48 protein-coding genes, 5 tRNA genes and 1 pseudogene (1 of these 54 running past the window's edge) are annotated in these 57671 nt (G+C 69.3%); 34 read left to right on the top strand and 20 right to left on the bottom strand.

What is annotated here, in order from left to right; all coding sequences use genetic code 11:
- Positions 1-3934: the 3' portion of an AMP-binding protein gene (locus LXT21_RS35570; protein WP_254042683.1), read on the top strand. It extends 482 nt beyond the left edge of the window; only the last 3934 of its 4416 coding nucleotides appear in the window; the start codon falls outside the window, past its left edge; it ends in the stop codon at positions 3932-3934.
- On the top strand, positions 3931-4959 hold the full coding sequence (locus LXT21_RS35565; protein ID WP_254042682.1) for an NAD-dependent epimerase/dehydratase family protein: 1029 nt from the start codon (positions 3931-3933) through the stop codon (positions 4957-4959). The genes LXT21_RS35570 and LXT21_RS35565 overlap by 4 nt, the downstream gene beginning before the upstream one ends.
- A 134-nt stretch (positions 4960-5093) precedes the next feature.
- On the opposite strand, the gene LXT21_RS35560 is transcribed toward LXT21_RS35565, so the two are convergent.
- The 3 genes from LXT21_RS35560 to LXT21_RS35550 all read right to left on the bottom strand — a co-directional run bounded on the left by LXT21_RS35560 (position 5094) and on the right by LXT21_RS35550 (position 7886).
- Positions 5094-6716, bottom strand: coding sequence for an MFS transporter (locus LXT21_RS35560; protein ID WP_323395408.1), 1623 nt, complete (start codon positions 6714-6716; stop codon positions 5094-5096).
- Positions 6717-6846: 130 nt separating this feature from the next.
- Complete coding sequence (locus LXT21_RS35555) at positions 6847-7002, bottom strand: hypothetical protein (RefSeq protein ID WP_254042681.1); 156 nt, start codon at positions 7000-7002, stop codon at positions 6847-6849.
- Positions 7003-7004: 2 nt separating this feature from the next.
- Positions 7005-7886: a GGDEF domain-containing protein gene (locus LXT21_RS35550; RefSeq protein WP_254042680.1), complete on the bottom strand. Its 882-nt coding sequence runs from the start codon at positions 7884-7886 to the stop codon at positions 7005-7007.
- A gap of 225 nt (positions 7887-8111) precedes the next feature.
- On the opposite strand from LXT21_RS35550, the gene glgC reads away from it, so the two are divergent.
- Both glgC and LXT21_RS35540 read left to right on the top strand, forming a co-directional pair.
- Positions 8112-9341, top strand: a complete 1230-nt coding sequence (gene glgC, locus LXT21_RS35545) for a glucose-1-phosphate adenylyltransferase (RefSeq protein ID WP_254042679.1) — start codon at positions 8112-8114, stop codon at positions 9339-9341.
- 7 nt (positions 9342-9348) lie between these two features.
- Entirely contained in the window at positions 9349-9882 is a 534-nt protein-coding gene (locus LXT21_RS35540; protein WP_254042678.1) for a GNAT family N-acetyltransferase, read from the top strand.
- Here LXT21_RS35540 and LXT21_RS35535 read toward each other — a convergent pair.
- From LXT21_RS35535 to add, 4 genes are all read right to left on the bottom strand, one after another.
- On the bottom strand, positions 9875-10342 hold the full coding sequence (locus LXT21_RS35535) for a hypothetical protein (RefSeq protein WP_254042677.1): 468 nt from the start codon (positions 10340-10342) through the stop codon (positions 9875-9877). The two genes, LXT21_RS35540 and LXT21_RS35535, sit on opposite strands and share 8 nt — an antisense overlap.
- Positions 10343-10468: 126 nt before the next feature.
- Entirely contained in the window at positions 10469-11893 is a 1425-nt protein-coding gene (locus LXT21_RS35530; protein ID WP_254042676.1) for an RtcB family protein, read from the bottom strand.
- A 175-nt stretch (positions 11894-12068) separates the two neighbouring features.
- Entirely contained in the window at positions 12069-12848 is a 780-nt protein-coding gene (locus LXT21_RS35525; RefSeq protein ID WP_254042675.1) for an SDR family NAD(P)-dependent oxidoreductase, read from the bottom strand.
- A 105-nt stretch (positions 12849-12953) separates the two neighbouring features.
- Positions 12954-14117 carry an adenosine deaminase gene (gene add / locus LXT21_RS35520; RefSeq protein WP_046711669.1) on the bottom strand — a complete coding sequence of 388 codons (1164 nt, stop codon included), beginning with the start codon at positions 14115-14117 and terminating at the stop codon, positions 12954-12956.
- Between the two features lie 92 nt (positions 14118-14209).
- On the opposite strand from add, the gene LXT21_RS35515 reads away from it, so the two are divergent.
- Positions 14210-15250: an outer membrane protein assembly factor BamB family protein gene (locus tag LXT21_RS35515; protein WP_323395403.1), complete on the top strand. Its 1041-nt coding sequence runs from the start codon at positions 14210-14212 to the stop codon at positions 15248-15250.
- Between the two features lie 208 nt (positions 15251-15458).
- Here LXT21_RS35515 and LXT21_RS35510 read toward each other — a convergent pair whose 3' ends face one another.
- Positions 15459-17771, bottom strand: coding sequence for an ATP-dependent helicase (locus LXT21_RS35510; protein ID WP_254042673.1), 2313 nt, complete (start codon positions 17769-17771; stop codon positions 15459-15461).
- A gap of 125 nt (positions 17772-17896) precedes the next feature.
- On the opposite strand from LXT21_RS35510, the gene LXT21_RS35505 reads away from it, so the two are divergent.
- The 4 genes from LXT21_RS35505 (at position 17897) to LXT21_RS35490 (ending at position 20869) form a co-directional block, all read left to right on the top strand.
- Positions 17897-18382: a PaaI family thioesterase gene (locus tag LXT21_RS35505; RefSeq protein ID WP_254042672.1), complete on the top strand. Its 486-nt coding sequence runs from the start codon at positions 17897-17899 to the stop codon at positions 18380-18382.
- A 123-nt stretch (positions 18383-18505) separates the two neighbouring features.
- Entirely contained in the window at positions 18506-19150 is a 645-nt protein-coding gene (locus LXT21_RS35500; RefSeq protein ID WP_223747803.1) for an RNA polymerase sigma factor, read from the top strand.
- Positions 19143-19691, top strand: a complete 549-nt coding sequence (locus LXT21_RS35495) for a zf-HC2 domain-containing protein (RefSeq protein ID WP_254042671.1) — start codon at positions 19143-19145, stop codon at positions 19689-19691. The genes LXT21_RS35500 and LXT21_RS35495 overlap by 8 nt, the downstream gene beginning before the upstream one ends.
- Before the next feature lie 11 nt (positions 19692-19702).
- Complete coding sequence (locus LXT21_RS35490) at positions 19703-20869, top strand: AraC family transcriptional regulator (protein WP_254042670.1); 1167 nt, start codon at positions 19703-19705, stop codon at positions 20867-20869.
- 62 nt (positions 20870-20931) lie between these two features.
- Here the strand turns inward: LXT21_RS35490 and LXT21_RS35485 are convergent, their stop codons facing one another.
- Both LXT21_RS35485 and LXT21_RS35480 read right to left on the bottom strand, forming a co-directional pair.
- On the bottom strand, positions 20932-22119 hold the full coding sequence (locus LXT21_RS35485) for a hypothetical protein (protein WP_254042669.1): 1188 nt from the start codon (positions 22117-22119) through the stop codon (positions 20932-20934).
- A gap of 46 nt (positions 22120-22165) precedes the next feature.
- Positions 22166-22837, bottom strand: coding sequence for an RNA polymerase sigma factor (locus tag LXT21_RS35480; RefSeq protein WP_254042668.1), 672 nt, complete (start codon positions 22835-22837; stop codon positions 22166-22168).
- A gap of 319 nt (positions 22838-23156) precedes the next feature.
- On the opposite strand from LXT21_RS35480, the gene LXT21_RS35475 reads away from it, so the two are divergent.
- From LXT21_RS35475 to LXT21_RS35460, 4 genes are all read left to right on the top strand, one after another.
- Positions 23157-23864, top strand: a complete 708-nt coding sequence (locus LXT21_RS35475) for a metallophosphoesterase (protein ID WP_254042667.1) — start codon at positions 23157-23159, stop codon at positions 23862-23864.
- Between the two features lie 332 nt (positions 23865-24196).
- The gene (locus tag LXT21_RS35470) at positions 24197-25960 is read left to right on the top strand and encodes a vWA domain-containing protein (RefSeq protein WP_254042666.1); all 1764 of its coding nucleotides are present in this window, start codon (positions 24197-24199) and stop codon (positions 25958-25960) included.
- 32 nt (positions 25961-25992) lie between these two features.
- Entirely contained in the window at positions 25993-27000 is a 1008-nt protein-coding gene (locus LXT21_RS35465; protein WP_254042665.1) for a hypothetical protein, read from the top strand.
- A 21-nt stretch (positions 27001-27021) separates the two neighbouring features.
- Complete coding sequence (locus LXT21_RS35460; protein ID WP_254042664.1) at positions 27022-27393, top strand: Mov34/MPN/PAD-1 family protein; 372 nt, start codon at positions 27022-27024, stop codon at positions 27391-27393.
- 2 nt (positions 27394-27395) lie between these two features.
- On the opposite strand, the gene LXT21_RS35455 is transcribed toward LXT21_RS35460, so the two are convergent.
- The 3 genes from LXT21_RS35455 to nfi all read right to left on the bottom strand — a co-directional run bounded on the left by LXT21_RS35455 (position 27396) and on the right by nfi (position 31235).
- A complete protein-coding gene (locus LXT21_RS35455) occupies positions 27396-27902 on the bottom strand; it encodes a DUF2267 domain-containing protein (RefSeq protein ID WP_254042663.1) in 507 nt (168 codons plus the stop codon).
- Between the two features lie 104 nt (positions 27903-28006).
- Positions 28007-30349 (bottom strand): GMC family oxidoreductase N-terminal domain-containing protein, encoded by a 2343-nt coding sequence (locus LXT21_RS35450; RefSeq protein WP_254042662.1) that lies wholly within the window; start codon positions 30347-30349, stop codon positions 28007-28009.
- 184 nt (positions 30350-30533) lie between these two features.
- Positions 30534-31235 (bottom strand): deoxyribonuclease V, encoded by a 702-nt coding sequence (gene nfi, locus LXT21_RS35445; RefSeq protein ID WP_254042661.1) that lies wholly within the window; start codon positions 31233-31235, stop codon positions 30534-30536.
- 298 nt (positions 31236-31533) lie between these two features.
- On the opposite strand from nfi, the gene LXT21_RS35440 reads away from it, so the two are divergent.
- The 8 genes from LXT21_RS35440 (at position 31534) to LXT21_RS35405 (ending at position 37855) form a co-directional block, all read left to right on the top strand.
- A complete protein-coding gene (locus LXT21_RS35440) occupies positions 31534-32565 on the top strand; it encodes a hypothetical protein (protein ID WP_254042660.1) in 1032 nt (343 codons plus the stop codon).
- A gap of 36 nt (positions 32566-32601) precedes the next feature.
- Complete coding sequence (locus tag LXT21_RS35435; protein WP_254042659.1) at positions 32602-33954, top strand: hypothetical protein; 1353 nt, start codon at positions 32602-32604, stop codon at positions 33952-33954.
- Positions 33955-34059: 105 nt separating this feature from the next.
- Positions 34060-35139 carry a hypothetical protein gene (locus LXT21_RS35430; RefSeq protein ID WP_254042658.1) on the top strand — a complete coding sequence of 360 codons (1080 nt, stop codon included), beginning with the start codon at positions 34060-34062 and terminating at the stop codon, positions 35137-35139.
- A gap of 173 nt (positions 35140-35312) precedes the next feature.
- Complete coding sequence (locus LXT21_RS35425) at positions 35313-36581, top strand: S8 family peptidase (RefSeq protein WP_254042657.1); 1269 nt, start codon at positions 35313-35315, stop codon at positions 36579-36581.
- A gap of 187 nt (positions 36582-36768) precedes the next feature.
- Entirely contained in the window at positions 36769-37017 is a 249-nt protein-coding gene (locus LXT21_RS35420) for a hypothetical protein (protein WP_254042656.1), read from the top strand.
- 9 nt (positions 37018-37026) lie between these two features.
- Entirely contained in the window at positions 37027-37608 is a 582-nt protein-coding gene (locus LXT21_RS35415; protein ID WP_254042655.1) for a HesA/MoeB/ThiF family protein, read from the top strand.
- Between the two features lie 84 nt (positions 37609-37692).
- A tRNA-Gly gene (locus LXT21_RS35410) sits at positions 37693-37763 on the top strand.
- A gap of 21 nt (positions 37764-37784) precedes the next feature.
- Positions 37785-37855: transfer RNA gene (locus tag LXT21_RS35405), tRNA-Gln, on the top strand.
- A gap of 187 nt (positions 37856-38042) precedes the next feature.
- On the opposite strand, the gene LXT21_RS35400 is transcribed toward LXT21_RS35405, so the two are convergent.
- From LXT21_RS35400 to LXT21_RS35385, 4 genes are all read right to left on the bottom strand, one after another.
- A complete protein-coding gene (locus tag LXT21_RS35400; protein WP_254042654.1) occupies positions 38043-38366 on the bottom strand; it encodes a putative quinol monooxygenase in 324 nt (107 codons plus the stop codon).
- A 217-nt stretch (positions 38367-38583) separates the two neighbouring features.
- Positions 38584-38928, bottom strand: coding sequence for a zinc ribbon domain-containing protein YjdM (locus tag LXT21_RS35395; protein WP_254042653.1), 345 nt, complete (start codon positions 38926-38928; stop codon positions 38584-38586).
- 82 nt (positions 38929-39010) lie between these two features.
- Positions 39011-40039, bottom strand: coding sequence for a hypothetical protein (locus tag LXT21_RS35390; RefSeq protein WP_254042652.1), 1029 nt, complete (start codon positions 40037-40039; stop codon positions 39011-39013).
- An 89-nt stretch (positions 40040-40128) separates the two neighbouring features.
- Positions 40129-40791: a glutathione S-transferase family protein gene (locus LXT21_RS35385; RefSeq protein ID WP_254042651.1), complete on the bottom strand. Its 663-nt coding sequence runs from the start codon at positions 40789-40791 to the stop codon at positions 40129-40131.
- Positions 40792-40906: 115 nt separating this feature from the next.
- On the opposite strand from LXT21_RS35385, the gene LXT21_RS35380 reads away from it, so the two are divergent.
- The 4 genes from LXT21_RS35380 (at position 40907) to LXT21_RS35365 (ending at position 43703) form a co-directional block, all read left to right on the top strand.
- A complete protein-coding gene (locus LXT21_RS35380; RefSeq protein ID WP_254042650.1) occupies positions 40907-41917 on the top strand; it encodes a hypothetical protein in 1011 nt (336 codons plus the stop codon).
- A 214-nt stretch (positions 41918-42131) separates the two neighbouring features.
- Positions 42132-42686, top strand: a complete 555-nt coding sequence (locus LXT21_RS35375; RefSeq protein WP_254042649.1) for a histidine kinase — start codon at positions 42132-42134, stop codon at positions 42684-42686.
- Positions 42683-43375: a LytR/AlgR family response regulator transcription factor gene (locus LXT21_RS35370; RefSeq protein WP_254042648.1), complete on the top strand. Its 693-nt coding sequence runs from the start codon at positions 42683-42685 to the stop codon at positions 43373-43375. The genes LXT21_RS35375 and LXT21_RS35370 overlap by 4 nt, the downstream gene beginning before the upstream one ends.
- Positions 43376-43445: 70 nt before the next feature.
- Complete coding sequence (locus LXT21_RS35365; RefSeq protein ID WP_254042647.1) at positions 43446-43703, top strand: hypothetical protein; 258 nt, start codon at positions 43446-43448, stop codon at positions 43701-43703.
- Positions 43704-43793: 90 nt separating this feature from the next.
- On the opposite strand, the gene LXT21_RS35360 is transcribed toward LXT21_RS35365, so the two are convergent.
- Complete coding sequence (locus LXT21_RS35360) at positions 43794-44081, bottom strand: hypothetical protein (protein WP_254042646.1); 288 nt, start codon at positions 44079-44081, stop codon at positions 43794-43796.
- Between the two features lie 129 nt (positions 44082-44210).
- The gene (locus LXT21_RS35355; protein WP_254042645.1) at positions 44211-44864 is read right to left on the bottom strand and encodes a glutathione S-transferase family protein; all 654 of its coding nucleotides are present in this window, start codon (positions 44862-44864) and stop codon (positions 44211-44213) included.
- An 89-nt stretch (positions 44865-44953) separates the two neighbouring features.
- On the opposite strand from LXT21_RS35355, the gene LXT21_RS35350 reads away from it, so the two are divergent.
- The 9 genes and pseudogenes from LXT21_RS35350 (at position 44954) to LXT21_RS35315 (ending at position 55535) form a co-directional block, all read left to right on the top strand.
- On the top strand, positions 44954-45763 hold the full coding sequence (locus LXT21_RS35350; RefSeq protein ID WP_254042644.1) for a helix-turn-helix transcriptional regulator: 810 nt from the start codon (positions 44954-44956) through the stop codon (positions 45761-45763).
- Positions 45764-45820: 57 nt separating this feature from the next.
- Positions 45821-46024 (top strand): hypothetical protein, encoded by a 204-nt coding sequence (locus LXT21_RS35345; protein ID WP_254042643.1) that lies wholly within the window; start codon positions 45821-45823, stop codon positions 46022-46024.
- Positions 46025-46122: 98 nt separating this feature from the next.
- Positions 46123-46208: transfer RNA gene (locus LXT21_RS35340), tRNA-Tyr, on the top strand.
- A gap of 21 nt (positions 46209-46229) precedes the next feature.
- Positions 46230-46300, top strand: a tRNA-Ile gene (locus LXT21_RS35335).
- A 7-nt stretch (positions 46301-46307) separates the two neighbouring features.
- Positions 46308-46378: transfer RNA gene (locus tag LXT21_RS35330), tRNA-His, on the top strand.
- 176 nt (positions 46379-46554) lie between these two features.
- Positions 46555-47601 (top strand): amidohydrolase family protein, encoded by a 1047-nt coding sequence (locus tag LXT21_RS35325; RefSeq protein ID WP_254042642.1) that lies wholly within the window; start codon positions 46555-46557, stop codon positions 47599-47601.
- A 217-nt stretch (positions 47602-47818) separates the two neighbouring features.
- On the top strand, positions 47819-52120 hold the full coding sequence (locus LXT21_RS35320; RefSeq protein ID WP_254042641.1) for a right-handed parallel beta-helix repeat-containing protein: 4302 nt from the start codon (positions 47819-47821) through the stop codon (positions 52118-52120).
- Positions 52121-52422: 302 nt separating this feature from the next.
- Positions 52423-52882, top strand: a pseudogene (locus tag LXT21_RS45770) (transposase); the annotation flags it as partial.
- 445 nt (positions 52883-53327) lie between these two features.
- Positions 53328-55535, top strand: a complete 2208-nt coding sequence (locus LXT21_RS35315) for an FG-GAP-like repeat-containing protein (protein WP_254042640.1) — start codon at positions 53328-53330, stop codon at positions 55533-55535.
- 461 nt (positions 55536-55996) lie between these two features.
- Here the strand turns inward: LXT21_RS35315 and LXT21_RS35310 are convergent, their stop codons facing one another.
- Complete coding sequence (locus LXT21_RS35310) at positions 55997-57061, bottom strand: hypothetical protein (RefSeq protein WP_254042639.1); 1065 nt, start codon at positions 57059-57061, stop codon at positions 55997-55999.
- Positions 57062-57671: the final 610 nt, after the last annotated feature.

The raw sequence follows: 57671 nt of genomic DNA, 5'->3' as shown, positions 1-57671 counted from the left end.
CATGTCCACCTCCTTCGTGGCGGGCAACCGCAGCGGGCTCGTCTTCGAGGACGAGGAGGTGCGCGGCTACTTCCCCAAGAAGGACGAGCTGGACGGGCGCGACTTCAGCCTGGAGCAGGAGCTGAAGGACGCGGAGCGCATCGTGGCGCGGCTGCGCGAGCAGGCCGATGACCGCGCGCTGACGTCCACCTTCCGCAAGAAGGCGTTGGACCGGCTCGCCGAGGAGGGCCGCGACGTCAACGACGAGAAGACGCTGCGGCTGGCGGTGGGCCGTGAGCGCAAGCTGTGGCTGAGCGGCGAGCTGGTGCGCGCGGGCATGGAGCGCGCGGCGCACTGGGGCTGGCCCAACACGTACACGTACACGAAGTCCCTGGGCGAGCAGGTCATCGCCGCCACGCCGGGGCTGCGCTACGCGATTGTGCGGCCCTCCATCGTGGAGAGCGCGCGGCACTTCCCCTTCCCCGGCTGGAACGAGGGCTTCACCACGTCCGCGCCGCTGGCCTTCGCCGGCATCAAGGGCCCGGGTGGCATCCCCGCCGGTGAGAACACCATCCTGGACATCATCCCGGTGGACCAGGTGGCGGGGGCGACCCTCGGCATCACCGCGCACTCCATCCAGGTGGAGGAGCGGCGCGTGTACCAGCTCGCGTCCGGCGACGTGAACCCGTTCTACGCCAGCCGCTCGGTGGAGCTGGTGGGCCTGTACCGTCGGCGCTACTACCGCAACCGCGAGTCGGGCAACGCGGTGCTCAACTCGCTGCGCTCGCGGCTGGAGCCGCAGCCGGTGAGCAAGCTGGAGTTCGAGCTGTTCAGCGCGCCCATGCTGGTGCGCGGCGCGAAGTTCCTGAAGAAGGCCATCGACGAGGTGCGTCCCGCCTGGGGCGCGCCGGCCGTGCAGGCCATGCTGGACAAGGCGAAGGTGTCGCTCGACGGGGTGGTGGACGGCAACGCGAGCCTCATCGCGATGACGGACCTGTTCCTCCCCTTCCTCTACGAGAACCGCTACGTCTTCCGCTGCGACAACACGCGCTCCGTCTACACGCGCATGGCGCACGCGGACCGGCTGAAGATTCCGTGGGACCCGGAGCACATCGACTGGCGCGCCTACTTCATGGAGACGCACCTGCCGGGCCTGGAGAAGTGGGTGTTCCCCGGCCTGGAGGAGGAGCGCGAGAAGCGCACCGTCATCCCCGCGCACCGGGACCTGCTGGAGATGTTCGAGGCGACGGTGCACGCGTACCGTCACCGCGTGGCCTTCCGCATGGTGTCGGGCGAGCGGGAGGAGCGCTTCACCTTCGGGGAGGTGCACCGCTACGCGGCGCGCGTGGGCAGCTTCCTGCTCAGCTCGGGCGTGAAGGCGGGAGACCGGGTGCTGCTGGTGTCGGAGAACCGGCCCGAGTGGGGCACGTGCTTCTTCGGCATCCTCCGCGCGGGCGCCACGATGGTGCCGGTGGACCCGGGCCTGAGCGAGGCGGAGGTCATCAACATCGCGAAGCGGGCGGAGGCGAAGGTGTGCCTCATGTCCGAGGACGCGGCGCGCGACTTCCCCGGCCTGTTCGGCGCGCTGGGGGACTCGGTCATCATCGCGAGCCTGGCGCAGGCGATGACGGGCGACCCGGCGGCCAAGGACGACCGCATCGGCACGGTGCGCAAGTCGGCGTCCGCGGATGACCTGGCGAGCCTCATCTTCACGTCCGGCACGACGGGCACGCCCAAGGGCGTGATGCTCACGCACCGCAACTTCGCCTCGCTGGTGGCGAAGCTCGCGGGCGTGTTCGACGTGGGCGTGGGCGACGGCGTGCTGTCCGTGCTGCCCCTGCACCACACCTTCGAGTTCTCCGCGGGCTTCCTCACGCCGTTCTCACGCGGCGCTGAAATCACGTACATCGACGAGCTGACGTCGGACCGGCTGGGCGAGGTCTTCGAGACGGGCCGCATCAGCGCGATGATTGGCGTGCCGGCCTTGTGGCAGCTCCTGCACCGCAAGATGACGCAGGAGTTCGCCAGCCGTCCGCCCATCGTCGAGCAGGCCATCAAGGCGATGATGGCCACGCACGGCGAGCTGCGGAACCGGGCCGACATCAACCTGGGCAAGCTCTTGTTCTGGCCGGTGCACCGCAAGTTCGGCGGTCGCATCAAGGTGCTGGTGTCCGGTGGCTCGGCGCTGCCCGAGGAGGTCCACAAGGCCTTCCACGAGCTGGGCTTCAACATCACGGAGGGCTACGGCCTGACGGAGGCGGCGCCGGTGCTCGCGGTGGCGAACCCGGGCAACAAGCGCACGCCGGGCTCGGTGGGCAAGCCGCTCACGGGCGTCGAGGTGAAAATCCTCAACCCGGACAACGACGGCATCGGCGAGGTGCTGGCCAAGGGCCCCAACGTGATGGCGGGCTACTTCGGGGACCGGGAGGCGACGGAGGCCGTCCTCAAGGAGGGCTGGCTGCACACGGGCGATTTGGGCCGTGTCGACGCCGAGGGGCGGCTGTACCTGGTGGGCCGCGCCAAGGACGTCATCATCGACCACAACGGGAAGAACATCTACCCGGACGAGCTCGAGGAGCTGTACCAGGAGCACCCGCACATCAAGGAGCTGTCCATCGTCGGCCTGCCCGACGAGGCGGGTGGCGAGAAGGTGGCGTGCCTGTGCGTGCCGGACTACGGCGAGCGCCCCCGCGAGGAGGTGCGCCGCGAGCTGGAGGAGCACTTCCGCAAGACGGGCGCGGGCATGCCCTTCTACCGTCGCATGAAGGTGCTGCGCTTCTGGGACGGCGAGCTGGCGCGCACGTCCACGCGCAAGGTGAAGCGCAAGCTGGTGGTGGAGGAGCTGCAGCGGCTGGAGCGCATGGCGGCCTCCGCCACCAAGGCGCGCGAGAAGGTGTCCGCGGCGGCGACGACGACGGGCGGCGTGGCCGACTGGCTCTTCCCGCTCATCGCCGAGGTGAGCCACAAGCCGGTGTCGAGCGTGCGGCCGGAGACGCAGCTGACGGGAGAGCTGGGCTTCGACTCGCTGATGCTCACGGAGCTGTCCAGCGCGCTGGAGGCCGCGGGTGTGCCGCTGCCGGCCATCGATGACTTGACGCAGGTGCAGACGGTGGAGGACCTGCGCAAGCTGGTGGTGGCGTCCGGGAAGCGGCCGTCGGCGGAGACGCGCGCGAAGGACATCTCCAAGCAGAATGAGAAGGCGGAGGAGGTGGAGATTCCGGTGCCGGACGTCGTCGCGGACGTGGGCCGGCAGCTGCTCTCCTTCGGGCAGAAGGTCCTCTACGGCGGCGTGTTCGACGTGAAGGTGACGGGCCGTCCCTTCATCCCGATGAACCGAAACTTCCTGGTCATCGCCAACCACGCCAGCCATCTGGACGCGGGCCTGGTGCGGGTGGTGCTGGAGGAGCAGGGAGACCGGCTGGTGTCGCTGGCCGCGCGCGACTACTTCTTCGACACGCCGCTCAAGCGCGCCTGGTTCGAGAACTTCACCAACCTGGTGCCGATTGAACGGCACGGCTCGCTGCGCCAGTCGCTGCGTCAGGCGGGCGAGGCGCTGCGACAGGGCTTCAACGTCCTCATCTTCCCGGAGGGCACGCGCTCGCCCACCGGTGAGCTGCAGGAGTTCAAGTCCACGCTGGGCTACCTGGCGCTCACGTACCGGGTGGACGTGCTGCCGCTGTACATCCACGGGGCCTTCGACGCGTTGCCCAAGGGCAGCGTGTTCCCCAAGTCGAAGGACCTGAAGGTGAGCATCGGTCCCGCGCTGGGCCACGAGGCGCTGCGCGCGCGCACGCAGGGCATGGCGCGCTCGGAGAGCTACCGCTACGCCACGCGCATCGCCGAGGACGCGGTGCGGGAGCTGCGCGACGGACGGGTGCTGCACCTGGACGCGCCCCCTTCGGTGGACGTGCAGGTCATGCCCGCGCATGACGCGCCGGGAGGGAAGAACTCGTGAAGCTGCTGGTGACGGGAGGCACGGGGTTTCTCGGCGCGCATCTGGTGCCGAAGCTGGTGGCGGCCGGGCACACGGTGCGCCTCATCGGGCGCTCGCGTCCGACGAGCCCGGCGTACCAGGGCACCGAGTACGTCGCGGGTGACTTGAAGGACCGGGAAGCGGTGCGCCGCGCGCTCGACGGCGTGGAGGGCCTGTACCACCTGGCCGGGCTCGTCTCCTTCCAGCCGAAGGACGCGCGCAAGATGTTCGAGCTGCACGTGGACAGCACGCGGGAGCTCTTGCGTGACGTGCGCGAGGCGGGCGTGAAGCGCGTGGTGCTCGCGTCCACCTCCGGCACCACGGCGGTGTCGAAGGAGGAGGCGGTGCTCGACGAGTCCGCCGACTACCCGCTCGCGGTGGTGGCGCGCTGGCCGTACTACCTGTCGAAAATCTACGAAGAGAAGCTGTCGCTGGAGTACTGCCGCAAGCACTCGATTCCGCTCGTGGTGCTCAACCCCAGCCTGTTGATGGGGCCCGGGGATGACCGGCTGTCGTCCACGTGGACGGTGGTGAAGTTCCTCAACCGGGAGCTTCCGGCGATGCCGGGTGGCGGCATGTCCTTCGTGGACGTGCGCGACGCGGCCGAAGCGTTCCTCCAGGCGCTCACGCGGGGCGAGGTGTACGGCCGCCACCTGATGGGCGTGAACATGACGATGACGGAGTTCTTCCACCGTCTCGAGCGCCTCACGGGGGTGTCCGCGCCCCGGCTCAAGCTGCCCAAGCAGGTGAACATCCTGGGCGGCCATCTGCTGGAGCGCTGGGCGAAGCTGCGCGGCACGCCCGCGCCGTTGGACCCGCAGGAAGTGGAGATTGGCGAGCACTACTTCTGGCTGGACGCCGCCAAGGCCGAGGCCGAGCTGGGCTTCCGCGCGCGGGATGCGCAGGAGACGCTCGCGGACACGGTGAAGCACATCTACGCGAAGCTGCCCCCGGGAAGCCTCCCCGGCACCAAGGGCCGCCTCGGCGAGCTGCGCGACGGGACCTGAGTCACACGCGGCACGGGCGGGGAGACCCGCTCAGTGCTGCCCCGCGCACGTGATGGAGTCTCACCTCCGCGAGTGCGCAAGACACCATCGAAGAAGCGCGCGCCCCTCATCGCGGACGCGCCCTCCCCTTGTGCTCAGTGCTGCCCCGCGCGCACGTTCTTGAGCATCACCGCCGCGACCACCGCGAGCGTCGCGAAGACGACCACGCCCAACCCCGCCGCGATGTTGATGCCTTGCGTGAAGGCCTCCCGCGCGGGCACGAGCACCGCGTCGCGCAGTCCCGCCGGGAGCGCGGAGGTCGACGCCACGGCGCCGATGATGCTCTCGCGCACGCTGTCGGCCACGCCCGTCGGCACCTCCGCCGGCACCGCGTCCTCCATGTTCCGCCGGTAGACGGCGGTGGCGAAGCTGCCCAGGATGGCCACGCCCAGCGCCACACCCAGCTCGTTCGCCGTCTCCGACGTGGACGCGGCGGAGCCCGCCTTCTCCGGCGGCACCGAGCCCACCACCAGGTCCGTCCCCAGCACCGCCATGGGCGCGAGCCCCATGGTCACGATGACCGAGCCGACGACCAGCACGACGGGCCCACCCACGCTGTCCACCTGGGACATCACCAGATAGCCCACGCTGGAGAGCGCCAGTCCCGCCGCCATGACGTAGCCCGGCCGCATGCGACGCACGACGAAGGGCCCCAGCGACGAGCCCACCATCATCCCCAGCATCTGCGGCACCATCCACATCCCCGCCTCCAGCGGCGTGCGTCCCGCCACCAGTTGGAGATAGAGCGGCACCAGCAACCCCATGCCGCCGGTGACGATGGCCACCAGCAGCAGGATGAGCAGCGTGGAGCTGAACGCGCGATTGGCGAACAGCCTCGGGTCCAGCAGCGGGTGCTCCAGCGTCAACTGCCGCCGCACGAACACCACGCCCATCCCGAGCCCCACCACCAACGCCACGAAGGCCTCCACGTGCCAGCCGTGCCGCGCCAGCTCCTTGATGCCGTAGATGGTCGGCAGGATGGCCGCGAGCGACAGCACCACGCTCGTCAGCTCCAGTCGCCCCGCCGAGGCGTCCCGGTACTCGGGCAACAGCGCCGGCGCCGTCAGGAGCAGCACCACCATCACCGGCACGCCCAGCAGCAGCGCCGCGCCCCACCAGAAGTGCTCCAGCATCCAGCCTCCGAGCAGCGGCGCGATGACCATGCCGATGAGGAAGCAGTTGAGCCACACCGCGATGGCCACCGAGCGCTGCCCCGGCGCCTGGAACATGTTGCTGATGAGCGCCAGCGTGGAGGGCATCAACGTGGCCCCCGCGATGCCCAGCGCCGCGCGCGCCGCGATGAGCATCTCGGGGCTCTTCGAGTACGCCGCCACCACCGACGCCACGCAGAACCCCCCGGCGCCAATCAAGAGCAGCTTGCGCCGACCGATGCGGTCCCCCAGCGTGCCCATCGTCACCAGCAGCCCGGAGAGCATGAAGCCGTAGATGTCCATGATCCACAGCTGCTGCGTGCTGCTCGCGCCCAGCTGGGAGCTGAGCTGCGGCAGCGCCAGGTACAGCACGCTGACATCCACCGAGATGAGCAACGTGGGCAGCACGAGCACCACCAGCCCCGTCCACTCCCTCCGTCCCGCCCGCGCGGGCACCGGGCTCGCCATGTCCTGCTCCGTCGTCATCATCGTGAGTCCCCCGCCGCTCTCGCGGCGACGCGCCGCCCCTGGATGTCCCAGGTCGGCGCCGAGCCCGCCGACGGCCACGCCGCCGACTCCTGACAACACACGCCAGGCGGGCCGGACGCGGGCGCGCTCCTTCCATCACCTATCGCTTCAATCGGGACCGCGCCGTCACACGGAAGGGGCCTCGGCAAGAGGCCGCCCGCTCCGGAGGCTAGCGGCCCACCGTCTGGCGGGCGCGCTCCACCATCTGCCCCGCCCAGGGCTCCGAGCGATGGCCCCACACCCAGGCCGCGCCCAGGAAGCTCAGGCCGAGCAGCACGAGCACCAGCCGCGCGAGCACCGAGGGCCCCGCTTCAGCCTGCGCCATGCTCAACCCACCACCTTGTTGCGGCCCGTCTTCTTCGCCTTGTACAGGTTGGCGTCCGCGACCTTGATGAAGTGCGTGGGCTCCGTCATGTCGCCGGTCATCTCCGCCACGCCGATGGAGATGGTCACCGGAATCTCCTTCTCGTCGTAGAAGAACTGCTTCTCCGCGACGAGCTTGCGAATCTTCTCCGCGAACAGGCGCGCCTTGTCCGGCCCGTCCTCGGGGATGACCACGGCGAACTCCTCGCCGCCGTAGCGCGCGAAGCACTGCTCGCGGCGCACCAGCCGCTTGACGGACTGGGCCAGCTCCCGCAGCACGTAGTCCCCGGCCAGGTGCCCGTGGACGTCGTTGATCTGCTTGAAGTGGTCGATGTCGAACATCATCAGCGACAACGTGCCCTTGTACCGGCTGGAGCGCCCCATCTCCCGCTCGAGGTACTCGAGGAAGAAGCGCTTGTTGTTCACGCCGGTGAGGCCGTCCGCGATGGTCAGCGTGTAGATGGTCTCGTGGTACTGGGTCTCGATGTTGTCGCCATCGAGGAACTTGAAGATGGAGCCGCCGACCTTGATGAGGTCGCCGCTGCGCAGGGGCTGGGCCTGCAGCACCTCCTGGTCGTTCAGGTAGGTGCCGTTGGTGGAGCCCAAATCCTCCACCAGCATCTTCCCGCCCCGCCCCAGCACGCGGGCGTGCCGACGGGAGACGTTGTCCAGGTCCACCACGATGTGGTTGTGCTGGTCTCGCCCAATGGTCAGCTCGGAGTCGTCGACAAGGTACTTCTTGCCGAGCTCCGGGCCGTGAATCTGCACAAGGCAGCACTCGGTGCTGCGCTCGGGGCGCAGATCCAGGGAGGAAATCTTGGTGACGCGCGTTTCGTCGCCTGACATCGCCGCCAAGGCTAGCACGACCCCGTTTTCGGAAGCCAAGCAACCCAGGTGGGAACCGTGCTTCCCGGCGCCCGGCCGGAGCCCGGTGGCGCGGATGTCCCACATCTGGCGAGTCCGTCCCGGTGCAGAGGACGTGGGTGGGCGGTTGGGCACTCAACGAAGGCAGCCGAGCAGGCCTCGGCGCCCTTGTCGCCCGAGGGGGGCGGACTAACGTCCGGCCCACCTATGTCCAAAGTCCTGGCGATGATTCTGGCGGGCGGCGCGGGCACGCGCCTGGAGCCCCTCACCCGTGAGCGGGCCAAGCCCGCCGTCCCCTTCGGGGGGCGCTACCGCATCATCGATTTCGCCCTGTCGAACTTCACCAACTCCGGCGTCTACCGCGTCAAGGTCCTCACCCAGTACAAGAGCGACTCGCTCAACAACCACCTGTCCCGCGCCTGGCGGATGTCGGCCTTCCTGGGCCACTACGTGGAAGCCGTGCCCGCGCAGATGCGGACCGGCACGGACTGGTACAAGGGCAGCGCGGACGCCATCTACCAGAACCTCAACATCATCACCGACGAGGAGCCCGACTTCATCTTCGTCTTCGGCGCGGACCACGTGTACCGGATGGACACGCGGCAGATGCTCGACTTCCACGTGTCCAAGCGCGCCGCCTGCACGGTGGCCGCCATCCCCGTGCCCATCGAGCAGGGCCGCGAGTTCGGCATCATCGACGTGGGCCCCGACGGGCGCATGCGCCAGTTCCTGGAGAAGCCCAAGGACCCTCCGCCCATGCCGGGCAACCCGAAGATGTGCCTGGCCTCCATGGGCAACTACCTCTTCACCACGGAGGTCCTGGTGCAGGAGGTGGTGCGCGACGCCGCCAACGAGACGAGCGCGCACGACTTCGGCAAGTCCATCATCAGCGAGCTCTACAAGTACGCGCCGGTGTACGTGTACGACTTCGCCACCAACGAGATTGCCGGGCAGGAGGGCAAGGAGCGCGGCTACTGGCGGGACGTGGGGAACATCGACGTCTACTACCAGTCCAACATGGAGCTGGTGGAGGTGGACCCCATCTTCAACCTCTACAACGACCGCTGGCCCATCCACACGCAGGCGAACAACTACCCGCCGGCCAAGTTCGTCTTCGCGGACCAGGACAACCAGCGGGTCGGCCACGCCACGGATTCCCTCATCGCCGAGGGCTGCATCATCTCCGGCGGCAAGGTGAACCGCTCGGTGCTGTCCCCGAAGGTGCGCGTCAATTCCTACTCGGAGGTGGAGGCGTCCATCCTCTTCGAGAACGTCACCATCGGCCGCAGAAGCCGCATCCGCAAGGCCATCATCGACAAGAACGTGGAGATTCCGCCGGGCACGACGATTGGCTACGACCCGGTGGAGGACAAGCGGCGCTTCCACGTCACGCCGGATGGCGTGGTGGTGATTCCCAAGGGCATGAAGGTGACGTGAGGAAGCCATGGGCGCGTCGGGCGGCCTCCACCTGCGGCCAGCACGGGACTCGGACCGGCGCGCCCTGTGGCGCGTCCACACCGAGGCGGTGGGGACGTTGTGTCAGGGCGTCTATGCCCCCGACGAGCTGAGCACCTGGGTGCGGCTGTTGCGGCCGGAGGGCTATCTGCGCCCGGACCGGCCGCGCACCGTGCTGGTGGCGGAGCGGGACCGGCGGCTGGTGGGCTTCGGCCAGCTGGACCCGCTCAACGGGGAGCTGGAGGCGCTGTACGTGCTTCCGGACCAGGTGGGCCACGGCGTGGGCACCCACCTGCTCGCCGCGCTGGAGTCGGTGGCCTGGGGCGGCGGAAGTCCCCAGGTGGGCCTGGACGCGAGCCTCAACGCGGAGGACTTCTACCGTCACCGGGGCTACGTGTCGCTGCACGAGGCGCGGCGGCCCCTGACGGCGCGGGTGCAGCTGGCCTGCGTGCGGATGCAGAAGCGCAGGCCCGTGCTGCCGACGCGCCGTGGGGCCCCCACGGGAGCGCCCGCGCCTATTTGAAGGCGGCCTTCACCTCGGGCTTGAAGAGCACCACCAGGGCCCAGATGCTGATGGGGAGCGCAAGGCAGCCACAGGTGCCACAGCATGGCACCAGTGACGCGAAGCCGCCGGCCACCGCGAACCCCCAGTTCTGGAGCTTCTTCATCATCAGCGCGCCGAAGAAGGCGAGCGCGTTGAGGAGGATGACGGGGCCGTACCACATGAGCCGGCCCGCGAAGGAGCTGGTGGAGGTGAGCAGGGCGCGGTTCTGCTCCAGGGCGTCGTGATAGGGCGCGAGCGCCGGGTTGTTGAAGAGCTGCTCCAGGTCATCCGGATTCACCGGCGACAGCAGGCTGACGATGGCCCACAGCAGGCTCACGCCGGCCAGCACCATGAGCAGGATGGCCGGAACCGACACGGCGTCCTTGGGGTTGGAGCGAGGAAAGCCGTCTCCCGCGGGAGCTCCGTAGGTGTTCTCCATGTCCTTGTCTCTCCCTTGATGCGTGAAGGGTGGGTCCGGGCCCACGCGCGTGGGGCGCATTCCAGCCAGGGGACGGGGCGTGGACCAAGAAAAATGGCACGCCGCCGTCCCCAGGGGTGTTGTAGCTCAGGCCTTGAAGGTGAGCAGCGGGGCCAGACGCGCGACCTCGCGGACGATGCCGGCCTCCACCTGGGAGTCCACCACCGGACGGATGGGCTTGTAGGCGGCGGGGGCCTCCTCCACGCGGCGCTCGGCCCTCAGGGAGATGCAGTCCACGCCGGCCAGGCCCAGCGCCGCCTCGCTGTGGTCCGCTCCGCCGCGCGACATGGCGAAGCGCGAGCGGGCCCGGCCCGCCCCGTGGGACGCGGACTCGAGCGACCGCGCGTCACCACACCCCACCATGAGGAAGGACGTGGCGCCCATGGAGCCGGGGATGATGACGGGCTGCTCGGCGCCCGCGGGGCAGGCCCCCTTGCGCGCGAGCCACCCGCCCTCGTACGGGAGCGTGAGGTTGTGAGGCACGTCGTAGACGAGCGGCGCCTCCACGTCTCCGAACAGCTCTCGCAGCGTCTGGCGCAGCAGCTCCGCGAGCAGCAACCGGTTGAGGAAGGCGTAGTTGGCGGCGGTGGCCTCCGCCTCCAGGTAGCCGGCGACGAGCGCCTCGTCGGCGAGAGGAAGGATTCCGCTCTCCGGGAAGGGCGCGCCCTGGGGCCAGGCCTTGCGCGTGCGCTCGCGCCAGGCCACGCCCACGTGCTTGCCGACGTCGCGGCTGCCCGAGTGAATCATGAACGCGAGCTGCCCTTCTCGCACGCCCCACGCCCAGGCCCGCGCGCGGTCCTCGACGGCCTCCACGCGCTGCACCTCGACGAAGTGGTTGCCTCCGCCGATGGTGGCCAGGCCCGCGTCGCGCACCACGCCCTCGCGGGTGAGCGCGTCCGGGGCCCAGGTCGGGTTGCCGTGCAGCGCGCCGCCCAGGTGGACACGCTCGACCTCCGCGTCGAGCTGCGCCAGGTCCGCGCTTCGCGCGCAGCCCAGCGGCGTGTCCAGCGTCTCCAGGAGCCAGCCAGGGAGGCCATCACGCAGGAGCGCGGTGGAGGCGCGCGAGGACATGGCGACGTCCCGCGTGCCGAAGAAGTAGTGGCCCTTCATGCGCTCGACGAAGTCGTCGCGGCGGGAGAGGAAGTCCTCCACCGACAGGTCGGCGACGTGCAGGCGCATGCCACAGTTGATGTCGGTGCCCACGGCGCCGGGGACGACGAGTCCCCGCGTGTGCAGCACCGAGCCGATGGCCACGCCGGAGTCGCCCGGGTGGAAGTCGGGGGTGGCGCGCACGCGGAGGACCTCTCCGCCGCCCGGGTGCTTCAGGGCCGCGAGGTGCGCGAGTTGTTGGAAGGCCTTGCCCTCGACGGGCAGGTCCGGTGGGAGGAGCACCTCGGCGGGCGGCGCGTTCGCGTCGCCCAGGAGGCGCACGGAGTAGAGGCGACCGTCATAGGTCACCTCGAGCCCCTCGCGGGCAAGCGCCCGCAGGAGCCGATTCAATTTCGGCTGCATGACCAACTCGGGAATGCCCCGAGGGCTCGCGTGCGAGCGCCCCGGGGAGACGTGGCGGAGGAGATGGTGGACCTTGGGTCAGCAGCCGCGGTCGCCGGACGGCCCGAAGGCCATCCTCAGCGCGCAGGGACGCCGTGGGTCCACGAACCTGACAGCACCCCTCGCCCGTGCCCCCCTACGTCGCGCCGGACAACCCGCCATCCACGTTGATGGCCGCGCCACTGATGTAGCCACCCCGCGGCGACAGCAGGAAGGCCACCACGTCCGCGAACTCCTCCGCGCGCCCCACTCGCCCCAGCGGGATGCCCGCGTTGCGCGCCATCTCCGACTGGAACGTCTCCACCGGCTTGCCCAGCTCCTGCGCCCGGCGCACCCACTGGCCACTCTCGATGATGCCCACCAGCACCGCGTTGACGCGGATGTTGCGAGGCCCCAGCTCCTTCGACAGCGCCTTGGTGAGCGCCATGCCCGCCGCGCGCGACACCGACGACGGCGTCGACTGCGCGCCCGGCGTCTTCGCCCCAATCGCCAGCACGTTGACGATGGCGCCACCGCCCGCCTCGCTCAGGTGCGGCAGCACATGGCGCGACGCGCGCACGGCCGCGAACAACTTGAGCTGCAGGTCCGCTTCCCACTCCGCATCCGACACCGACGCGAAGGGCCGGGCCGCCGCGGTGCCGGCGTTGTTCACCAGCGCGTCCACCCTGCCCCACCGCGCATGCGCGGCGTCGACGAAGTGCTCCACCTCCCACGCCTTGGACACGTCCGCCTGCACCGCGAGCACGTCCCCACCCTCGGCCCTCAGCGCCTGCGCGGTGGCCTCCAGCCGCTCCGCGCCCCGGGCGCAGAGGGCCACCTTCGCCCCCTCCCGCACGAGCCTCCGGGCCACCGCCGCCCCCAGCCCGTCCGAGCCCCCCGTCACCAGCACCACCTTGCCACCCAGCTCCAGGTCCACGTGCGCCTCCGTCCCGGGCCATGACACCAGGAGGCCCGGGAGGGAACCGCCTGCATGGCCACCGACGCGCGGCCGATGACGCCGCGCGCGGTGGAGGCTACGCCATCACGCCGGCTGCTTCACCGGCACATGCCGCTTCTTGTCGAAGGCCACCAACGTGTTGGCGATCTCCTCGTTCACCAGCCGCAGCATGTCCTGCTTCTCCCGGAACGGGAGGAAGGCGCTCTTGAAGCCGGAGACGATGATGGTGGCCAGGTCGTCCAGCGACAGCCCCAGCTCCTTGTGCGCCACCCACAGCTCCTTCGTCACCGTGGTGTCGGTGATGAGGCGGTTGTCGGTGTTGATGGTCACCCGCAGGCCGTAGTCGAAGTAGAACTTCAACGGGTGCGCCTGGAGGCTGGACACCGCGCCCGTCTGCACGTTGGACGTGGGGCAGACCTCCAGCGGAATCCGGTGGTCGTTGACGTAGTTGAGCAGGTCCCCGTCCTCGCGCAGCCGCGTGCCGTGGCCGATGCGGTGCGAGCCCAGGTTGTGGATGGCCTGGGAGATGGACTCGGGGCCGTACGCCTCACCGGCGTGCGCGGTGCAGTTGACGTTGTTCTTGAGGATGAGCTGGAAGGCGTCCTTGTGGTCCTTGGCGGGGAAGCTCGCCTCGGCGCCGGCCAGGTCGAAGCCGATGACGCCCCGGTTCTTGTAGGCCACCGACAGCTCCGCCAGCCGCATGGACGTCTGCGGGTTGATGTGGCGGATGCCGCAGACGATGACGCCGCACTTGATGCCCGTCTCGCGCTTGGCCACGCGCAGGCCCTCGAGCACCGAGTCGATGACCGTGGTCATCTTCAGGCCCTTCTGCAGGTGCAGCGCGGGCGAGTAGCGCACCTCCAGCCAGCGCACGTTCTCCGCCGCCGCGTCCACCGCCAGCTCGTACGCCGCGCGGTAGAGCGCGTCCGCCGTCTGGAGCACCGAGAGCGTCACGTCGAACGCGACCAGGTACTCCTCCAGGCTCTTGCACACCTCACCCATGTGGATGGCGCGCGCCAGGCCGTCCTCGGTGTCCGCGGGCAGCTTCACCTTCTGCTGCTCGGCCAGCTCGAGGATGGTCTTCACCCGCATGGAGCCATCCAGGTGGCAGTGCAGGTCCGTCTTCGGGAGCGCGTGCAGCAGCTCCTCCGTCACCGCCAGCGTGGGGGGCGGGACGAAGTCCGTCCGCCGGGCTCCAGAAGGGATGCCGGTGGCGCTGGGAATCTCGTCGTCACGAATCGTAGGCATGGTCGAATTTCCTTCCTTACGCCATCCTCCAAACCATGTCGCCCCGCGCGTGTCCATGCAGGCACACCCTCCTCGCCCTGGCCCTGACATTGGTGTCGGCCGCGGGGTGTCGAGAACCCGCGCAGACGGCTTTCCGGTACTCCACGGATGCATCCTCCCGCGCGGGCCTGACGTCGCTGTCCGACGGCGTCCTCACCGGCAACGAGGCCGGCGCCGTGGTGCGCCTGGACCGGACGGGCGCCGTGCAATGGCGGGTGGCCCTGGGTCGGGAGGTGGCCACGCGCCCCGTCGTGGCGGGCGACAGCGTCATCGCCGGGACGGTGGCCGGGGACCTGGTGTCCCTCTCCCTCGCGGACGGCTCCGAGCGTTGGCGCCTCACCGGCGAGCCCCCCGTCCTGACGCCCCTCGTCGTGGCCGCCGACGGGCAGTCCCTCTTCGTGGTGGCCCTGGATGGCGCGGTGCGTTCGCTCGCGGTCGACACCGGAAAGGTCCGCTGGAAAACCCCCGCGCCCAAGTCCACGGAGGCGCCGTCCGAGGCCAGTCGAGGCCTCCCCACGCCAGTCTTGGCCGACGGAAGGCTCGTCATCGCGCTCGGGGGCGCAGGCCTCGTGGCCCTGTCCGTGACGGACGGTGCCCCGCTCTGGCGACACGCCACGGGGGACGTGCTCGGCCTGGAGGTGGAAGGCGACGTCCTGTTCCTCGATACGAAGGCGTCCCAGGTCCGGGCCCTCCGCGCGAAGGATGGCGTGATGCTCTGGGAGAAGACCGTGGCGGACTCGCTCACGGGCCCACCCTCCCTGGCGATGGGCATGTTGTGGGTGGGCGCTCGGACGCAGGACGCGCCGGTGCTGGTGGGGCTTTCGCCATCGGACGGGAAGGAGCTGGCTCGCATGGGGCTGCCGGACCCGCTCACCACGCGCGTGGCCGAGGCCGGCGAGCTGCTCCTGGTCCCCACGCAGGGACGACAGGGGCGACTGGTGGCGCTGAAGCGTCCGACGTGGGAGCGCGCGTTCTCGCTGCGCACCGACACGGCCTTGCGCTCGCCGCCGGTGGTCCAGGGGGAGCAGGTCTTCGTGCTCGGTCAGGACGGGCGGGTGCTGTCCTGGAAGCTGCGCCCGCCCGAGAGCCCCTGAGTCACACCGGGCGCGTCAGGCGCCTTCATCCCCGCGCGTCCTTCACGCATCCGCGCCCGGCAGAAGAGGCCCGACACGCTCAGGACTCGCTGGTTCGAATCCAGCCCCCACCGCATAGGAGGGGTAGCCAAGTGGTCGAAGGCACCAGACTCACACTCTGACAGTCAAACCGAAGGCTTCTTCACTCGGGCGCGGACTGCCTCACCCACTACCCCGGCATCAGGAAGCGGGCAATGACGCGCTTGAGTCCCACGGCGCCGCCGAACTCCACCGTCACCTTCGCGTTGGGCCCCGTGCCGTCCGCGGCGACGATGCGGCCCACGCCGAACTGCTCGTGCCGCACGCGCATGCCACGCACGTCGCCGCTCACCCCGTCCATGTCCGACGCCTGTGAGTAGGAGCGGTCGATGCGCGGACCGTCGTCCTCGTCCCAGGTCCGCTTGCGCGGCGCCGCCATGGGGGCGGGCCGGGGCGGCTCCGGGATGTCCTGCTCGCTGATGCCGAACAGCTTGGGAGGCACGTCGCGCAGGAAGCGGCTGGGCGGGTTGTAGCGCAGCTCACCGAACAGCGAGCGGCACTGCGCCAGGCTCACGAAGAGCCGCTTGCGCGCGCGCGTGAAGCCCACGTAGCAGAGCCGCCGCTCCTCGGCCATCTCCTCGCCGTTGTCCGGGTCCTCGCCCTTGAGCGCGCGCGAGTGCGGGAAGACGCCGTCCTCCAGGCCCGTGAGGAACACCGCGTCGAACTCCAGGCCCTTCGCCGCGTGCAGCGTCATCAGCGCCACCCGACCCTCGCCCACCTCCGCGTCCGCGTCGCCCACCAGCGAAATCTGCTCGAGGAACGCCTGCAGCGGGGGCGTGTCCGCGGACAGGGGCGCCGCGTCCACCTCCGGAGGCACCTCGACCTGAGGGGCGGACGCCGCGGCCACCGCCGCCGCCGCGCGGTTCAGGTCGAACTCCTGCGCCGCGCCCAGGAACTCGCGGAGGTTCTCCGCCCGCGTCGTCGCCTCGTCGCTGCCCTCGGCGACCAGCGTCTCCACGAGCTTCGTCTCGCGCAGCATCTCGTCCACCGCGCTCGCCGCGTCCGTCGTCCCCTGCGCATAGCGATGCAGGGACTCCAGCAACCCGTGGAACGTGCGCAGCCGCTTCACCGCGGTGGTGTTCAGCGCGGGGATGAGCCCGGGCTCGGCGAGCACCTCGTAGAGGCTCTGGTTGCGGGTGTTGGCGTGGTCCACCACGCGCTCCACCGTGGTGTCGCCGATGCCGCGCGCCGGCGTGTTGATGATGCGCAGCAGGTCCGCGTCCGAGCGCGGGTTCACCATCAGCCGCAGGTACGCGGAGGCGTCCCGCACCTCGGCCCGGTCATAGAAGCTGCGCCCGCTCACCAGCGTGTACGGCACGCGCGCCAGCCGCAGCGCCTCCTCCAGCACGCGGCTCTGCGCGTTGACGCGGTAGAACACCGCCATGCTGGAGAACTTGATGAAGCCCTCCCGCTGGAGCGCCAGGATCTGCCGTGAAATCTCCTGTGCCTCCATCCGCTCGTCGCGGTTGAGCATCAGCTGGAGCGTCTGGCCCGCGGGCCTGTCCGACCACAGCTTCTTCTCCATCCGGCGCGTGTTCTTCCGGATGACCTCGTAGGCCGCGTCCAGGATGTTTCGGTCCGAGCGGTAGTTCTGCTCGAGCTTCACCACCTTGGCGCCGGGGTACTCGCGCGGGAAGTTGAGGATGTTGTCCACGTCCGCGCCGCGCCACCGGTAGATGGACTGGTCGTCGTCGCCCACGACGACGAGGTTCGCCGAGGGCGGCGGCGCCAGCTGCTTGAGCAGCGCGTACTGCACGGGGTTGGTGTCCTGGAACTCGTCCACCAGCACGTGGTGGAAGCGCCGGCGGTAGTTCTCCAGCACCTCCGGCCGCTTGCGGAAGAGCGTCACCAGCAGCAGCAACAGGTCCCCGAAGTCCACCGCGTTGGCCGCGCGCAGGCGCTCCTGGTACGCGTGGTAGATGCGCTGGACGAGCAGCCCGCGCTCGTCACCGGGCTCCACCACCATGTCCTCCGGCAGCCGGGCCTGGTTCTTCTCCTGGTCGATGCGGCTCAAGATTTCGCGCGGCTGCATGGACTGCTCCAGCCCCGCCTCGCGCATGGCGCGCTTGACGACGTTGAGCTGGTCGCCGTCGTCGTAGATGACGAACGAGCGGGTGAGCCCCACGTGCTCCGCCTCGCGGCGCAGGATCATGGCGGCCGAGGAGTGGAACGTGCTCACCACCAGGTCGTTCGCCTGACGCCCCAGCAGTTGCACCAGGCGCTCGCGCATCTCGCGGGCCGCCTTGTTGGTGAAGGTGACGGCGAGGATGCGCCAGGGGAACACCTCGTGGACCTTCACCAGGTACGCCACCCGGCGGGTGATGACGCGCGTCTTGCCGCTGCCCGCGCCCGACAGGACGAGGAGCGGGCCGCCGTGGTGCAGCACGGCCTCGCGCTGGGGGTCATTCAGGTCTTCGAGGAGGGCGGATTCGTGGGCGTTCACGGGCGACTCGGGGGGAGCCCCTGCTTCTAACGTCTTTCACCGTCCGGTGGGCGTCCTTCCGCACCCCCTGGCACGCCCGGCCGGTCCCTCGGGCGCCGAGGCTCGGATATATAGGGCGAAACATCATGTCCGACGCCCCCTCCGTCCCCCCGGCGAAGCCCTCCCAGGCCGCGCTGGACCGCTACGCCGAGCTGTTCAACCAGAGCCTCACCCTGCGCCACTTCGGCGCCCAGGTGGCCTTCCCGGAGGGTCGCAAGGTGGTGGTCACCATCCCCGAGCTCAAGCCCGAACACCGCGGCGGCGTGGGCAGCGCCGCGGCCGTCAACGGCGGCATCCTCGCCGCCCTCTTCGACTACGCCATCGGCACCAGCGGCGCGCTGGTGGACCCGTCCCGCCGCTGCGCCACCGTGCAGCTCTCCATGAGCTTCCAGCGCCCCGTCACCGGCGACCACCTGCGCGTGGAGGCCGAAATCGACAGCCAGGGCCTCACCCTGCTGTTCGCCACCGCCCGCGTCTACGACAGCCAGGACCGCGTCTGTGGGAAATGCCAGGGCGTCGTCCGCCTCTCCAACCTCCCCTGGCCCTCGGGGGAAAGCCCCGCCGCGAACTGACCTTTGGCCACCCCTCCGCACATCCTGCTGGCGCCCGGCGATATGTCCGCCACCGACGTACGTTCCCCGGAGGGCGGGGAGCGGCCAGAGCCCCCAGGCGCAGCTGAGCGACGGGAAGACGGCATGAGTGCAGCCGTGCAGGGCCTGCGGATGACGACGGTTCGACTAGCGAGGGAAGCCGAGGAGCCGATGGAGGCGGCGCGCGGGGCGGACGAGGAGGTCCTGGCGCGCAAGGCGCTCGCCGGGGACCGGTCTGCCTGGGACGCGTTGGTTGCGCGCCACCACCGCCGCGTCGTGGTATCGCTCCTGGCCCGGGGCGTCCGGGTGGACCGGGCCCACGAGCTCGCCCAGGAGACGTGGGCGAGGCTCATCCAACAACAGCAGCGTGGACTGCTGACGGAGCTGCGCCTGCCCAACCTCGCCCTCACCCAGGCGGCCTTCCTGGCCGCGGACGATGCCCGCCGGGCCCGGCGAGAGTCCATCTCCGGGGCGGTGGAGGAATTGCCCGAGCGTCAGCATCCGGTGGACCCGGCCGTGTCCGCCGAGCGTCGCCTGCTGTCCGAGGAACAACTGTCCCGCGCCCACGCCGCGCTCGCCCAGGTGTCGCCGAGCGCGCGGAGCGTCTTCCTCCTGGCCTGTGACGGCCAGGAGCTACCCCATGCCGAAGTCGCCGCGAAAGTCGGACTCTCCGTCCAGCGCGTGCGGCAGATCCTGTGCGAGGTGCGCAAGAAGCTGCGCTCCGCGCTCGAGGAGGAGACCCATGCTTAAGCCCCACCTGACCCGCGACGCCGCGGAGCAGTACATCCTGGGCGCGCTCGCCCCGGAGAAGGCGGCGGCGTTGGAGGCCCACACGCTGGAGTGTGAGCCTTGCGCCCTGCTGCTGCAGGAAGAGGCGCTCCTGTCCGAACAGCTCAACGAGGTCGCCCAGGACTGGCCCGCGCGCGAGGAGCGCGTGACGCGCCCCGTGCTCTGGCACACGCGCCGCGCGGCGGCGGGGGGCGCCATCGCGGCCCTGGCGGCCTCGCTGGCCCTGGTGCTGCTGCCCGGGGGCAAGGCCACGCAGTCGCGGGAGCTGGAGCCGGGAGACGTGCTGCCGCCCTCGCTGGCGCTCGGCTTGGACGAGGACGCGCCGCCGACGAACGTGGTGGCCTGTCCGGACCTGGCCACGCAGGCGTTCTGCACGCGCAAGGCGGCGGAGCGGGGCCTGCTGGTCATGACCCCCTCGGGCATCGCCGAGGTCCCCCGCTATGAGGCCCGGACGGGCCTCCCCGAGGGCGCGCTGAGCGCGCGCCAGCCCGTGTCGCTGTGAGGACGCCCGCCATGGACTTCCGGAAGAATCTCGCCGCCCTGCTGCTCGCCCTGGCCGCGCCCGCGGCCCTGGCCGAGCCGTCGGGCAGCACCCCGAAGCTGCCGGTGGGCTGGTACGTCACGGAGAGCGCTCCCAAGCGCTACGAGGCGGGGGTGGACACCAGCGCCCCGTGCGAGGGCGGTCGCAGCGCGTACCTGCGCTCGCTGAGCCTCGACGAGGCGGGCTACGGCACCTTCATGCAGGCCTTCGGCGCGCAGGACTTCCGCGGCAAGCGGCTGCGCTTCTCCGCCGCCACGCGCGTGAAGGACGTGGATGGCTGGGCCGGGCTGTGGATGCGCGTGGAGGGACCGGACCCCAAGCAGCCGCTCGCCTTCGACAACATGCAGTCGCGCGCGCTCGTGGGCACCCGCGGCTGCAAGCGCCACGAGGTGGTGCTGGACGTGCCCAAGGAGGCCACCACCATCATGGCCGGCCTCATCATGAGCGGCACGGGCCAGGCGTGGCTGGACGGCGTGCGCTTCGAAGTCGTCGACGAGTCGGTCGCCGTGACGGACCTGCTCGCCTCGCGTCCGCTGGTGGCCAGCACCGGCCCCGCCGGCCTGGACGAGCCCTCGCCCGTCTCGAAGAACGACCAGCTCCCCGTGGGCCGCGTGGGCGACATCTGGTTCAACAACGGCCGCATCGCGGCGGCCAAGCCGTACACGCGGCGCCAGGACGGCGTCTGGGTGAGCATCCTCTCCGAGGAGATCTACGAGCACGGCATCGCCGTGACGGGCACCTTCGGCCAGCGGCAGGTGGACCTCCGCGTGAAGGCGGGCACCTCGCTCACCCAAATCGAGGGAAGCTGGGGCGAGGAGCCCGTCAGCATCCAGCTCAGCCCGGACGCGCTCACCATGAAGTGGGGACGGCTGACGCGGCACCTGCGGCGGGACAAGGACGCGCCGGTGGACAGCACGTGCAACCGCTACGCGGCCACCGAGGGTCCCCGCGTGCTGGACCTCGTCGACGTGTGCGGCGCCGCGCTGAGCACCCGCCCGCCCACCGCGCAGCTCGTGCTGAGCTTCCTCGACAACGGCTTCCGCCGCGTCGTCCCCTCGCGCAACTTCCCCATTCCGCAGCCGCCCGTCCGCAGCCGCGAGGCGCTCAACACCCCGACCGCCAGCCCGCCGCCGCAGTAGTCGCGGGGGCCGTGGAGTCCCGAGGGCCCACACGGGGCCCCCTGGGACGACCGGGGCTTGCTTCAGAAGGCGAAGTCCCGCTCCAGCGTCTCGTTGCCCGCCTGCACCGAGAGGTGCGCGGAGCGAGCGCCGGTGGCGGAGGCCGAGGACAAATCGAACGACATCCCCTCGGGTCCGTTCGTGGGCTTGAGCGAGGGCCGGCCGGGGCTCAGGAACACCGCCGCCGTCACCGTCCTGCCCGCCAGGGGCTGCACCAGGAGCCGCACGCGCTGACGCTCGCGCACCAGCACCACGCGGAAGTCGCGCCGCTCCTCCAGCACCTCGCGCTGCTCCGGGTGGCGCGCCGAGGACGGGCGCTGCGACACCGGGGCGCGGGAAGAGCGCGCGGCGGGAGCCACGCCCGCGTCCCCTTCGTCCATCTCCAGGGCCTCTTCAATTGCGTCGTCACCCTCGCCCAGGGCCAGCACCGCCTGGGCGCACTCGCCGCAGCGCGCGGTGTGCGCGTCCACGCGCTCGCGCTCGTCGGCCGTCATCAGGCCCATGTCGAAGCGCCACAAATCATCCCGCGTGAGGTGACGACGGGGAGGCGAATCCACCGGCGCGGTGTCCGCGATGTCCGCGCGGCACTCGACGCAACCTTGGATATGGGGGGTGGGACTCTGGGGGCCGGATGACCACGTCGCCACCAGGTCATCGCAGCCGGCCCGGGCACTGAACCACCAGGCCTTGTCCTGCTCCGAGGGCTCGAGGAGCAATTGCTCCTGGCGACGCTCGGGGTTGAGGGGAATGAACCAACGGGCTCTCGGGCGAAGCAGCGCGTCCAGGTTCCCGAGCGACTCGAGGAAGCGGTCTCGATTTCGCGCCGCGTCCCCCTGCAATTCGCCCTGCAAGCCTTCCCAGGCGGCGAGGGCAAATGCCTGCGAGGCGGCCCTGTCACGAGCGGCAAGTCCCTCCAGCGCCGAGGCGCGCCACACCTCGGCCTCCTCCCCACCGTCCAGCGCCACCTCCATCGCCTCTTCCGCGGCCCTCAACAGCACGGGCTGGAGCGCCTGCGGTTTCTGCGCCTGGAGCCAGGTCTCCACTTCCGGTCGACCGAGGCCTCGCAGGGCCGGCTCCACACCTTCGGTCCCCAGTCGGGTCGCCCGCCTCAACAAATCTCCGGCGGCTTCCAGGACGACTCCGGGTGGGACGCTCGCATCGGTGAGCTGGGAGCGACGGGCGGCATAGCGAGACATGGCTTCGGTCTTCATGACTTCATTCCTCCTGAATACCCCGGGGTGTGGCCGGGAAGGAGGCTCACGCTTCCTCCCCTCGTGGCGACTCGCGCTGGAGATCCAGCAGGTAGAGCTTCAAGTAGGCCTGCGCGCGACTGACGCGCTTGTAGGAGTTGACCACGGTGATGTTCAGCCGACGCGCGCATTCCTCGTGATCCTCCACGTCCTCGTGGTGATACAGCTCCCATGCCGAGGCCTCCTTGGGGTGCTCCTGCTGGAGCCGTGCGAACGCGGCCCAGTACAGCTCCTGGGCGTCCGCGCGCTCCTCCGTCCTCCGGCCCATCTCCACAGCACGAGCCCGCTCGGAAGGCGGCTCCTCCATGGCGTCATCAGGGTCCGACGGAGGCGCCGCGAGCTCCTCGCGGTGCCTCCGGTAGAAGTCGATGGCCACGTGCTTGACGATGCGCAGGAAGAACGTCTTGGGAGACGCACTCCGGCCCGGCATCTGCTGGGAGATGCCACGGAACTGGTCCAGCCCGCGGTCGAGGAACTTGCCGACCGCGTCCTGATAGAGCTCGTCGCCGTCCGCTGGGGAACCGCGGCCGTAGCTCGCCTGAATCTTGCTGATGACGTACCGGGCAGGCCGGCTCCACCGCTGAACCAACGCTCCGAGCGGGCCCCCAATGGGCTCGCCCGTGGCGCGGCGGCGGACCACCTCCGCGAACAATTCGTCATCCGTGAGCTGCTCGAACACCGGAAGGACCTGGGAGCTGTGCCCGGAGACCCGCCCCGGGAGATGGGATTACAGGGATGTCGCGCGGCAAGGTACCACGTTGGCATCCGCAGGCAGCCTCCGAGTGGAGCAGGGGTGCCCAGGCCACCCGGACGACCGGACAGTCGTGGCACCCACGAAGCCCGACGCCCGGGTCGCCGACTTCCTGACAGGATTATCCCCGGGGCCATCCCAGAGGGGGAACGGGAATTTCCCGGTCAGGAACATGGGGGGCCCCCGTCCCTGGCCGCATTGCTTCCGGGCGCCCGCCCACCCTCCCGCTTCCAAGGAACCCCAAGTCATGTCCCCCCGCACCATCGTCATCGGAGACCTCCATGGCTGCCACGACGAGGCCCTGGAGCTGCTCGCCAAGGTGGGGGCCACCTCCAGCGACCGCGTCATCTTCGCGGGGGACCTGGTGGACCGGGGGCCCAAGCGCCGGGAGTGCGTGGAGCTGGCCATGCGGCACGAGGCCATCCTGGGCAACCACGAGGAGACGACGCTGCAGCAGCGCCACCGCGCCGCCGAGCGGCTGAATCCCGACCACCTGGAGACCCGTCAGGTGCTCGAGCCCGAGCACTACGAGTGGATGGCCCGGCTGCCCCACTACCTGCGGCTGCCCGAGCACAACGCCGTCGTCGTCCACGCCGGGATGATGCCCGGCCTGCCCGTGGAGGCGCAGGACCCGTACCACCTGCTCCACGCGCAGTGCATCCAGCCGCCCGGCAAGAAGAGCTACTGGCCCTCCAAGGCACCGCAGGGGTGGACGTTCTGGACCCACCACTGGAAGGGCCCGGAGCGGGTCATCTTCGGACACACCGTGTTCGACCAGCCGCTCGTCACCGAGCACGCGGTGGGCATCGACACGGGGTGTGTCTACGGACGCTCCCTGACGGCGGTGGTGCTGCCGACCTGGGAACTCGTCTCGGTGCCAGCCCGGAAGACGTACCGGGGTGGCAAGGACGTGGCGAAGTTCCCGGTGCATGGCGACGTGTGCGTCTACTCGTGAGCATCCGTCAGCGACGCGTCGACTCCGATTGAAAAGCTTCGCGCCCGGCCGACAGGGCCAGACACGCAATGAGAGGTGCGGGTTCGAATCCCGCCGGGGCCGTCAGGCTCCGTAGTTCAACGGTAGAACACTGGACATTCAATCCAGCATCACCGGCCTCGTCACTCGGGCGCACCTTCCTTCCTCCTCCCTCACAGCTTCGCGCGGGTGGCCGTGCCTCGTGCACATGAAGCCCCCCGTGCGCTCCACGCGCGGTGCACTCCCAGGGCCCTGTCGGGCTCGAGGTCCGCCCCGCGCCTGACCCGCCGTACGTCCCGAAAGGGGGACTCCCCATGTCGACGAACCCGAACACGCAGCTGTTGCCCGAGTCCCAGCGAGGCCCCGCCGAGAAGCTCCTGGACCTGGTGCTCAGCGGCTCGGCCCACCTGTGGCACAACCGTCCTGGCCTGGACGTGGGTGGAACCTGGGTGGCCGCGGCGCACGCCACGCCGGCGCAGCGCACGGTGGGCAAGCCCGTCAAGCCGGGCCTCTTCGTGCCCGCGGCGGTGAAGCTCTACCGACAGCTGCTCGACATCCACCAGCTCAACTCGGAGCTGATGGCTCACTTCGCGTCGTACGCGCTGACGCAGACGGACTGGCGTGACCTGAAGGTGGCCACGTGCGCGCTCATGCTGGTGCAGCAGCACGCGGGCCAGCCGGTGCGCGGTGACGACGGCCAGGTGGCGTTCCACGACGACGACTACCGCTCCATCGGCGAGGCCATGGTGCTGCACTACGAGCGCAAGTCCACGCGGATGCTCACGCCCAAGGCGGTGCTGCGGGTGGCGGAGCTGCTCGAGCTGCCGGACATCGCCAGCCTCAACCGCGCGGCGGGCTTCGGGGACCCGGCGTCGCGCAAGCCGCCCATGGGCCGCTGGAAGCGCGTGGCGTCCAGGTGGCTGGCCGCGCGGGAGTCCAACCTGTCGATGCTCCAGGGCCTGATGAAGGCCGGCTACAAGGAGACGTTGAAGAAGCTGGCGCGCAAGGCGGGCTACAAGCCGCTCACGCAGGGCTTCTTCGAGGTGCTCGGCTGGAAGCAGAAGCAGGCCGAGGGCGGGCACCGCACGGTGGGCCTGAGCGGGCTGACGTTGGTCAAGCGCGAGCGCTTCGACGGGCTGTCCGAGGCGGAGATCTGCGAGTGGATTGATTCCGAGCGGCTCTCCTACAAGGAGGTCGTGGGCCGGCTGCCGAAGGACGTGGGGATGACGCCGGCCATCATGGTGGCGCTGTTGCCCTCGCTGTCGGACCGCGACCTGCGGCTGATGACGCCCACGTTGGAGGAGCTGGGGCTGCTCGCGGAGCCCACGGTGCGCGCGCGCTGGGAGAAGGCCGTGCAGACGGCGACGGACCAGCGGGCGCTCAACATCGCGAAGAACGTGCGCAGCGAGGTGCTGCGCCAGAAGCTGGAGGAGGCGAGCGACAACGCGGCACGACAGGCGGTGGCGGAGGCGACGGCGGAGACCGACGTGCGGGTGATGTTCCTCATCGACAAGTCGGGCTCCATGGACGGGGCCATCGAGAACTCGAAGGAGGCGCTCGCGCGCATCCTCGCGGGCTTCCCGATGGAGAAGCTGCACATCGCGGCGTTCGACACGATGGGCACCGTGCTGCGTCCCAAGGCCTCCAACCGCACGGCGGTGCAGCACATGCTCGCGGGGCTGAAGGCCTCGGGTGGCACGACGCACGCGGCCGGCGTGCACGCGCTGCACCGGGACGGGATGAGGGTGCCGGAGGGGGCGAAGCTGGTGGTCATCGTGGTGGGCGACGAGGCGGGCGAGGCGGGCGACCAGTTCGCCCGGGCGTTCCGTGACGTCGGCTTCCCGGTGGCGGCGATGGCGCTGTTGGTGAGCGTGGCGGGTGGCCGTGGCAACACGGTGCGCACGTGCGCGAGCCAGCTGCGGGTGCCCTTCAGCGAGGTGAACGTGGACCAGTTCGCGGACCCCTACCAGGTCCCCCGGGTGCTCAAGGCGCTGCTGGACGCGCCGACGATGCCCGGTGCCAGCCAGTCCGGCTGGGTCGAGCGGGTGATGCGCACGCCGCTGTTGAAGGTGGCGTGAGCGCGAAGTCGTGGTGAAGGCAAGGAGGCGTCGTGGACTACCGGAAGTTCCTCGGGAAGGTGGAGTCGGCGGTGCTGCCGTACCTGGGCGGCGGCACCGTGGACACCGCCACGCGACGCCTCCGTGTCACCTCCCCCGTGGCCCCGGGGTGGTGGCGCTTCGAGTTGAAGGGGCGAGAGGCCACCGCCCGTGAGCCCGCAGGGCCCGAGGGCCTGGAGGCGCTGCCGCGGGTGCGTGGACATGTGTGGGGAGCGCGTCTGGTGCTCGAGGGCGCCGTGGCCAGGCCCCTGGAGCTGATGCCGGAGGACGAGCCGTCACCGCTCGCGCCCGTGAGCGCGCGGCGCTGGCATGACGGCGCGCTGTTGTTCGACGGCGTGGAGTTCGAGGGCGAGGCGGAGGACGCCGCGCGTCGGGCCCTGGAGGAGGGCCAGCCGCTGGCATCCGTGAAGGGCGTGAGCGCTCCGCTGCGCGCGGCGTTCGGCTATGCGCTGCTGGAGGCCACGTCGCGGGTGTTGGACATCCGCTTCGCCCCCGCGGAGACGCGAGGGCGGGTGTTGAAGGTGGCCGAGCTGGGCCGTCCGGAGGCGGAGTCCTGCCTGAGGGCCCTGGCGGAGGAGCGGCGGACCCACCAGCGGGTGCTCGAGGCACGGCGGATGGCCGAGCAGCGGCGTGCCCGGGACGAGGCGCAGACGGTCCGCGCCACCGAGCTGGCCCAGGAGGCCCGTCGGCGGGTGCTGTCGGGCGACGCGTCCTGGGGCCGGGGTGCGCCGGTGGGAGACCACTCGCGCGCGGAGGTGGCGTTGCAGGGCGCGGGGGCGCGGCTGCTCCATCATCGCCGCATGGCGGGGAGCCAGTTGGAGGTGACGTTCAGCTTCATGGGGGAGCGGTTCGTCTCCATCGTGGACGCGCGCACGCTCCAGGTGATGGACGCGGGCGTGTGCCTGGCGGGCGCGGACAGCGAGGTGACGCTGGAGAGCCTGCCTTCGGTCATCCGCGAGGCCATCGATACCGACGTGCTGGTCATCACCCGGCACGCGTGACACGGGAAGAGAGGAGGAGCCATGTCGACGCATGAGGTGTGTCTGCTCATCGGACAGGACGAGGAGGTGCTGTGGTGCGAGGCCTCCGAGAGTCCCGTCCTGCTGCCCGACTCCCGCGCGCGCTGGGAGGCCATCTGGTACTGGCGTGAGGAGCTGGTGGAGGTGGCGCACAGCCACCCCGAGGGTCCGCTCGGCTTCTCCGAGGAGGACGAGACGACGATGACCGCGTTGACCGAGGCGCTCGGACGCGCGCCCCGCTTCTCCGTCGTGGCGCCCGGCGGCATGGTGGCCCGCGTGGAGGGCCGCGACGTCTGGGTCTCCGAGGAGCCCTGGTGGACTGGCCCCCTGCGCGAAATCTCCGGCATGCAGTACACGCCGATGGCGCGGGCCTGACGTCAGCTCGGACGGCGCCACAGCTCCCGCAGGTCCTCGGGGAGCTGGTCCATGACGTCCTCGGCCTCGCCCTCGGAAATCTGCGCCCGCACGGAGTTGAGCACCGCGCGGACCACGGGCTCCACCGCCTCCGGGTTGAGGGCCAGGTCCTCACCCACGCGCGCGAGCAGCTCCTCGCGGCCGAAGCCCTTGGGCAGCTCATCCTCGTGACGCTCGCAGCGGTGCAGCAGCAGCGTCAGCTTGTTGGGGAGCTGCGCCTCCAGGTCCTGCGTCTCGCCCTGGGTGATGCGCTGCTCCACCGCGCAGAGCACGGACACCGCGGCCTGCTCGGCCACCGAGGGAGACATGCCGCCCCGCTCGCACAGGTGCTTGAGGAAGGCCGCGTAGTGCTGGCTCGCGTGCGCTTCCTTCCGACGGGCGCGGCGGACCTCGATGGGCAGGCCGCCTCGCTCGCTCGAGCCGTCCGCTGAAGAAGACTCCTGCCCTTCGCGCTCCCGCTTGTCCGCCATGGCCGTGTCCTCCCACAGTGTCTTCGTGGGGTCAGGTTGCCCACGGCGCGCGGGAGGAGCACCGCCCACTGACACGACGGAACGGGCCGCTGGCTCCCCGCCCGCTACGCGGCCTTCTTCACGTAGGTGTCGTAGAGGGCGCCGAAGAAGAAGCGGCCGAAGCGCAGCAGCGCCTGCCAGTGCCCCGCTGCGTCCCGCGCGCCGAGCACGCGCAAGGTGGAGAGCTGCTTCGCGAAATCCGCCGGGTCCAGCGACAGCACCCCGCGCGCGACACAGGGGCCCGAGGTGTCCGTTCCCCGGTACACCGACACGAGCAGCCGCGTGGTGTCGGCCCACAGGTCGAACCCCGCATCGTCGTAGACGTCCTTGTACCCATCGAGGAAGAAGCGCTCGCCTGACTCGGCGACGAGCGGCAGCAGGTAGCGCATCCGCCGCCCGCCAGGACGCGCGCCCTCCTGGGTCATCAGGTGCAGCTCGCCACCCTCCACGACGAGCGGCCGAGGTGACAACGCCAGGGCCTCCACCATGCCGGAGAGTGACAGCGGGTGCAGTCGGTCCTCGAGCGTGCGCTCCAGGTCCCGCGTCTCCACCGTGACGACGAAGCGCAGCCGCGTGGCGTCCTCCCGCTTCGGGTCTCCCGCGACGAACTCGTGCTCGTGCACCGCGCCGGAGACGTGCCCGTACATCGTCTCGGAGAAGCGCACGCCCACCGGAGTCCGCGCGTCCGCATTGGGGGACTCCAACGCGGGCGTGTAGTCGATGTGCCAGTCGCGTCGACGCGCCAGCAGCGCGACGGAGCGCTCGGCCACCGCGGAGATGGTGAACAGCGGGTTGGTCCCAAGCGACCTCGGAATCACCGAGCCGTCGCTGACATAGAGCCCCTCGTGGACCTCGCTCCCCTCATGACCGGAGAACACGCGCCCCTCATGGTCCACGACGCCCGCGCCCGCATGCTCCGCCATGACGCAGCCACCGAGCGGATGGGTGCACAGCACCTCGTGTCCGGTGAGCCGGTTCCACAGCGGGTTGCGCACGAAGGTGCCACCCAGGGCCGCCGTGGCCTCGCGCAGCCGCTGGTCCACACGCGCGAGCTCCGGCTGTGTGCCCACGTCCGGCCAGTGCACCCGCACCCGGTCCCCCTCCATGCGCAGCTCCCCCGCTCCCGCGTCGTGGGACATCACGAGGAAGGTCTGCGTGTTGCGCATGGCCCCGTGGTACGGGCCACGCACCGCGCTGTCCGCCACCCGGGCCAGCTCCTCCAGCTTGTCCTTCAGCCCCGAGTCCATGTCCTCGCCGCCCACCGCGGCCGCGGCGGAGAGCAGCGCCAGCATCGGCTTGCCGAACGCGCCAGGCATGGCCCCGTTCTCGATGACCATGCCGTCCTCCTGCCGGGCCGTCGCGCGCGCGTCGATGATGCCGCTGATGGTGGGGCCCACCGGCTCGCGGCCCTCTGGCGGATTCACGCCGTGGCCCACGCCGTTGACGGGCACGTCCGTGTTGTAGCCAAAGGCCATCACGTCCCCGTTGGCGCTGAAGCGCTGGCCCAGCTGCTTCGACAGCGGAAGCCCCAGTGCGCGCGAGCGCATCAGGATTTCCGCCGTGCCCATGGTGCCCGCCGCCAGCACCACCAGGTCCGCCGTCAGCCACAGGTCCGGCGCCTCGAAGCGCTCGCGCCCGGTGTTCATCGGCCGGTAGTAGATGCGCCAGCGATTCCCATCGCGCGCCAGGTAGCGCACGGACACCTCGGTGAAGACCTTCGCGCCGTGGCGATGCGCGTCCGGCAGGTAGTTCATCAGCACGGAGCTCTTCGCGCCCTGGTTGCAGCCGGTGAGGCAGTCGCCGCACAGCGTGCACGCGCCCTGCCTCACGCCCGCGTCGTTCACCTGCTCCTCGAAGGAGACCGCCAGGGGCGGACGCTTGAAGGTGCCGCCCATGCGCCGGGCCGCGCGCTCCATGGCCGACAGCGAGGCCAGGCGCGGCGAGGACTCCGGATAGGGCGTGGGCCGCAGCATGCGCTCGGCCCAGGTGAACCCATCCTCCAGGAGCCCGGGCACGTCCTGACGGAACGCCTCCGGCCAGCGTGAATCCTGGAGCACGCGCGGGTCCGGCCGCAGCGTCACACCGGCGTTGATGAGGGACGTGCCGCCCAGTCCACACCCCGACACCACGGCCACGTCGCCGCCCCGGTGCAATTCGAACAAGGCCGTGGCGCGCCCCAGGTCGACGTTGCTCTCCGCCTCCATGTGGACCTGGAGCTCCTGAGCGAAGTCCGCCTCCGTGCGCGGGTAGTCCCCCGGCTGCAGCTCGCGGCCCCGCTCCAGCACACACACCTGGCGCCCCGCCCGGGCGAGTCGGCTGGCGGTGATGGCGCCGCCATACCCCGACCCCACCACGACGACGGGGTGATGCGACGCCAGCTCACTGCACCGGGATGACAACCTCCGCATCGACGCTCCCACGGGCGACCCCCACCTTCGCTGCGCCACCGTCACGAGAGCGCCCACGCCCTCTTCGCGTCAGGTGGCCGGGGACACATCCGCCCGGGCCGTGCTCACGCCCGGGACCGTCCCCATCTCGAGGACTCTGGACATAGAGGTCGTCGGGCCGTCGGTCAAATCCGGGGAGGTCGTCTCACTCCAGCTCCGCGGCCTCGCCGTCCGCGCGGCGCAGCGCGTTCACCATCCGATGCGCGTGGCGCGTCGTCTCCGGCTCGCGGTACTTCGGGCTCACCCGCAGGACCAGCTCCACCGCCGTGGGCAGGTCCATCAGGTGCCCCGGTGAGACGTAGACGGGCTGCACCGACTTGCGCGTGCGGACCGCCATGCCCACCACCTCGCCCTTGTGGACGATGGGCGACGTGGACCCGCGCGCGTCTCCCAGCTTGCCGTGCGTGCCGACGAGCAGGGACTTGGCGCAGCCGATGGAGGGGATGCCGAACAGGAGCCCACCATGGCTCGCGATGCCCAGCCGCCGCGGATGGGCGATGCCGTGCCCGTCGAAGATGAGGACGTCGGGCCGCATCGAGAGCCGCTCCCACGCGACGGCCACCACGGGCAGCTCCCGGAACGAGAGCAGCCCCGGCACATACGGAAACCCGAGGGTCACCGCCGAACCCGCCTGGGCCACGGGGACCAGCGTGCCGGCGTCCAGCACCACGATTCCACCGAAGCCCGTGTCCCGCCCCTTCTCCGTGGACACGTCCGCCCCGGCGACGCGCTCCACCTTCAGACCGGGTGGGGGTTGGAGCACCACCCGTTCCCGGAGCTCGCGCTGGAGCGCCACGGCCTCCGTCGGCGTGACGTCCCAGCGATGCATCGGAGCCGACAGTTCCATGTGTGACACGCCTCCGCTCCCCTGCCCCGAGGATGCGTCCCCGCACCGCGACTGCAACCCAGGAGGTCACCCGAGGACGTCCTGGGCGTGGACCAGCGAACGCTCCCATCGACTCCTGGGACGAGTCCGTGTCCCCGTCGTACTGCCCTCCAGGTCCAGCCTGGAATGCACGGCCGCCGTGCCTACCGTGCAGCCTCCCAGGCATCGGTGAAGCCGCTCCCACGGACCTCTGCTTCGCGCCACGCCTGGGACACCAGAGGGCCGGCCCACGGGAGCGTCGCATGTCCGGGAGTATCTGATGCGTCGAGTCCTCGCAGGCTGTCTCGCGGTATCCGCGCTGGGAGCATCGCTTCCCTCCGCCGCTTCGGAGTGTGGCTACACCGCCGCCGGCTGGAACGCCCCCAACGGCGCGGTGGTGTTCAGCCGCAGCGACGACGGTCCCATCCGCAACGTGATTGATGCGATTGGCGAGTTCCGCACGCACTCCATGCTCTCCCACGGCCCCACCGGCGGCGTCACCCACGCCACCATGAAGGACCCGGCCCAGAACAACTGGCCCACCGTCTGTGGAACACCGCTGGTCGCGTCGCAGCTCCAGTACGGCTACCCGGGCCTGGAGCAGGTGAACCAGGGCGGCATCTACCACTACCTCTACGATGCGAACGGCCACGGTCCGGACTGGACGGCGTGGCAGTTGGGCGACCCCGCGGGCGCGGCTCGCGTCGCGAACAGCCTCTGGTTCAATCACCCCTACGTCAGCGATGTCTCGCGCGTGGACGGAAGCCAGCGCATCGACCGGCCGCTGTGGAACGGCTCGCGCGTGCCCTACTCGCTGTTCCAGTACCGCGACCTGGAGGCGGCGCACGAGATTCCCGGCGGCGCGGCCAACAACGGCATGGTGTGCTCCACCTTCCTCGCCTACGCGCACGTGTACGCGGGCAAGGGCCCCGTCTCCGCGTACACGTACCCGCACGAAGTCACCGCCAACGCGGCCAACACCGTCCACTGGGGCGTGCATGGCCAGTGCAAGGAGTCGCTGGGCTGGTTCGAGAACGTCGCGCTGAACGTCATCTGTCCCGTCTTCTGGAACGTGTGCACCAACGCCGGCAACCAGGTGGCCAACTGCATGTCCGCCAACCGCTGCGACACCAGCACCAGCGTCATCTGGCGGCAGGTGCGCGACGACCCCAACGCCACCGCCACCTCCATCAGCCCGGACCGCATCGGCGGCTGGGGCGCGCACCCGTCCACCGCCACGCTGTGGGCCAGCGACTACTCCCATCAGCTCCAGTGGAACTCCGGCGGAAACGTCTACGGCTGCTGGCAGTGAGCCAACCTCGTCGCTCGAATCCCAAAGGAGCCCTGGATGACTCCCACGAAACCGACTCGGTGGCGCAGACGCCGGACGTTCCTGCTCGGACTGGGAATCGCGGCGCTGGTGGTGGGTGTGCTGCGCTCGAACGAGACGGACACACCGCCCGGCCCCGCTCCCTCTCCAGTCCACGACCGCATTCCCACGCGCGCCGAGGTGCGAGCCACCGCGGTGCTGCCCTCGCGAACCGAGCACGCGTTGAGGCCCGTCGCCGCGCCTCGCGTCCCCGCGCCCATCATCGACGAGGTGACGGTGGAGAAGCGGGAGGTCTGCTCCGGCGAGGACAACCTCATCAGCGTCCGCGCCCACTCGCCGGACGGTGACGACACCCATCTGCACACCACCATCGGCGCGGGCAGCGGCATGCGCGTGCCCCTGCGGGTCTGGCGGCTGGCGGACGGGACCTACGAGCTGCCCACCGTGACGGTGTTCGGCAAGGACAACGTCGCCACCCAGGTGCGCGTGCCCCGGTACACGGTGAAGGACTGCGAGCCGGAGCGACAGGTGGACATCTTCTCCCGACGCGCGCCCAACACGGAGGAGGAGTTCGAGTTCCTCGCGCGCATCCTCGAGCGTCCCCGAGCCGGCGGCGCGCCCACGCCCTTCGCGCCCGTGAAGTTCGTCTGGACCTTCGACGACCGGCACACCGTGACGACGAACGCGCCCGTGGTGACGCACTCGCTGCGCCCCGACCCGATGCGGCCCGCGGCGCTGTACTCGCAACACCTGGTGAAGGTGGAGGCCATCGATGCCTCCGGAAGGAGGGTGGCGGGGCGCTCCTCACTCCAGCTCCTCGATACGACGTTCGAGAACTTCGCCAAGAAGGGCATCGTCACGGTGCTCGCGGTGGGCTCGCCGCGCTTCCCCGTGGAGGACGCACAGGGCGTGGTCCGACAGACCTTCCGTCTCTCCCACCGCTGGAAGCGTCCGGTGCGGCTGGAGCGGGTGACGGCGCTGCGCTCGCTCATCCCCGAGGCCGAGGCACCACCGCTTCCCGAGGACACCGCCGAGGTGCGCCTGGGTGTGGACCTGCTCCCCGTGGGACAGGACGTGGAGGTCCCCGTGACGCTGGACGGCCGCGCCGAGGCCTCCGTGACCCACGTCAGCTATCTCCTCGAGGGAACGACGGAGGACGGACACCCCGCGCGGGGGACGTTCTCCATCATGCGACCGCCTCCCCGCCCCACGCGTGACAACAGCACCCCCGTGATGGACCCGGTGCTGCTCGCGAAGGTCAAACGCGCGCGCGAGCTGCTCGGCCAACCCTTCGTCACCGATGAGGACCTCTGGCGACTGGAGCGTGAGGGTCGCTTCAATGACCTGAAGGTCCAACGCGAGAGCCCCTGAGGTCACGCCGCCCAACCGGTGGGAGCGACCACTCCCACCCGCTCGGCGACCAGTGAGGTCGACGTCACCCAAGGTCCGGAGCCGCCGTGCTCCCCTTGGGGACGCATGCCCTCCCTCCTCCTGCTCCTGGCCGCGCTCGGCGTGAGCGACGCCGGCATCACCGAAGCCCCGTCGACGGACGTCCCGTCGGAACAGTCCCTGGAGCAACTGGAGCAAAGGGTCCTCGGGCGAGGCTGCGAGCCCCGGCTCCTGGGCGACGCAAGTCGCCGCTTCGTGGAGGCGCAGCTGCTGTGCGATGGGCACCTGTCCTTCATCCTCGTCCAGAGGTCCCTCGAGGGACGGGCCTTGCCCGAGACACCCAGGCGACTGAAGGCGCTCCTCGACGATGCCCTCACGCGAGCCCGCGCGCCCTTCCTGCGGGGCGGCGTCACCGTCGTGCGGGGACACTCACTTCCGCGCAGCGTGCTGTACCGAGGCTACGTCTTGTTGATGCTCGCCGGCCTGGAGCGCGCGGGAGCATCCGATGCGCGGAGCACCGCCCTGTTCGACGCGCTGGCCGCCCAGTTGGTCGAGGCGCTGGAACGACAGCTCCTGCTGCCCTCCTTCGGCAAGTCCATCTGGCCGTGTGACAGCGCGCCCGCCGCCGCGGGGCTGCTCCTGCACGGACGACTGCGTGGCGACGCGGCCTCGCTCGCGATGGGGGAGCGCCTCACCGCCCGACTGGCGGAGCTCGCGGCCCTGCCGTCAGGCTTTCCCACGAAGGTCGACGCGCGAGGCACGCCCGTGGAGCCCCTGCCGCGTGGCACCACCCTGGCGTGGACGGGCGCCTTCCTGGCCATGGGCGCACACCCTTCCGCCGCCACCTTCACCTCGGCGCTGGTGAAGGGACACTGTGACCACCCAGGCGGTGCCCTGCTCCCCTTCGCGGCCTGCCGGGAATGGCCTCGCGGCGTGAAGGGCCTGGAGGACTCCGCCAGTGGTCCCCTGCTCCAGGGCGGCTACTCCGTGGGCGCCAGCGCCCTGGCCATCGCCGCGACGCGCTTGTCCCCCGAGCACCAGGACTGGCACGTGGACCTGCGCAACACCGCGCGCGAGATGGGCATCCGTGCCATGCTCGAAAAGCCACACCTCCATCCCCTGGAGGCATCGCTCTACTGGTGGGGAACCACCGCGCGGCCCTGGTAGGCAATGTGCCCCGATGTCGGCACGCCGCGCTTCGTTCAATGACAGACGACCGTCTCATCCCTCGGGGCGCAATCAGGATTAAGCCGATTTATTAGTCCATCCGTATCATTCGGAGGAACCCAGTACAGGGGGGATGAGCCATGAATCGACGAATGACAGCGGTGACCCTGGCCATGGCTGGACTGGCATCGTTGGGAGGCTGTTCGAGCAGCCGGCCCAGCTGCAAGGACGCGACGGCCACCGCCGCGCTCCTCGCGCCACCCCAGGAGAAGTTCGTCGAGGTGAGCAAGAGGGTGCCGGGCGAGTACGTGGTGGTGCTCAAGGGGCCCGAGGCCAGCCTGGAGCCGCTCGCCGTGGCCCAGCTCACCCAGGGCCTCACCACGAAGTACGGAGGCGCCGCGTTCTCCGTGTACGAGCACGCGCTGCGCGGCTTCGCCACGCGGATGACGGAGGAGCAGGCCCGCGCGCTGTCCCAGGACCCCGCCGTGGCCTTCGTCCAGGAGAACGGCGTGGTGTCCATCCGCGAGAGCCAACCCAAGCCCACGTGGGGCATCGACCGGGTGGACCAACGCCACCTCCCGCTCGACAAGCTCTACATGTACAACGCCACCGGGCTGGGCGTGCACGTGTACATCCTGGACACGGGCGTGCGCTTCTCCCACAAGGAGTTCGGCGGCCGGGCCTCCGTCGGCTTCGACGCCATCGGCGACAGCATGAAGGGCAATGACTGTCATGGCCATGGCACGCACGTGGCGGGCACCGCAGCGGGCAGCTCCTACGGGCTGGCGAGGAACGCCACCATCCACTCGGTCCGGGTGCTCGGCTGTGACGGCAGCGGCACCACGGCGGGCGTCATCGCGGGCGTGGACTGGGTGACGAAGAACCACAAGTCACCCGCCGTGGCCAACATGAGCCTGGGCACCGACACGGACCCGGCGCTCGACGAGGCGGTGCGCCGCTCCATCGCCTCGGGCGTCGTCTATGTGCTCGCCGCTGGCAACGAGTCGGGGGACGCGTGCAAGCACTCCCCCGCCCGCGCTCCGGAGGGCATCACCGTGGCCGCCACGGACACGAGCGACAAGCGCGCCCACTTCTCCAACTACGGCGACTGCGTGGACGTCTTCGCGCCCGGCAACAAGATCACCTCCGCCTGGCACTACGGTGACTTCCAGACGCGCATCCTGAGCGGCACCTCCATGGCCGCGCCGCACGTGACGGGCGTGGCCGCGCTCTGGCTGGAGCTCAACCCCCAGGCCACCCCCGACGCCGTCGCCAGCGCGCTGTTCGAGAACGCCACCACGGGCGAGGTGCGCAGCGCGGGTGAGTGCACGCCCAACCGCATGGCGTACTCGGGCTTCATCGGCGCCGTGCCGCTCAACCCCACGGTGAGCAACCCGCCCGGGCCCTCGCCGACGACGGTGAGCGGCGAAGGCGCCAAGTAGGAATCCGGCCGCGAGGACCCTCCCCCTCGCGGCCCCCGAGGGCCGGACTCCGTCTCCACGGCGGAGCCCGGCCCTCGTCTTTCCGGCGCACGAGCGCCCACGGTCAGGAAGCGGAGGCCCCTCGCGTCCCGCGAGCCACCCCGTCGGCCGCGCTCCCGCGTCCCACGAGGGACACGCGAGGAGCCCCATGGCCACGCTGAACATCACCTACGACGGCATGTCCGCGGACGTGCCGGTGGAGCTGGACCGCCCCGTCTCCGACGCCGACGTGCGTCGCATCGCCACGGAGATGGTGCGCTCGGGCGGCGTGCCCGGTCTGCACGTGGCGCATCTGCGCGAGGACGCGTTCCAGCACTTCATGGTGGACCGCTTCCGGGGCGCCCGGGGCGACGAGCGCATCTACCTGCGCCCCAAGGTCCCCTTCGGCGCGCGGTGAGGTGACGCCATGCGAATCGTCTTCTGTGGCGTGGGGGCCATCGGCTCGCAGGCGGCCGTGCTGTGCCGCAACCTGGAGGCCACGTTGGTGTTCATCGACTTCGACCGCGTGGAGTCCAAGAACCTGCTCTCGCAGGCCTACGTGAAGCCCTCGGCGGGGAAGAACAAGGCCGAGGCGCTCAAGCTCCAGCTCCTCAACCTGCACGGCGTGAAGGCGGAGTCCTTCGGCGTGCGCGTCACCCGCGACAACGTGGCGGCGCTGTGCGGCGGCGCGGACCTGGTGGTGGACTGCTTCGACAACCAGGACAGCCGCCTGCTGCTCTCCGGGTTCGCTCGCGAGGTTGGCAAGCCGCTGGTTCACGGCGCGGTGAGCGCGGATGGAACCTTCGGTCTGGTGCGCTGGGACGAGCGCTTCACGCCGGACGCCGAGGACACCGCCGGACAGGCCACCTGCGAGGGCGGCGCGCACCTGCCGCTGTTGGGATTGCTGGCCGCGACGCTGGCTCGCGCCATCCAGGACTTCGTCGACCACGGCACTCGACGCGACGCCCTGGTGAACCTGTCGGCCGTCGTCCCCACCGCGGGCACGTGACGCGAGCTGCCCGAAGCAGGGCGGTGTCAGGGATGAAAACCATCCGCCGTAGATTCCCCGCAAGCTCGTTGGCAGCGCAGCAACGCGGGTGTCGTCCAGCGGCAGGATGACGGTTTCCCATACCGTCGACACGGGTTCGAATCCCGTCGCCCGCTTCGCCTCACGCAACAAACCCTACCGGGGTCGTCTAACAGCAGGATGGCGGAATCTGACTCCGCAGGCGCAGGTGCAACACCTGCCCCCGGTTCTCTTGCTCCCACTGCACCGTGTCCCTGATGCGCTCGGGAGACCGGACCGCGCCCCCCGCGGCGAAGCTCTTCTGGCGTACGCTGCTGGACAGCGCGGGCCGCGCGCGTCCGAGGGCCTGAAGCGAGTCGGGCGAGGGCCATTGCGCGGAAGGTGTTCTCTCCCGCGCGCATGGCCCTCGAGGTGGCTCAGAGCTTCACCGCGAGCACATCCACCTTCTCGATGGACGGAGGCTGCGCGAGCAACTCCGGTGCCTGGGCCATCAGGGCCGCGGCGACCTTGCCCGCGAGATGCGCCTGCCGACCCGCTTCGTCCGCGAAGGTATCGAAGATGCCGAAGGAGCTCGGACCGAGGCGAATCGCGAACCACTGCGCCGTCGCCGGCTCCGCCTGGACCAAGGGCAGCCCTCCCTCCAGGAACCGCTGCACGTCGGCCTCCTTGCCCGCCTTCGCCTCCAGGCGGACCAGCAGCCCCACGTGAACGTTCCCAGCCTTCTGTGATTGCGTCGTCATGGATTCACCCTCGTGCAAGTGGACAAGGCTCGGCCCCGCCCCAGCAGGGACGTGGGCCGCGCGCTGAGAGTCCTGTGGTACGGCGTCGGGTCGCGAGGCGCTGGTGGAGACGGCGTCCAGCGCGTTCGCGATGGGCCTATCTATAGGCCTCGCCGCCGCTCACCGTGAATGCCGTGACGTCAATGGATGGATAGTCATCACCTATGGGCGAAGACCGTCATGCCTTCTTCACGAACTCCGACTTGAGCCCCATCGCGCCGATGCCGTCGATCTTGCAGTCGATGTCGTGGTCCCCATCGACCAGGCGGATGCTCCGGACCTTGGTGCCGACCTTGACCACCGTCGAGGAGCCCTTGACCTTCAGGTCCTTGATGACGGTGACGCTGTCGCCGTCCTGCAGCAGGTTGCCGTAGGCGTCACGCACCTCGCGCTTCGCTTCCCCCGGCTCGACGGCGACGGCGGCGGCCGACCACTCATGGGCGCACTCCGGGCAGACGTAGAGGCTCCCGTCTTCGTACGTATAGGCGGAGTTGCACTTCGGGCAGGGAGGCAAGGTGCTCATGTCGATTCCAAGGAGAGAGACACGAACGCATATACACGAGCGATGCGCCGAAGGGCCCCTCTCCATCACCTCCAGCCGAGGGCTACAGGAACTCGTCCCCTCCCCGTGTCTCCGGCTCCTGCGCGGAGAGGAGGACATCCCCGGCCCCCTGCTCCACGCGGAGGCCCAGGCCCATCGCCGTCAACTCCTCGAGCGCGGTGAGGGCCTCCATCACGGGCTGGACGTCCGCGACCTTGGCGGGCACGGCGATGCGCTCGAGACGCGAGCCCACCTGTTCCAGCAATACGTGAGGAGGGTGTGCCTCGACATATCGGCCGTACAGATATGCGGGCGCGCACAGCTGGGAGACCCCCGAGGGAGCGACGGCCGAGACGAACGCATCGAAGCGCGCCCTCACCTCCTCCATCGAAGTCTCCTTCCGCCACAAGCCGAGCAAAGAGCGCAGGAAGTCCAGCAGCGGCTGCGAGCGACTCCCTCCCATCTTGCCTGAGGCGACCTCCAGTGCCCTTGCTGCGCGCGCGGAGTCCGGTTCGACGAAGAACAGCGGCAGCACCTCGTCGAGGCCTGGCGTGTAGAGCGGCTCGGCGAGCTGCTCCGGTGCGCCCGCGAACGCGCGCAGCGTCTCGGACTCGAGCGGCTCGCCCGCGAGCCAGCGGCACCACAGCGCCTCGAGAGAGCCCGCTGCGAGCGACGCGCGGCGCAGCAGATGGGGGCGAGCCTGCTCCACGCCTCCGAACAACACGACCGTCACCAGGTCGCCGAAAGCAGGCCCCTCGGGAAACTCGAGCGCGTCCACCCCCGTCCAGCGCGCGTAGCGCTTGCGCTTCAGGTCACGATGAATCTCGCTCGCCGCCTCACTCCACGCGGACCAGGGCACACCGAGCGCCGCGTAGTCCTTCCTCAGGCCCTCGTCCGCGGGGGCCGAGACTTCGTTGGGGCGCTTCTTGAAGTCGGCCCGTACGCGCTTGAGTTCCTTCGCGAGTGCGGGCAGCTCCTCCGCCGGACAGCCTCCTGTCAACAGTCGGAGACGGGAGACGGGAACGCCGGTCAACTTGAGCAGCCAGGCTTTGAACGCCGACCAGGCGGGTGCGGAGAGGTGTCGTGACTCCAAGGGCTGTCCTCGCTCAGGCGGCAGGGTGTTCGCGTCATGATAGCCGCGGCGCGAGCCTTGGAGGCCCGGCTCGGCCGTGCGGCACCAGGTCAACGCGCGCTGCCCGCCGGGGCGCCCAGACGCTGCTCATAGGCATCCAGCGTCCGCTGCCAGGCGGGCCGTTGCTCACAGCGCTCGCGATAGGCGGAGACCTTCGGAAAGCCCTCCAGCACGCCCGAGTTGCGGACCTCACGCAGGACGGTGACCATCAGGATGTCGGCCACGGTGAACACCTCGCCCGCGAGATACGGACGGTCCCCCAGCCAGGCCTCCACCGCGCCCAGCACGCGCTCGGCATACTGGACCACCCCGGGACGTCGCTGCGCGCCAGTGGGGTCCGCGGCGCCGAGCAGGTCGATCATCACCAACTGGAACATCGGGGGCTCGACGCTGTTGAGCGCGGCGAAGCACCACCGCATCACCTGGGCGCGGCCTTGGAAGTCCGCGGGAATCAACCGGCCCGTCTTCTCCGCGAGGTACAGCAGGATGGCGCCCGACTCGGTGAGCACGAAGCCCTCGTCGTCGAGCACCGGCACCTGGGCGAACGGGTTCCTCTGCCGGAACTCCTCGCTCGAGAGTTCCCCCGCGGGATGGTCCGCACCGTGGACCCGATAGGGAACGCCGAGTTCCTCGAGTGCCCACAGGGCACGCAAGTCTCGCGTGAGCCCCACCACCTTCGAGTTGACGCGACCAAAACCATAGAGCGTGAGCATTCCATCAGTATTGGCACCCACCCGCCTGCCGTCGAGGGCGTTGTGCTCCCCCAAGAGCTTCGATATCTCGCATGGAGAGGATGATGGACTGGCGTCCCTGGGTATGATGCGGGTCATGCACCCGACACGCCGTCTTCTGGCTCGTGGACCGTGGCTGTTGGATCTGCGTCCGCACCGGCTCATCGTCTTCCACGGAGCGGAGGGCGTGCGCCGTGAGATAGGCGGAGACCCGCCGGGTCATTCCCCCACGCCCGTGGTACTCGCCGCGCTCGACGAGGCAAAGGACGTCTGGGTGGGGAGTGGAGACGGGCGTGTCTTCCGCGCGCGAGCCAGCGCTCCCATCCAGGCCTTTCCGAAGGAGTGCTTCGATCTCACCTCCGACGGGAACCGGCTCATCGGCGCGTCGGTGGATGGAGCCCTCGCGCTGACGACCCTCTTCGCGAGCGATGGGTCCGGGCAGGATTGGAAGCCCATGCCGCTGCCCGAGCCCGTGTCCGCCACGCACGGGTATGGATACTCCGAGGGGCTCCCGCTTCCGGAGTCCCCTGACGGGGCGTTCCTCGACACCAGCCCCTTCGGCATCACCGTCGTGGAGAAGGGCCGGGGCCGCGTCCATGTGCTCCGCTCAGGAGCGACTCAGCCGGAGGGAGCACTCCGGATGGAGCCGGGCCATGAGCAGGACCTCTGGCGGGCCCAGGCCACGCCTCATGGCGTCCTCCTGCTGCTCATCGTCAACTACAGGCTGACGGCGCTCCTCCACTTCGCGCTCGACGGAACCCTGCTCGGCTCCCTCCCGCGGAGTGAGAGCGATGAGGACGAGGATGAGCTGACTTGGGGCGGCGCCGGGATGTGTGTCCTCGATGCGGACCGGGCGCTCCTCTTCGTCCAGGACAAGATGCTCCTGGTGTCCCTGCCCGGGCTCGAGGTGCTCGAGACGCTCGAAGGGGAATGGCCTCGACCCGTGGCCGTGACGCCCGCGGGGCCTGACCAGTGGTGGGTGGGCCCCGAGGACAATGACGCGCTCTTCCTGCTCACCACCGAGCCCGGCCAGCCCTTGCGCATCCACGCCACGACCCATCCGGTGAACCCAGGCGCGCCGCTCGAATCGAGTGAACGTGTGGGGTGAGAACGCCGGCGCTACGGGGTTGAAGCGGGGGCCTGCTGGGCGAGCTGGGCCACGTGCTTCGGTTTCACGGACTCCCCCGTGGAGCGGATGAATTTCTCCAGGTCCGCCTTGAACGCATGGCAGTCCGGATAACGCTCATCCCGCTCATGGGCGAGGATGGCTCGCAGGGCGTCAGGCAGGTCCGGCCGGTGCCGCGGAGCGCCTGCAGCTGGAGTTGCTCAAGCGCAGCCTGCAGCCGCACTTCCTGATGAACACGCTGGGCGCGCTGAGTGAGTGGGTGGAGACGGAGCCCGCGCAGGCCGTGCGATTCATCGAGGCCCTGGGCGCGGCGTACCGGCATCTGCTCGCGGTCTCCGGTGAGCGCACCATTCCGCTCGCGCGGGAGCTGGAGCTGTGCCGCGCCCACCTGGAGGTCATGGGCTGTCGACAGGGCACGGCCTTCCACCTGGAGACCGAGGGCGTGGACCTGGGAGCCCCCGTCCCCCCTGCCCTGCTGCACACGCTGTTGGAGAACGCCTTCAGTCACAACCGCTACGTCTCACCCCACACCTTCCGGCTCGAAAGCAGCGTCGTCGCGGAGGGAACGGGCCCGCGTCGGCGCTATGTCTTCCTCGCGCCCGTGGGCACGGGACCGGGCAAGGGGGGCGGTGACGGCACGGGCGCGCGCTATCTGCGGGCGCGGCTGGAAGAGGCCTTTCCCGGTGCGTGGCGGCTCGAGGATGGGCCCACCGCCGCGGGATGGATGACCCAGGTGGAGGTGCCGGCGTGAGGTTGCTCATCGTGGAGGACGAGCCGTTGGCGGCGCGACGTCTGGCCCGGCTGTGCGAGCAGCACCTGGGGCCGGGCACCCCGTCCCCGCGCGTCTGCGCGAGTCTGGACGAGGCGCGAGCGCTGTTGGCGGAGCGCACCGTGGACGTGCTGCTGCTGGATTTGAACCTCTCCGGGGAGGACGGCTTCACCCTGCTCACGGAGGCGGTCGCGGGCGCATTCCAGACGGTGGTGGTCTCCGCGAACACCGACCAGGCGCTGCGCGCCTTCGAGCTGGGGGTGTTGGACTTCGTGCCAAAGCCATACACGCCGGAGCGGCTCGCCCTCGCGCTCAACCGTGTCGGAAGCCGCGCGGCCGCGCCCTTGCGCACCCTCGCGGTGAGGAAGGGCGGAGGCGTGGTCCTCGTGCCCCTGGACTCCGTCGCGTACATCCAGGGCGCTGGGGATTATGCCGAGCTGGTCCTCCGAGGCGGGGGCACCGAGCTGAGCGAGAAGAGCCTGGAGCGACTCGAGCAGCTGCTCCCCACCGACTTCCTCCGCATCCACCGCTCCTATCTCATCCGGGTGACGGACATCCGCGAGCTCGTCGCCTCGGAGGGCTCCCGCACCGCGGTGGAGCTGCGAGACGGCACCCGACTGCCAGTGGGTCGCAGCCGACTGCCCGTCCTGCGCAAGCGGTTGGAGGTGTAACCAACGACTTGCGTCAAACGCAGTCACGAACCGCCCATGGTATGGTGTTCCCCCTTCGAGGAGGACACACATGCGGTCATTCATTCTCGGTGCGCTGCTGGCGACGTTGGCGGGTTGTGGCGGTCCCATGACGCAGGAGGGCGAGCCGGACCTGGCCTCGCAGGAGGCGCCGCTGCCGGACTGCTCCAACGAGCCGAACGCAAGCCTCCACAGGTTCTACAGCGACGCCACTTACACCCAGCTCATCGGTGAGTTTGGTTGCTACTGCGGCGGGCTCTACGTCTGGGGTGGCCGGTCGAACTATTCGCTGTACATCCAGGAGTGCTGAGCTGACGCATCCGGCGGAGGCGGCATCCCTCCAGGGGCTGCCGCCCGCCCGGCCACTTGCACCATGGAAGTGCAGCCCGAGCGTACTGCCTCAGGGGAGGATGACGCAGTCGGGGCGGCTGCGCTTCACATAGTAGTCCGACATGCGCCCCTCGACCTCGAGCGAGTTGCCGCAGAGGCAATAGCCCGTGCCCACCACCGTCGTGCGCGCGGCGTCCGAGTAGAACGTCACTTCATAGTTCTGAAAACCGCACACCCGGCTCAAGGCAGCGCTCTCGACCTGCCCGAGCACGTCGGGCTCCTCGGCGACCGGCCCGGCGCCACCACAGCCCATCGACAGCACCGCTGCAAACACTGCTCCGATGATGCCTGCTCGCATCTGGCCCTCCTGGATGTGGATTGTTGCTTTGGACAACCCATCCAGGATAGCACGAGAGGAACTGGGATTGCCGTCCGGGCCGGAATGGACAGGCAGGCGCTGCCCCATCGCGGCGGCGAAGCTTGAGGCCTATTCCGGGGAGGCGCCCAGCACCGGCGCCAAGTCCGGGTCTGCCTTCTGCATCGCCCGGCGATACGCAGGCCGCGCGCCGATGCGCTGCAGGTACGCCAGAATGTTCGGCCAGGGCGAGAGGTCATACGGTTTGAACAGCCGCATCGTGGTCAACGAAAACACGGTCATGATGTCCGCGGCCGTCAATGCGTTGCCGGCCAGATGGGGAGCCTCGCCCAGCCGCTTCTCCAGGGTGGAGAGGACGAGCGTGAAGCGCTCCCTGGCCGCATGCAGCAGCGGGGACCCACCCGAAGGGTCGACTCGCTCCAGGTATCTCACCTGCAGGACGACGGGCTGCAGCGTCCCGTTGGCGAAGTGGAACCAGTAGAGGTAGTCGGCGAAGCCGGGCTCGCCGGGCTTCGCCGCGAGACGACCGCCTCCATGGGTCTGGATGAGATAGTCACAGATGGCTCCAGACTCCCCGAGGACCCGGTCTCCATCGGTGAGGATGGGCGCCGTGCCCATCGGATGGAGGGCCTTGTACTCCGGCGGCGCGAGCCGGTTGTCGGCCCGGCGCTCATAGCGTTTCAGCACATAGTCCAGCCCGAGCTCCTCACAGAGCCAGACGATGCGCTCGGACTGTGAACGGCCGAGGTGATGAAGGGTCAGCAAGACAGCGCTCCTGCCCGCGGCGTTGTGGTGGTCATGCGCGAACCGTAGGCTGCGGGTGGCACGGCGAAAAGACGTGCCCGGATACCGGTATGGCGACTACCACCCTCCCCGAATTCCTCCGCGCCCATCGAGAGCGACTCCAGCCCGAAGCGACCGGGAGGAGGCGCACACCAGGGCTGCGTCGCGAGGAGGTCGCGGCGCGCGCCGGCGTGAGCGTCACCTGGTACACGTGGCTCGAGCAGGGGCGCGGCGGGGTCCCCTCCGACGACGTGCTCGAACGACTCGCTCGCGCGCTCGAGCTCGACGACACGAACCGCGAGATGCTGTTCCTGCTCGCGCATGAACGCCCACCTCCGCGCCGCCACACGCCGCCCGCCGACGTCACACCCGCCCTGCAGCGCGTGCTGGACAACCTCCACGTCCCCGCGCTCGTGAAGACGCCGACGTTCCAGATCGTCGCGTGGAATCGCGCCGCCGTGGTGCTGTTCGGCGACTACGCCGCCATGCCGGAGCGCGAGCGAAACATGCTGCGCCGGGTCTTCCACCCCCAGGCCACCACGTTCCTGCCCCACGCCGAGGACATGCAGCGCACCTGCCTCGCCGCGTTTCGCGTCGCCATCGCGCGCGCGGGAGCCACGCAGGAGGCGGCCGCGCTCGTCGACGAGCTGCAGGCGACGAGCGAGGACTTCCGCCGTCTCTGGGCCGAGAACGAGCTGCACACACACGGCGTGAGGTCCAGGCGGCTCGTTCGCCCCGACGTGGGTGAACTCCGGTTCGAGGCGTCCATGTTCACCGTCGATGACAGCGACGGCCTCAGCCTGGTCGTCCTCTCGCCGGTGGATGACGCCTCCGCGCGGGCGGTCGAGCAGCTGCTCCGGGAGCGAGCGCCGCCGCCCTGAGGCGCACCGCGCGCGTCCACCAGGCACGACCCGAGGATGCTCGGAGCCTTGTCAGGGATGAAAATCATCCACCGTGGATTCTCCCTGAAAGGAGCGGTGACCATGACCCTGGTGACGAAGCGAACGAGCCCGACGAAGTTCAGCTATCGAAGCATCCTCTGGACCCAGCTCGACGCCGCCTCCCGTTCGCACGTGGGCGCCGCCTCGATTTCCATCGTGGGATTCGGCCACATTCACGGCCATCCGCCCGCCCCCTGCTGAGGCTCGCGCTCCGTTACCCAAGCGCCAAGCCACGCAGAGGCCGGGCTCCCATCCAGGGGACCCGGCCTTTCGGCTTTCAGGGCCCCACGACTCCTTCCGGGGACGTAGAGCGTTAGGGCAGACGCGCGGGCCTGTAGAGCCCGAGCCCGACAGGGCCCGCTGGGTTCGACTCCCAGCGTCCCCAAAACACACAGACTTCGCTTCACGGGGTATGGCTCTAAGGCAGAGTGCTCGTCTGATAAGCGAGCGGTCCCGGTTCGATTCCGGGTACCCCGACATCATGTTGGCCGAAGGCGAATGGTGAGCCACCGGGATGTGACCCCGGCGAAGAGGGTTCGATTCCCTCCGGTCAACCTCGAAAGTCCACGGAGCGTCGTGAATGCAATGCCACCCGTCAGCATCTGGGCGTGCGCGTTCGCGAGGCGCTGGAGTCAGCACGTCCCGTCCTGACAATTCGACGCTGCATGCCATTGGACCTGGGCGGGACGCCGAGGTCTACTCCGCGGTGCTGTTCGAGCGGAGGCATTTCAATGGACGTCCGTCGACCCAAGGTTGCTCTGGAGGAAGCCTACCTCCACCCCGCGGATGTCGCCCGAGTGCTCAGCGACGAGGCCGCCCTTGTCCAGCTCTCCGATGGCGGTGGCGTCACGACCGACTATTACCGGCCGATCCTGCAGCGCCTCGGCGACTTCGATGAGGCCCGCCTGCGCAGCATGGATGAGGCGGGCATCGCTCACGCGATCCTGTCCCTGACCGCGCCAGGCATCCAGCGCATCGTCGACCCAGGAAAGGCCGCCACGCAGGCCCGGCTCGAGAACGACTTCCTGGCGGAGCGCATCGCGGAGCACCCCGAGCGCTACTCGGGATTCGCCGCCGTCGCACTTCAAGCGGGAGCAGAAGCCGCCGCCGAAGCCCGCCGGGCAGTCACCGAGCTGGGCTTCAAGGGCGTGCTCATCAACGGCTACACCAACACCGCGGACCCGAACGTCGGCCTCTACCTCGATGAGCCTTCGCTCTACGGATTCTGGGAGGCCGTCTGTGAGCTGGACGTCCCGGTCTACCTGCACCCCCGCCCAGCGCTTCCGGGAGGGCTCGCGGCCTACGCGGGCCACCCCGAGATGAAGGGCGCCACCTGGGGCTTCGGCACCGAAACCGCTTCCCACACCGTCAGGCTTCTCTTGGGCGGCCACTTCGACCGCTTCCCGAGCTGCAAACTCATCCTCGGACACATGGGCGAGGGGCTCCCCGCCCTGCTGTGGCGAACGCAAAACATGTTCGAGCTGAACCGCTTCGACAAGCGGCTCAAGAAGACGCTGCCAGAGTACTTCGCCGACAACATCTGGCTCACCACGAGCGGGAACTTCTCCGACAGCGCGCTCACGAACGCCGTCCTCACCGTCGGGGCCGACCACATCATGTTCTCGGTCGACTACCCCTACTCCGAGAGCGCTCCCGCGGCGGCATGGATCGACCGCGCCCCCATCAGCGAGCTCGACCGACGGAAAATCACCCACGGCAATGCCAGGGACCTGTTCCAACTCCGGCTGGACTCAAGCCCTCATCGGCGCCTCCCCTAGGAAAACCCGAAAATCCCCCCTACTTCGTGCCCCGTGGGGCGCCCTGGCCAATGGCGCTCGAGCTGACTCGCCGCTTCCAGTGGCGTTTCTACGCTCCCCGCACGCGACTTCCCGCCCGGCCTCTCGTTGGTCTCCACAGGGGGCGAAGCGGTGTCTTCGGGCCCGTCAAACAGGATGATTCGTGCTCAAATCAGGGTTCCTTGGGGTTCTCTTCGCCTTGCTGCCCACCGTCGCGCTGGCGACCCACGTTCCAGGCGGCGTCCTCGCCAGTGACACCACCTGGACCCCGGCGGGGAATCCCTGGACGCTCCAGGGCACCCTCACCATCCCGCAGGGAGTCACCCTGACGCTGGAGCCTGGGGTCACGGTGATGGCCTCGAGCGACACCGCTCTCAAGCTCGAGGTCCTGGGGACCTTGGTGGCCGTGGGGACTCAGACCTCTCGCATCAACATCCAACTCCAGACCCACAGCATCCGGGTCCGGGGGACCGTGGTCGCCGACCATCTCAACGTCGTGGGAGGCCAGCCCTCCTTCGATGTGGAAGGCCAAGGCTCGGCGACCTTCAACCACAGCACGCTGCAGTCCGGCGCCCCTTCCTTGAGTATCAGGAGTGGCAGCGTCGACTTCGAGAACGGTGTCTTCAATTACTGCAAGCAGGTGATGTTGAACTCCGGGGGCAAGTCGACCATCCGCTCCAGCGTGATTCATGGATGCACCCCGACGGGCACCACGCCTCTCATCAAGATCAGCAACGCGTCGCCACAGGTGACGCTCGTCCACAACACCTTCTTCGACAATCGCGGGGCCGCCATCACCGGGGCCATGCCAGGGGGACCCACGGACGTCTCCATCACCATCCACGACAACATCATCATCGGCCGGGAGTCACACGGGATGTGGCTGACGAATGTCCTCGCGCCCGTCGTTCATCACAACGTGGTGTGGGGCTTCACGGACGCCAACTACATCGGCGTCAGCCCCGGGGAGGGGAGCGTCAATGCCAATCCCCTCCTCCAGGGCTTCGCCTCTCTCTCCGAGAACTCACCCGCGAGGAATGCCGCCTCGGACGGGACGGACATCGGAGCCTTCGCCTATGCGGGACATCCAGTCCACCCCACCCTCCTCGAGGGCATCCTGCGCTCGGACCGGACGCTGACCGGTGACAACGTCGTCACCGGAGACCTGAGCGTCCCCGCGGGCATCACCCTGACGCTCGCGCCGGGTGCCAACGTCACCGTCAAGAGCTGGAAGGATGGGCCCGGGGATGGAAGCGTGCTGGTGAAGGTCCTCATCGCGGGCACGCTGAAGGCCGAAGGCACGGTGCAAGCACCTGTCCGGTTCAATCATGAGCATGACTACGAGGTGACCACGCTCCAAGGCGCGGCGAGCTTCAAACATGCCCACGTGACGGGATACCTGACCCTCCAGGGCCCCGCGACGTTCGAGGACGTCAACCTGGGGGACTCCAGGATCTCCCTCCGGGGCACCAGCTCCGCCACGTTCAAGGACATCTCGGGGACGGGCACCGGCGCCATCTCGCTCAGGGACGACAGCACCGCCACGGTCGAGAACCTCACCTTCTCGGGCGGAGGTCTGTACGCCTCGGGGAACAGCACCCTGACGGTCAAGGATGCCACGCTGACGCAGGGCAGCGTCGTCGTCAGCGGAACCGCTATCGCCACCCTGACAGGCGCCACCCTCAGGGAGGGCTACACCTGCCTGAGGGTCGAGGGAGGCTCACTCACCTTCGAGCGTGGCACGCTCGAGAAGTGCTCCACCGCGGTCGAGGCCACGGGGGGCATCATGAACCTCTCCTACAGCCTGGTGCGAGACAGCCGCTGGGCGCCCCCCGCGAAGGCGAGTGGCCTGCACCTCGCGAATGCCTCCGCGTCCATCGTCCACAACACCATCATCAACAACGAGTGGAGTGGCATCTACGTCTCCACCCAACCGCAGAACACCGTCGAGATTCGCGACAACATCATCAAGTCCAACGAGTTCACGGGCATCGAGGTCGTGGCGGCGTCCAACATCTCCCTCCACCACAACACGGTCTGGGGCCATACCAGCAACTACAAGGGGAGCCCCACGCTGGGCCCCGGCAGCCTCACCCAGGATCCGCTCTTCGTCAGCCCGCGCCACCTGACGATTCTCGACACCTCACCCTGTCGCAATACCGCTTCGGATGGAACGGACATGGGAGCCTTCCCCTACGTCCCCATCCCTGGCGCGTCCATCGTGCTGGCCCAGTATTCCCTCACGACGTCTGGCAATACGAAGAGCTCCGTCAGCGCCACGGTCTACGACGTGGATGGCCTGGAGCTTCCCCATGCCGTCATCACCTGGTCGGTCCCCGCCGAAGTGGGGACCATCGACGCGAGCGGGGTCCTCACGACGGGGTGCACGCTCGGCGCCTACCCTGGAGCGATGGTCGCGCGGTCGGGGAATGCCACCGCCTCGGTGGATGTGACGGTGACGCTGGGGTCCGTCCAGACGGTGGTGGTGACTCCGTCGGAGGTGACGCTGCAGATCGAAGAGACTCGGCAGTTCTCCGCGAAAGGCGTGGATTACTGCGGCTACGAAATCCCGACGACCTTCCGATGGACCACGGCCCACACCTCGGCGGGGCGCATCTCCGCCAGCGGCCTCTACACCGCGAGTTCCTATACCTATAGCAATGCCAAGGGGGTTCAGGTCGAAGCGGGCGGCAAGACGGGCTACGCGAGCGTGACCATCCTCCCGGGGCCGTTGCATCGCATCACCCTGTGGCCCGAGACCGTCACGATGGTCGTGAACTCCGCGATGGCGTTCCATGCCTCGCCGCTCGACCGGGCGGGGAACCCCCTGCCCGGCACCGTCGCCTGGAGTGTCGTCGGGGGAGGCGGCACCATCGACTCCACGGGCTACTTCACCGCGGGGACCGTCGCGGCCCCCTTCCCGAAGACCGTCCAGGCTTCGTTCGGAGGGCTCACGGTGGCAGCGGATGTCACCGTGCTGCCGGGATGGCTCCATCGCGTCCAGGTGGTGCCCGACGCCAACGAGGTGAGGACCGGGGGTAGCATCCAGTTCACCGCGTTCGGGTTCGACGAATGGAACAACAGGCGGGACGGGGTCCCGACGTGGTCCGTGAGCAACCCCGCGCTGGGGACCATCGATGCCAACGGTCTGCTCAAGGTGGGCACGGTGGCGGGGGTCTATCCGGACGCCGTGACGGCGACGCTGGGCGACCTCTCGGACACCGTCGACGTCACGGTGCTCCCAGGGCCGTTGTCGCGGCTCGTCCTCACGCCGCCCTTCGCCACGCTGGAGCCCCTCGGCACGCAGCGGTTCGGGGTGATGGGGTTCGACGTGGATGGCAACCCACGCACCATCGCGCCCAGGTGGTCGGTGGTGAAGCCGGGCTCGGGGTCCATCTCGCCGGAGGGACTCTACACCGCGCCCAGGGTCGCGGGGACGTATGACAACGTCGTGAGCGTCACCGTGGACCACATCACCCTCAACACCACCGTCTTCGTGAAGCCCGCCGCCATCCGCCGCGTGGAGATCTCACCGGTGGACGCCTCCGTCGTCGTGAAGGGCACCGTGCCGTTCAAGGCGAAGGCGTTCGATGCGTACGACAACGAGGTCACCTCGTTCACGCCTTCATGGAGCGTCGTGAAGGGAGGGGGCAGCATCAGCTCCACGGGCCTCTTCACCGCGGGCACGGTGGCGGGGACGTACGCGGACACCCTCCAGGTCACGGTTGCGGGCGTGACGAAGACGACCCACGTCACCGTCACGCCCGGCCCCGTGAGCCGCATCGCCATCTCCCCGCAGGGGCCCACGGTGGCGGCGGGGGGCTCGGTGGCGTTCAGCGCGAAGGCGTTCGATGCGTACGACAACGAGGCCACCTCGGAGCCAGCGACCTGGAAGGTGGTGAATGGCGGAGGCTCCATCGATGGCGCGGGGGGCTTCACCGCGGGCATCGTGGTGGGGGCCTTCTCGGGGACTGTGCAGGTCACCCTGGGGGGAATGGCGGAGCAGACCTCCGTCTCCGTGGTGGCCGCCGCGCCGAGCCGGGTTGTCCTCTCGCCGCAGAATCCCACGATTCCCACGGGGGGCTCGGTGACGTTCAGCGCGCAGGCGTTCGACATGTACGGCAACGAGGCCCCCGCCTTCCCGGCCACGTGGCAGGTGGTGAATGGAGGAGGCACGGTCGACGCATCGGGCATCTTCCGCGCGGGCACGGTGGGCGGAACCTTCTTGAACACCGTCCAGGTCACCGTGGGGGGCGCGACGGGGACGACCTCGGTGACGGTCACTGCGACGACGCCGAATCCCGAGCCCGAGTGCCGACAGTCCTCGGACTGTGGCGGGGGGGAGACGTGCAACGCGGGTGTCTGCGTGGCGCCTCCTGCTTCGGGTGGGAACGAAGGGGGTGGCGGCTGCAGCAGCTCCGGCAATGGGACGTCGGTGTTCGGGCTGCTGGTGCTGGCGCTGCTGGCGGTCGAGTCGCGGAAGCGGCGCACCCCGCGGTGAGAAGTGCGGCGCCTCTCCACTTCAGGTGGGGAGGCGTCTTTCCCCGGAGCCGAAGACCCAAGGAGGGTGCCCACACGGGCCACGCGGCGTAGTCGAGAAGAACCGCGCCTTGTGAGGGACGAAAATCCCGCACCGTGTCCGACGCGGGACCTGACCTCCTCCACGATCTCCGCCCGCACCCCTCTGCTGAGGCTCGCGCTCCCTCACCGAAGCGCCAAGCCACGCAGAGGTCGGGCCCCTACTCCTTCCGCAAACATCCAGCGCTCGGGAAGGCGGCGGGCCTGTAATGCCCAAGCCCGACAGGGCACGCGGGGCTGGCTGCCGCGTCCCGGCAACCGCAGCCCGAGGCCCACCTCCAGCCGCTGCACGGTGCATCTCACCCGGAACGTCCTCGCCAAGGCCTCCTGGCGGCTGCGTGGACAGCTCGGCAAGGAGACCTCGGTTGTCTTCTCTCCATGACACCAGGGAGCACCTGGATGCATTCCAGTCAGGCCTGGGCCGACAGGTCCCCGAGGCCATGGAGTGCCTGCGCGAAGGCTTTGCCTCGGCCACCTGCTTCTTCTCCTTCCCCAAGGCCCACTCGGCCTGGAGCATCTCCAAGGCGAGGAGAAGCGCGGCATCCGCTCCGTGGACGCCTTCCCGGACCGCGTCTGCGCCCTGCGCCGCATCCCCGCCGTCGCCCTCGAAGTCACCGGCAGCTGGGATGACCGCCGCTACCTCGACAGGACCCGGCTGACACCAAACCCAGACACCACTGGGTGATGCCCCGAAGGAGCCTTCCTCCCCCGCACCCCTTCGAATCAACCACACACGATTCGGGACTTGACCGACAGAAATCGGAGAGCGCATCAGGCCGTCCCCGCACACCCTGCCGCGCATGCATCCCGGACGACGCGTCGAAGGGGAAGGCCATACGCCTCAGTCACTCGCTTCTCCCTGATAGCGCACGCGGACATCCACCAGCAGGAAGGGATGAAGCGGCCCTCTCCTGCGTCGACGGTGCCAACAGGCAGCCATTCAGACGGGCACATCCATGCCATGGCCTTCCTGTCGATGGTCCTCCAGTGATTGCCGGCTGGCAGCCGGCGAACGTTTGCCATTAAAGTGTTGCGTGCCTGGCAGGAGTAAGCAAGGAAGGGTGTCGTTCATTCCATGAGGGGGGGTGGTCCATTCCGGCTTCGCCTTACTCCTCGGGGGGAGACACTCGATGCGAAGTCATCCTGGTGTGCTGTCGCCGTGGGGCCTGTATGTGACGCTGGCCTTGTCGCTAGGGGCGTGTGCCGTGGAGTCCCTCGATGAGAAGGGAGGTCCTCTCGAGGCTGGAGTGTCGCAGGAGGGTGACGCGGCGTTGACGCGTGAGCGGCCGGCAGCCTTCACGTGGGACCCGTATGCGGACGCGGTGGTGTCGAGCACCACGGCCGCGGTGCTCAACGCGAGCGCGGCCCTGGGAGCTCCGGACGGGCAGGCCGCGACCCTGCTGAGCGTGCTCAACTCGGCGCTGGTCCTGGACCTGGGCCAGGGAGAAGAAGGCACTGGAGACCTGCGCGTCTACTACCAGGGCCTCACGCTGGCGCTGGTGGCCCAGGTGGACTTCCTGAAGGCAGATGGGACCTTCATCGGCTCCAGCACCTTGCATCTGAAGGAACTGGGCCTGGGGACGCATATCGCGGTGGCGACGTACCCAGGGAACGTGCCCTATCGCTACGTGAAGCTGAGGGGCGCGGTGCTGGCACTCTACCTGGTGGACGCGGTGGAGACGTCGCTGCGGGCCGTCTGTGGTGACGGAGTCCTGAGTGGATTCGAAGTCTGCGACGACGGCAATCAACTCTCGGGAGACGGCTGCAACAGCGTCTGCCAGCTGGAGCCTGGCTACACCTGCACGGGAGTGCCGACCGTGTGTACCGACATCGATGAGTGCGCCGCCGGTACCGACAACTGCGACGTCAACGCCACCTGTACCAACATCGGAGGCTCCTTCACCTGCGCCTGCAATGCGGGGTACGAGGGCGACGGAGTGACGTGCACCGACATCGATGAGTGCGCCGCCAGTCCCTGCCTGAACGGCGGTACCTGCATCGATGGCGTGGGGAGCTACACCTGCCAGTGCGCGCCTACCTACGAGGGGGCCAACTGCCAGTCCTGCTCCGGCACCCTCGCGGACTGCAACGGGACCTCGTCCGACGGCTGCGAGGTGAACCTCCAGAGCGACGCCAATAGCTGCGGTGCCTGTGGCGTCGTGTGTTCGACGGGGCAGATCTGCTCGAACGCCGCCTGCCAGGCGCCCCCGCCTGGCCAGGTCCCCGGCACGCCAGTCAGTTCCCCCGCGAACCACAGCCCGCTGGCCCCGGCGGTCGCCGATGTGAATGGAGATGGCAAGCTCGACATCCTGGTGGCCAACGCCGAATCCGCGTCGACCGAGACTCCCTCTGGCTCGCTCTCCGTCTTCCTGGGGAATGGCGACGCCAGCGTCCAGCCGGAGGTCACCTACGGGAGCGCCTCGCTCTCCAGCAACGCGGTCGTGGCCGTGGATGTGGACGGCGACGGGTGGCTCGATGCCGTCACCGTCGACGGACAGACCAACGTGCCCCTCGTCAACGGAACCATCAGCGTCTACAAGAACCTGGGCGCGAGCGCGCCCGGGACCTTCGGCGCGCCGACGAGCTTCACCACGGGCACCCCGGGCTCCATCCACCTCTGCACCGGGGACTTCGACCGCAATGGGGTGGCTGACATCGCCACGACCAGCGTGACCCAGAACCAGGTGAGCGTGCTGTTCGGCGGCGGTTCGGGGAGCTTCGGCGCGCCGACGTTCATCGGCATCCCGAACACCGGAGGCGCGCAGTCGACCCTCGCCTGCCGGGACCTGAACAGCGATGGCTTCTCCGACCTGGTGGTGACGAGCCCCGCCAGCGCTCGCCTGTCGGTCCTCATCAACCAGGGCAACGGCACGTTCGCCGCCCCCGTCTCCTACGGCAACGCCGTCAACGGTCAGACGGCGGGCATCGCCTTTGGCGACGCCAACGGCGATGGCATGCTCGACATCCTCTCGAACGGCGCGGCCGGCCGGTACCTCTTCTTCTTCAAGGGGAATGGCAACGGCACCTTCGAGAGCGGCGTTCAGTCCGCCGCCGCAGCCACGACGGCCACCAACTCGGCGCTGGGCGTCGTGGCCAATGACTTCAACGGCGATGGCAGGCTCGACGCCTACATCCTCGTGACAGCGGCCTCGGGCGGCGTCCGCCCGATGACCGGCAACGGCAACGGAGGCTTCACCTCTGGCACCGTCGTCACGACCGGCGCCTCGCCTGGCCTGAATGCCATCGCCACCGCGGACATGGACGCGGATGGATATGCGGATCTCATCCTGACCAACAGGGGCTCCAGCACCGTGACCGTGGTCCCCAACGGCCTCTGAGTCGGTGTCCGCGATGTCGCCATGGGGCGGTGTGCCCTGGTTCCACCGCGGTCTCGGTAGGAGAATCGGTGCGCCGCGTGATTCGCTCGCGGCGCACCGAGAGTCGCGCAGGCGCCTGAACCGCCCTCCACGCCCCAGAAGCCCGGGAGCGTGGAGGGTCGATGCGCTTCAGGGAGGAATCGTCCCGTTGAACGGCACGAATGTGAAGACGTAGAGGTGCCGTTGCACGTGGGCGACGCGATGTGGTGTTTGATGTTGCTCCAGGTGTTGAGCATGACCGCGATGTTGCCGACGTCGTCCAGCACGAACTGGACCTTGTCCCCCGCGAATGCAGAGAAGTGCTGGGTCTGCCAGCGCCCGTACTGATAGCGCTCATAGGTCCGGTCTGATGCTCATTGGGCTGACCGAGGGCGGAGGCTCGTCCGAGGAGCCTCCCCCCCGCTTGCCCCCCCGAGACGGGCCTACAGGCCGACGACGACCACGTCCTTCCAGGAGATGTTGTTGTTCCAGCGCACGTTGTAGAGCGTGCTGGATCCCGGCAACTCCGGCACGGTCATCGGGTCCCGAGCAGACTCCCAGCGTGTCAGCAGGCTGTAGTTGCCCGGGACCGGCACGCTCGCCCACGGCAGGGTGACCTCCAGCGTGGCGCCCGGCGCGAGGCTGGGGACGTAGCTGCCGCCGATGTAGATCCAGTCGTAGGGCCAGATGGCCGACAACCCCGCCGCTGAGTAGTAGATCTGCAGCGTTCCGGTGGCCACGCTGCCAACCGGTGCCACCGGCCCGTTGTTACGCAGTGTCACGTAGATGTGGTTCATGTAGCCGGACGCGGGGTTCTGGTGCCCCACGCAGTTGGGGGTCCAGCACACGCGAATGTCGGGGCTCATCCAGGTGGGGTTCAGCGTCGGGAGGTAGCCGATGTCCTTGGCGTTGTCCTTCGTATAGACGTCCGAGGGACACGGCGTGACGACGAGGGTGATGAAGTCCACCGCGGAGTCGTCCTGGACGAAGACGTCCACGTAGCCCAGCGAGTTGAGGGTGGGGATGAGGTTGACGCCGCCAGGCAGCGAGGCCAGGTTGAGGTTGATGGTGCCGGTGCTGCCGACGGGTATGCCCAGGTTCGTCAGGGACTCGCTCCATCCCCCGGTGAGTGGCGCACCCGCCGGGTCCAGGAACATCATGCCCATGGCGTCGTTGTCGGTGGCGTAGTCGAGGTTGGCCACCGTCATCTGAAGCGTGGCTCCGCAGATGTTTCCGTTGCGGCGCAGGGTGGTGAAGGTCGTGGCGAGCCACCGGTTCATGCTCGCGTCATCGAACGGGCGAGAGCCAGGGGTGACATAGCCCGACGCGATGTGGTTCAGGACTCCTTGACTCGGATACACAGGTTCGGTCGGTGCCGCGAAGTAGTCGGCGACGCCGTGGGTGTAGGTCTGCGCATGGGCCGTGCCACTCCAGGTGATGGCAAACAGTGCGAGCAGACTGAAGACGGTGCTGAAGGTAACTTGGTGGAGTACTTGACGACGGGACATGGTCTCCTCGGGTCCTCGGATTCGGCCGGCTGCTTCATTGCCAACCCAGCAATGGCTGTGCCCCTCACTCCACAAGACCTCTCACGAGGGGAGGTCGCCATTCGATGACTGGCATTGAGACACTCCGCGCTACAATCGCGCGGCCGCTGTGGCGCGAAAGGTTACGGCAGGTTCTGGCGATGTCCGATTGAGGGGACTTCGCCACTCCAACCACATCTCCTCCTCACCCAGGGGACCCTCCAGGGACGGCACCCTGACAGCCCCCAACAAATGTCAGAGCAGAGGCGGCGCAGCAGCATGATGCAGCAGCCGAGGACGAGGAAGCCGAGGTGGACGTCGTCCCTGCGTTCGTCGCGGACTCGAAGTCGGCGGAGCTGGTTCTTCCAGGCCAAGGTGCGCGCCACCCCCAGCGGTAGTCCATGCCTACCTCGCCGCTCGCAATCGCCAGCGCTCCGCCTGAGATCGTTCGAAAATCACGAGCGTTCATCGGCGATCCCTTTACGGACCCGATGGGAGTAGCGGGACCAATCTACGGAAGGAGTCCTCTCGGTGGATGTCGAGCGTTCGCACTTCCGAGAGAACCTCCTCCATGAAAAGCCGTAGGAGAGCG

Origin of the sequence: Myxococcus guangdongensis (genome assembly GCF_024198255.1) — a bacterium.
GTDB classification, from domain to species: Bacteria; Myxococcota; Myxococcia; order Myxococcales; family Myxococcaceae; genus Myxococcus; species Myxococcus guangdongensis.
This window is presented reverse-complemented; position numbering and strand designations above follow the sequence as displayed.

What these genes read in the sequence shown, in the direction of transcription:
- LXT21_RS35530 (WP_254042676.1), bottom strand. Translation starts at nt 11,893, where the DNA reads ATGCAGCCGAAATTGAATCGGCTCCTGCGGGCGCTTGCCCGCGAGGGG.
- glgC (WP_254042679.1), top strand. Translation starts at nt 8,112, where the DNA reads ATGTCCAAAGTCCTGGCGATGATTCTGGCGGGCGGCGCGGGCACGCGC.
- LXT21_RS35495 (WP_254042671.1), top strand. Translation starts at nt 19,143, where the DNA reads ATGCTTAAGCCCCACCTGACCCGCGACGCCGCGGAGCAGTACATCCTG.
- LXT21_RS35435 (WP_254042659.1), top strand. Translation starts at nt 32,602, where the DNA reads ATGACTCCCACGAAACCGACTCGGTGGCGCAGACGCCGGACGTTCCTG.
- LXT21_RS35550 (WP_254042680.1), bottom strand. Translation starts at nt 7,886, where the DNA reads ATGTCAGGCGACGAAACGCGCGTCACCAAGATTTCCTCCCTGGATCTG.
- nfi (WP_254042661.1), bottom strand. Translation starts at nt 31,235, where the DNA reads ATGGAACTGTCGGCTCCGATGCATCGCTGGGACGTCACGCCGACGGAG.
- LXT21_RS35490 (WP_254042670.1), top strand. Translation starts at nt 19,703, where the DNA reads ATGGACTTCCGGAAGAATCTCGCCGCCCTGCTGCTCGCCCTGGCCGCG.
- LXT21_RS35470 (WP_254042666.1), top strand. Translation starts at nt 24,197, where the DNA reads ATGTCGACGAACCCGAACACGCAGCTGTTGCCCGAGTCCCAGCGAGGC.
- LXT21_RS35350 (WP_254042644.1), top strand. Translation starts at nt 44,954, where the DNA reads ATGGCGACTACCACCCTCCCCGAATTCCTCCGCGCCCATCGAGAGCGA.
- LXT21_RS35400 (WP_254042654.1), bottom strand. Translation starts at nt 38,366, where the DNA reads ATGACGACGCAATCACAGAAGGCTGGGAACGTTCACGTGGGGCTGCTG.
- LXT21_RS35440 (WP_254042660.1), top strand. Translation starts at nt 31,534, where the DNA reads ATGCGTCGAGTCCTCGCAGGCTGTCTCGCGGTATCCGCGCTGGGAGCA.
- LXT21_RS35345 (WP_254042643.1), top strand. Translation starts at nt 45,821, where the DNA reads ATGAAAATCATCCACCGTGGATTCTCCCTGAAAGGAGCGGTGACCATG.
- LXT21_RS35395 (WP_254042653.1), bottom strand. Translation starts at nt 38,928, where the DNA reads ATGAGCACCTTGCCTCCCTGCCCGAAGTGCAACTCCGCCTATACGTAC.
- LXT21_RS35505 (WP_254042672.1), top strand. Translation starts at nt 17,897, where the DNA reads ATGTCCGACGCCCCCTCCGTCCCCCCGGCGAAGCCCTCCCAGGCCGCG.
- LXT21_RS35425 (WP_254042657.1), top strand. Translation starts at nt 35,313, where the DNA reads ATGGCTGGACTGGCATCGTTGGGAGGCTGTTCGAGCAGCCGGCCCAGC.
- LXT21_RS35485 (WP_254042669.1), bottom strand. Translation starts at nt 22,119, where the DNA reads ATGAAGACCGAAGCCATGTCTCGCTATGCCGCCCGTCGCTCCCAGCTC.
- LXT21_RS35315 (WP_254042640.1), top strand. Translation starts at nt 53,328, where the DNA reads ATGCGAAGTCATCCTGGTGTGCTGTCGCCGTGGGGCCTGTATGTGACG.
- LXT21_RS35455 (WP_254042663.1), bottom strand. Translation starts at nt 27,902, where the DNA reads ATGGCGGACAAGCGGGAGCGCGAAGGGCAGGAGTCTTCTTCAGCGGAC.
- LXT21_RS35365 (WP_254042647.1), top strand. Translation starts at nt 43,446, where the DNA reads ATGCGGTCATTCATTCTCGGTGCGCTGCTGGCGACGTTGGCGGGTTGT.
- LXT21_RS35420 (WP_254042656.1), top strand. Translation starts at nt 36,769, where the DNA reads ATGGCCACGCTGAACATCACCTACGACGGCATGTCCGCGGACGTGCCG.
- add (WP_046711669.1), bottom strand. Translation starts at nt 14,117, where the DNA reads ATGCCTACGATTCGTGACGACGAGATTCCCAGCGCCACCGGCATCCCT.
- LXT21_RS35460 (WP_254042664.1), top strand. Translation starts at nt 27,022, where the DNA reads ATGTCGACGCATGAGGTGTGTCTGCTCATCGGACAGGACGAGGAGGTG.
- LXT21_RS35555 (WP_254042681.1), bottom strand. Translation starts at nt 7,002, where the DNA reads ATGGCGCAGGCTGAAGCGGGGCCCTCGGTGCTCGCGCGGCTGGTGCTC.
- LXT21_RS35385 (WP_254042651.1), bottom strand. Translation starts at nt 40,791, where the DNA reads ATGCTCACGCTCTATGGTTTTGGTCGCGTCAACTCGAAGGTGGTGGGG.
- LXT21_RS35360 (WP_254042646.1), bottom strand. Translation starts at nt 44,081, where the DNA reads ATGCGAGCAGGCATCATCGGAGCAGTGTTTGCAGCGGTGCTGTCGATG.
- LXT21_RS35415 (WP_254042655.1), top strand. Translation starts at nt 37,027, where the DNA reads ATGCGAATCGTCTTCTGTGGCGTGGGGGCCATCGGCTCGCAGGCGGCC.
- LXT21_RS35500 (WP_223747803.1), top strand. Translation starts at nt 18,506, where the DNA reads ATGAGTGCAGCCGTGCAGGGCCTGCGGATGACGACGGTTCGACTAGCG.
- LXT21_RS35475 (WP_254042667.1), top strand. Translation starts at nt 23,157, where the DNA reads ATGTCCCCCCGCACCATCGTCATCGGAGACCTCCATGGCTGCCACGAC.
- LXT21_RS35540 (WP_254042678.1), top strand. Translation starts at nt 9,349, where the DNA reads ATGGGCGCGTCGGGCGGCCTCCACCTGCGGCCAGCACGGGACTCGGAC.
- LXT21_RS35535 (WP_254042677.1), bottom strand. Translation starts at nt 10,342, where the DNA reads ATGGAGAACACCTACGGAGCTCCCGCGGGAGACGGCTTTCCTCGCTCC.
- LXT21_RS35450 (WP_254042662.1), bottom strand. Translation starts at nt 30,349, where the DNA reads ATGCGGAGGTTGTCATCCCGGTGCAGTGAGCTGGCGTCGCATCACCCC.
- LXT21_RS35430 (WP_254042658.1), top strand. Translation starts at nt 34,060, where the DNA reads ATGCCCTCCCTCCTCCTGCTCCTGGCCGCGCTCGGCGTGAGCGACGCC.
- LXT21_RS35325 (WP_254042642.1), top strand. Translation starts at nt 46,555, where the DNA reads ATGGACGTCCGTCGACCCAAGGTTGCTCTGGAGGAAGCCTACCTCCAC.
- LXT21_RS35310 (WP_254042639.1), bottom strand. Translation starts at nt 57,061, where the DNA reads ATGTCCCGTCGTCAAGTACTCCACCAAGTTACCTTCAGCACCGTCTTC.
- LXT21_RS35380 (WP_254042650.1), top strand. Translation starts at nt 40,907, where the DNA reads ATGCACCCGACACGCCGTCTTCTGGCTCGTGGACCGTGGCTGTTGGAT.